50 protein-coding genes, 4 tRNA genes and 1 rRNA gene (1 of these 55 cut by a window edge) are annotated in these 43,399 nt (G+C 61.1%); 2 read left to right on the forward strand and 53 right to left on the reverse strand.

Annotated features, from left to right (window positions below):
- Both AB3X98_RS36865 and AB3X98_RS36870 read right to left on the reverse strand, forming a co-directional pair.
- Nucleotides 1-805: the 5' end (the start) of a cytochrome c biogenesis protein ResB gene (locus AB3X98_RS36865; RefSeq protein ID WP_368606209.1), read on the reverse strand. 1,433 nt of this gene lie to the left of the window's left edge; only the first 805 of its 2,238 coding nucleotides appear in the window; it begins with the start codon at nt 803-805; its stop codon lies off the left edge, out of view.
- A gap of 164 nt (nt 806-969) precedes the next feature.
- Entirely contained in the window at nt 970-1,644 is a 675-nt protein-coding gene (locus AB3X98_RS36870; RefSeq protein WP_069268222.1) for a cytochrome c, read from the reverse strand.
- Nucleotides 1,645-1,882: 238 nt separating this feature from the next.
- Here AB3X98_RS36870 and yihA point away from each other — a divergent pair, with 238 nt between their 5' ends.
- Together yihA and hemB are read left to right on the forward strand one after the other, a co-directional pair.
- Complete coding sequence (gene yihA, locus AB3X98_RS36875; protein WP_069268221.1) at nt 1,883-2,542, forward strand: ribosome biogenesis GTP-binding protein YihA/YsxC; 660 nt, start codon at nt 1,883-1,885, stop codon at nt 2,540-2,542.
- A gap of 397 nt (nt 2,543-2,939) precedes the next feature.
- Nucleotides 2,940-3,938 (forward strand): porphobilinogen synthase, encoded by a 999-nt coding sequence (gene hemB / locus AB3X98_RS36880; protein WP_069268220.1) that lies wholly within the window; start codon nt 2,940-2,942, stop codon nt 3,936-3,938.
- A 95-nt stretch (nt 3,939-4,033) separates the two neighbouring features.
- Here hemB and dsbD read toward each other — a convergent pair whose 3' ends face one another.
- The 51 genes from dsbD to rrf all read right to left on the reverse strand — a co-directional run bounded on the left by dsbD (nt 4,034) and on the right by rrf (nt 43,149).
- Nucleotides 4,034-6,001, reverse strand: a complete 1,968-nt coding sequence (gene dsbD, locus AB3X98_RS36885) for a protein-disulfide reductase DsbD (protein ID WP_368606208.1) — start codon at nt 5,999-6,001, stop codon at nt 4,034-4,036.
- Complete coding sequence (gene cutA, locus AB3X98_RS36890; RefSeq protein WP_176732981.1) at nt 5,994-6,305, reverse strand: divalent-cation tolerance protein CutA; 312 nt, start codon at nt 6,303-6,305, stop codon at nt 5,994-5,996. Before cutA ends, dsbD begins: the two co-directional genes overlap by 8 nt.
- Nucleotides 6,306-6,553: 248 nt before the next feature.
- Complete coding sequence (rplQ, locus tag AB3X98_RS36895) at nt 6,554-6,946, reverse strand: 50S ribosomal protein L17 (protein ID WP_027797304.1); 393 nt, start codon at nt 6,944-6,946, stop codon at nt 6,554-6,556.
- A gap of 128 nt (nt 6,947-7,074) precedes the next feature.
- Nucleotides 7,075-8,052, reverse strand: a complete 978-nt coding sequence (gene rpoA / locus AB3X98_RS36900; RefSeq protein WP_069268218.1) for a DNA-directed RNA polymerase subunit alpha — start codon at nt 8,050-8,052, stop codon at nt 7,075-7,077.
- A 124-nt stretch (nt 8,053-8,176) separates the two neighbouring features.
- Entirely contained in the window at nt 8,177-8,800 is a 624-nt protein-coding gene (rpsD, locus tag AB3X98_RS36905; protein WP_069268217.1) for a 30S ribosomal protein S4, read from the reverse strand.
- A 156-nt stretch (nt 8,801-8,956) separates the two neighbouring features.
- A complete protein-coding gene (rpsK, locus tag AB3X98_RS36910) occupies nt 8,957-9,361 on the reverse strand; it encodes a 30S ribosomal protein S11 (RefSeq protein ID WP_006052224.1) in 405 nt (134 codons plus the stop codon).
- Between the two features lie 28 nt (nt 9,362-9,389).
- Entirely contained in the window at nt 9,390-9,755 is a 366-nt protein-coding gene (rpsM, locus tag AB3X98_RS36915) for a 30S ribosomal protein S13 (protein WP_028213337.1), read from the reverse strand.
- A 35-nt stretch (nt 9,756-9,790) separates the two neighbouring features.
- Nucleotides 9,791-9,907: a 50S ribosomal protein L36 gene (gene rpmJ / locus AB3X98_RS36920; RefSeq protein WP_027819338.1), complete on the reverse strand. Its 117-nt coding sequence runs from the start codon at nt 9,905-9,907 to the stop codon at nt 9,791-9,793.
- Between the two features lie 21 nt (nt 9,908-9,928).
- Nucleotides 9,929-10,147 carry a translation initiation factor IF-1 gene (gene infA, locus AB3X98_RS36925; protein WP_004521905.1) on the reverse strand — a complete coding sequence of 73 codons (219 nt, stop codon included), beginning with the start codon at nt 10,145-10,147 and terminating at the stop codon, nt 9,929-9,931.
- Nucleotides 10,148-10,155: 8 nt separating this feature from the next.
- Nucleotides 10,156-11,502 carry a preprotein translocase subunit SecY gene (gene secY, locus AB3X98_RS36930; RefSeq protein ID WP_028206524.1) on the reverse strand — a complete coding sequence of 449 codons (1,347 nt, stop codon included), beginning with the start codon at nt 11,500-11,502 and terminating at the stop codon, nt 10,156-10,158.
- Nucleotides 11,503-11,561: 59 nt separating this feature from the next.
- Nucleotides 11,562-11,996, reverse strand: coding sequence for a 50S ribosomal protein L15 (gene rplO / locus AB3X98_RS36935; RefSeq protein WP_028206523.1), 435 nt, complete (start codon nt 11,994-11,996; stop codon nt 11,562-11,564).
- 30 nt (nt 11,997-12,026) lie between these two features.
- Nucleotides 12,027-12,209: a 50S ribosomal protein L30 gene (gene rpmD / locus AB3X98_RS36940; RefSeq protein ID WP_010106952.1), complete on the reverse strand. Its 183-nt coding sequence runs from the start codon at nt 12,207-12,209 to the stop codon at nt 12,027-12,029.
- Between the two features lie 11 nt (nt 12,210-12,220).
- Nucleotides 12,221-12,739 (reverse strand): 30S ribosomal protein S5, encoded by a 519-nt coding sequence (gene rpsE / locus AB3X98_RS36945; protein ID WP_028206522.1) that lies wholly within the window; start codon nt 12,737-12,739, stop codon nt 12,221-12,223.
- A 14-nt stretch (nt 12,740-12,753) separates the two neighbouring features.
- Entirely contained in the window at nt 12,754-13,119 is a 366-nt protein-coding gene (gene rplR / locus AB3X98_RS36950; RefSeq protein WP_027819343.1) for a 50S ribosomal protein L18, read from the reverse strand.
- Nucleotides 13,120-13,131: 12 nt separating this feature from the next.
- Nucleotides 13,132-13,662, reverse strand: a complete 531-nt coding sequence (gene rplF, locus AB3X98_RS36955; protein ID WP_069268216.1) for a 50S ribosomal protein L6 — start codon at nt 13,660-13,662, stop codon at nt 13,132-13,134.
- Between the two features lie 18 nt (nt 13,663-13,680).
- Nucleotides 13,681-14,076, reverse strand: a complete 396-nt coding sequence (gene rpsH / locus AB3X98_RS36960) for a 30S ribosomal protein S8 (protein WP_069268215.1) — start codon at nt 14,074-14,076, stop codon at nt 13,681-13,683.
- A gap of 14 nt (nt 14,077-14,090) precedes the next feature.
- Entirely contained in the window at nt 14,091-14,396 is a 306-nt protein-coding gene (gene rpsN, locus AB3X98_RS36965) for a 30S ribosomal protein S14 (RefSeq protein ID WP_069268214.1), read from the reverse strand.
- Between the two features lie 7 nt (nt 14,397-14,403).
- Nucleotides 14,404-14,943, reverse strand: coding sequence for a 50S ribosomal protein L5 (gene rplE / locus AB3X98_RS36970; protein WP_069268213.1), 540 nt, complete (start codon nt 14,941-14,943; stop codon nt 14,404-14,406).
- A 16-nt stretch (nt 14,944-14,959) separates the two neighbouring features.
- Nucleotides 14,960-15,268: a 50S ribosomal protein L24 gene (gene rplX, locus AB3X98_RS36975; protein ID WP_069268212.1), complete on the reverse strand. Its 309-nt coding sequence runs from the start codon at nt 15,266-15,268 to the stop codon at nt 14,960-14,962.
- A gap of 9 nt (nt 15,269-15,277) precedes the next feature.
- The gene (rplN, locus tag AB3X98_RS36980) at nt 15,278-15,646 is read right to left on the reverse strand and encodes a 50S ribosomal protein L14 (RefSeq protein ID WP_028206517.1); all 369 of its coding nucleotides are present in this window, start codon (nt 15,644-15,646) and stop codon (nt 15,278-15,280) included.
- A 346-nt stretch (nt 15,647-15,992) separates the two neighbouring features.
- Entirely contained in the window at nt 15,993-16,265 is a 273-nt protein-coding gene (rpsQ, locus tag AB3X98_RS36985) for a 30S ribosomal protein S17 (protein ID WP_028206516.1), read from the reverse strand.
- Entirely contained in the window at nt 16,262-16,456 is a 195-nt protein-coding gene (rpmC, locus tag AB3X98_RS36990) for a 50S ribosomal protein L29 (protein ID WP_028206515.1), read from the reverse strand. The genes rpsQ and rpmC overlap by 4 nt, the downstream gene beginning before the upstream one ends.
- 10 nt (nt 16,457-16,466) lie before the next feature.
- On the reverse strand, nt 16,467-16,883 hold the full coding sequence (rplP, locus tag AB3X98_RS36995) for a 50S ribosomal protein L16 (protein ID WP_027797288.1): 417 nt from the start codon (nt 16,881-16,883) through the stop codon (nt 16,467-16,469).
- Nucleotides 16,884-16,885: 2 nt separating this feature from the next.
- A complete protein-coding gene (rpsC, locus tag AB3X98_RS37000) occupies nt 16,886-17,677 on the reverse strand; it encodes a 30S ribosomal protein S3 (protein ID WP_027797287.1) in 792 nt (263 codons plus the stop codon).
- Nucleotides 17,678-17,688: 11 nt separating this feature from the next.
- Nucleotides 17,689-18,018 (reverse strand): 50S ribosomal protein L22, encoded by a 330-nt coding sequence (gene rplV, locus AB3X98_RS37005; RefSeq protein ID WP_004199272.1) that lies wholly within the window; start codon nt 18,016-18,018, stop codon nt 17,689-17,691.
- A 12-nt stretch (nt 18,019-18,030) separates the two neighbouring features.
- Nucleotides 18,031-18,306, reverse strand: a complete 276-nt coding sequence (rpsS, locus tag AB3X98_RS37010; RefSeq protein WP_027797286.1) for a 30S ribosomal protein S19 — start codon at nt 18,304-18,306, stop codon at nt 18,031-18,033.
- Nucleotides 18,307-18,316: 10 nt separating this feature from the next.
- Nucleotides 18,317-19,144 carry a 50S ribosomal protein L2 gene (gene rplB, locus AB3X98_RS37015; RefSeq protein WP_069268211.1) on the reverse strand — a complete coding sequence of 276 codons (828 nt, stop codon included), beginning with the start codon at nt 19,142-19,144 and terminating at the stop codon, nt 18,317-18,319.
- A 2-nt stretch (nt 19,145-19,146) separates the two neighbouring features.
- Nucleotides 19,147-19,461, reverse strand: a complete 315-nt coding sequence (gene rplW, locus AB3X98_RS37020; RefSeq protein WP_028206513.1) for a 50S ribosomal protein L23 — start codon at nt 19,459-19,461, stop codon at nt 19,147-19,149.
- Complete coding sequence (rplD, locus tag AB3X98_RS37025; protein WP_028206512.1) at nt 19,458-20,078, reverse strand: 50S ribosomal protein L4; 621 nt, start codon at nt 20,076-20,078, stop codon at nt 19,458-19,460. The genes rplW and rplD overlap by 4 nt, the downstream gene beginning before the upstream one ends.
- Nucleotides 20,078-20,737, reverse strand: a complete 660-nt coding sequence (rplC, locus tag AB3X98_RS37030) for a 50S ribosomal protein L3 (protein ID WP_052406167.1) — start codon at nt 20,735-20,737, stop codon at nt 20,078-20,080. Before rplC ends, rplD begins: the two co-directional genes overlap by 1 nt.
- Before the next feature lie 200 nt (nt 20,738-20,937).
- Complete coding sequence (gene rpsJ / locus AB3X98_RS37035) at nt 20,938-21,249, reverse strand: 30S ribosomal protein S10 (RefSeq protein WP_017777154.1); 312 nt, start codon at nt 21,247-21,249, stop codon at nt 20,938-20,940.
- 137 nt (nt 21,250-21,386) lie between these two features.
- The gene (gene tuf, locus AB3X98_RS37040; protein ID WP_028371383.1) at nt 21,387-22,577 is read right to left on the reverse strand and encodes an elongation factor Tu; all 1,191 of its coding nucleotides are present in this window, start codon (nt 22,575-22,577) and stop codon (nt 21,387-21,389) included.
- A 95-nt stretch (nt 22,578-22,672) separates the two neighbouring features.
- Nucleotides 22,673-24,775 (reverse strand): elongation factor G, encoded by a 2,103-nt coding sequence (fusA, locus tag AB3X98_RS37045; RefSeq protein ID WP_069269330.1) that lies wholly within the window; start codon nt 24,773-24,775, stop codon nt 22,673-22,675.
- A gap of 148 nt (nt 24,776-24,923) precedes the next feature.
- Complete coding sequence (gene rpsG, locus AB3X98_RS37050) at nt 24,924-25,394, reverse strand: 30S ribosomal protein S7 (protein WP_006053291.1); 471 nt, start codon at nt 25,392-25,394, stop codon at nt 24,924-24,926.
- Between the two features lie 188 nt (nt 25,395-25,582).
- The gene (rpsL, locus tag AB3X98_RS37055) at nt 25,583-25,963 is read right to left on the reverse strand and encodes a 30S ribosomal protein S12 (RefSeq protein ID WP_027797953.1); all 381 of its coding nucleotides are present in this window, start codon (nt 25,961-25,963) and stop codon (nt 25,583-25,585) included.
- A 267-nt stretch (nt 25,964-26,230) separates the two neighbouring features.
- Nucleotides 26,231-28,078 (reverse strand): DNA helicase RecQ, encoded by a 1,848-nt coding sequence (recQ, locus tag AB3X98_RS37060; RefSeq protein ID WP_069269338.1) that lies wholly within the window; start codon nt 28,076-28,078, stop codon nt 26,231-26,233.
- A 159-nt stretch (nt 28,079-28,237) separates the two neighbouring features.
- Nucleotides 28,238-28,567 (reverse strand): hypothetical protein, encoded by a 330-nt coding sequence (locus tag AB3X98_RS37065; RefSeq protein WP_368606207.1) that lies wholly within the window; start codon nt 28,565-28,567, stop codon nt 28,238-28,240.
- A gap of 247 nt (nt 28,568-28,814) precedes the next feature.
- Nucleotides 28,815-33,068 carry a DNA-directed RNA polymerase subunit beta' gene (gene rpoC / locus AB3X98_RS37070; protein WP_069269332.1) on the reverse strand — a complete coding sequence of 1,418 codons (4,254 nt, stop codon included), beginning with the start codon at nt 33,066-33,068 and terminating at the stop codon, nt 28,815-28,817.
- Between the two features lie 21 nt (nt 33,069-33,089).
- A complete protein-coding gene (rpoB, locus tag AB3X98_RS37075) occupies nt 33,090-37,196 on the reverse strand; it encodes a DNA-directed RNA polymerase subunit beta (RefSeq protein ID WP_069269333.1) in 4,107 nt (1,368 codons plus the stop codon).
- Between the two features lie 376 nt (nt 37,197-37,572).
- The gene (gene rplL / locus AB3X98_RS37080; protein ID WP_027821097.1) at nt 37,573-37,947 is read right to left on the reverse strand and encodes a 50S ribosomal protein L7/L12; all 375 of its coding nucleotides are present in this window, start codon (nt 37,945-37,947) and stop codon (nt 37,573-37,575) included.
- A 78-nt stretch (nt 37,948-38,025) separates the two neighbouring features.
- A complete protein-coding gene (gene rplJ, locus AB3X98_RS37085; RefSeq protein ID WP_069269335.1) occupies nt 38,026-38,523 on the reverse strand; it encodes a 50S ribosomal protein L10 in 498 nt (165 codons plus the stop codon).
- A gap of 310 nt (nt 38,524-38,833) precedes the next feature.
- On the reverse strand, nt 38,834-39,529 hold the full coding sequence (gene rplA / locus AB3X98_RS37090) for a 50S ribosomal protein L1 (RefSeq protein WP_069269336.1): 696 nt from the start codon (nt 39,527-39,529) through the stop codon (nt 38,834-38,836).
- Nucleotides 39,530-39,961: a 50S ribosomal protein L11 gene (gene rplK / locus AB3X98_RS37095; protein ID WP_069269337.1), complete on the reverse strand. Its 432-nt coding sequence runs from the start codon at nt 39,959-39,961 to the stop codon at nt 39,530-39,532. It abuts the gene before it with no gap.
- A 191-nt stretch (nt 39,962-40,152) separates the two neighbouring features.
- Nucleotides 40,153-40,710 (reverse strand): transcription termination/antitermination protein NusG, encoded by a 558-nt coding sequence (gene nusG, locus AB3X98_RS37100; RefSeq protein WP_028208939.1) that lies wholly within the window; start codon nt 40,708-40,710, stop codon nt 40,153-40,155.
- 1 nt (nt 40,711) lies between these two features.
- Complete coding sequence (gene secE / locus AB3X98_RS37105; RefSeq protein ID WP_028208940.1) at nt 40,712-41,092, reverse strand: preprotein translocase subunit SecE; 381 nt, start codon at nt 41,090-41,092, stop codon at nt 40,712-40,714.
- Nucleotides 41,093-41,129: 37 nt separating this feature from the next.
- Nucleotides 41,130-41,205 (reverse strand) — tRNA-Trp (locus AB3X98_RS37110).
- 70 nt (nt 41,206-41,275) lie between these two features.
- Nucleotides 41,276-42,466 carry an elongation factor Tu gene (gene tuf / locus AB3X98_RS37115; protein ID WP_028371383.1) on the reverse strand — a complete coding sequence of 397 codons (1,191 nt, stop codon included), beginning with the start codon at nt 42,464-42,466 and terminating at the stop codon, nt 41,276-41,278.
- A gap of 109 nt (nt 42,467-42,575) precedes the next feature.
- Nucleotides 42,576-42,650, reverse strand: a tRNA-Thr gene (locus tag AB3X98_RS37120).
- Nucleotides 42,651-42,682: 32 nt separating this feature from the next.
- Nucleotides 42,683-42,756 (reverse strand) — tRNA-Gly (locus AB3X98_RS37125).
- Nucleotides 42,757-42,806: 50 nt separating this feature from the next.
- Nucleotides 42,807-42,892: transfer RNA gene (locus AB3X98_RS37130), tRNA-Tyr, on the reverse strand.
- 143 nt (nt 42,893-43,035) lie between these two features.
- Nucleotides 43,036-43,149: ribosomal RNA gene (gene rrf, locus AB3X98_RS37135) — 5S ribosomal RNA — on the reverse strand.
- Between the last annotated feature and the right edge of the window lie 250 nt (nt 43,150-43,399).

Genomic DNA, 43,399 nt, shown 5'->3' on the forward strand with positions numbered 1-43,399 from the left:
TGTTGAGCTGGATGGAGAACGGCAGGTCCTGGATCAGCGAGCCGTCGGGCTGGTTGAGGATGGCCGTGGAAACGAACTGGCCCTCGGGCACCCAGGCGTAGCCGCGGAACGTCGGGTTCGACTGCGAGAGCCGATGCTCGGGCGCAATGTCGTTGATGACTGCGTTGCTGCGGATGGGCGTCTTGTCGAACAGCCACATCTGGAATTTGATCGGCAGATTGCTGTCGAGCAGGCCGCCGAGGCAGATGATCACGATCGCGAGGTGCGCGAAGATATAGCCGATCTTCGTGAGCGCACCGCGCTTGGCGGCGATGAGCGTGGCCCCATCGCTCTCGCGCGTGACGAACCGGTAGCCCATGCGCCCCGCCAGCTTCTCGAGCGTGGCGGCCGTTTGCTCGCGCGTGCCGCCCTCCACCGCGAACTCGCCCTTGTGATGGAACGCGCGCAGGCTGCCTTCGCGGACCTTGTCCTTCCAGCTCTTCATGTCGGCGATCATCTTCGGCGCGTTGCGGATCACGCACAGCGAAACCGACACTACGAGAAAGCCGAGGATCGTCATGAACCACCACGCGCTGTAGACCGTGTAGAGGCTCAGCGAGCGGAAGATGTCGGCCCAGAAGGGGCCGAACTGGTTGACGTAGTTCGGGTACGGGTCGTCCTGCGTGAGCACCGTGCCGATGATGCTCGCGATGGCGAGCACGACGAGCAGCGCAATCGCGAAGCGCATCGAACTGATCAGCTCGACGGCGCTTTTCACGGCCTTCTGGCGAACATTCAACTGCAAACCCTGCGTGGTGACGCTCATTCAAACTCCGCTTTTTCGCTCTTGCTGCTTTCTTGCCGATGAGGCGCTACAGCAAAAAAGGGTGCAGGCGCGCCGTCAGCGTGACGACGCCCTCACCCTTTTCTTGTTTTCCGGCCAGCCGCGCCGTGAGACTGCTGATCACACGCGCGGCGAACCTGCTGCGCTCAATGCAGGCCGGCGGCGTAATCGGCGACCGCCTTGATCTCGTCGTCCGAGAGCCGGTGCGCGATGGTTCGCATCGGATCGTTATTGTTACGCGTGCCCTGCTGGAAAGCATTGAGTTGTGCAACGACATATTCCGACCACTGGCCCGAAAGGCGCGGAAACTGGATCGGAATCCCCTGGCCCGTGGGTCCGTGGCACGCTGCACAGGCTGGCACGCCCTTGTCGGCGATGCCGCCGCGCCAGATCGACTGGCCAAACGGCACGGTCTTCGCGTCGTGCGCGTAGCCGGGTTTGGGTGTCTGGGAGGCGAACCAGGCTGCGACGTTGATCATATCCTGGTCTGACAGCGCGGCAGCGAAGCCGGCCATGATGGGGTTTGCGCGCGCCGCCGGCTTGCCGCCGGGCTGCGGTTTGAAGTCCTTGAGTTGCTTGACGAGATAGTCGGCGTGCTGGCCGGCGAGCTTGGGATACGCGCCGCCGGAGCTGTTGCCGTCGGCCGCGTGACAGGCCGCGCAGACCTGCGCCGCAATGGCTTGCCCCCGGGCGACGTCGGGCTTGGCCGGCGTTCCCTGATCCGCCGCGCTTGCCTGCCCCGCCATCATGAATAAACCTGCTGTAAGACCTGACGCTATCGCACTCTCGAACACCTTCAAGCACTTGCCCAGTCGATTCATTCGCGCACCTTGTTTCGTCTTGTGGGAATCAGGTTCTGCAATGTACGACAGCGACCGATCTACCTCGAAAGGCCCGCGCTGGCCTTGCTGGTATTCAGTAAACCATCGCATTGTACAATAGCGCGCAAGGCGCCACGGCGCCAGTCGGGCCTGCCCCCGATATCCCAGAATCCATCCCGGGCGCGTCCGGGCCCGGCGGGCCAACCGCCGCGTTGTCTCACATTGTGGTCCTTTTCCGATGGCCTTCCTGCTGCACCAAGCCCGCTTCTTCACGACGGTGAATCATCTGCGCGACCTGCCCGCTACGGCGCGGCCCGAGGTCGCGTTCGCCGGCCGTTCGAACGCCGGCAAGTCCACCGCCATCAATCTGCTGTGCAACCAGAAGCGGCTCGCCTTCGCCTCGAAGACGCCGGGCCGCACCCAGCACATCAACTACTTCTCGGTCGGCCCCGCCGACGAACCCGCGGGCTATCTCGTCGACCTGCCCGGCTACGGCTATGCCGAGGTGCCGGCCGCCGCGAAGGCGCACTGGGAGCAACTTCTCTCGCTGTATCTGCAAACGCGCGCGCAGCTCTCGGGCCTCATCCTGATGATGGATGCCCGCCGCCCGCTCACCGACCTCGACCGCCGCATGATCGAGTGGTTTGCACCGACGGGCAAGCCGATCCACGCACTCCTCACAAAGTGCGACAAATTGACGCGCCAAGAAAGCCTGCTCGCGCTGCGCACGACGAACAAGGCGTTCGACGAGTACAGCAAGCAAGGCTACGAAGGGAAGCTGAGCGCCCAGCTTTTTTCGGCGCTCAAGCGCGTGGGGCTCGACGAGGCGCATGCCGTAATCGAGAGCTGGATTGTGCCGCGGGAAGCTGTCGGCGAAACCGACACGCAAGCGGAATAGCGCACCTCGGGCCAGTCGCTTCGGGCAGGCCCTCAGTCGTCTGAAAGCCCACATTGTCGGGCTTTTCATGCGCTTTCATCATATCTTTTCGCAAGGCCGGCGCGGCATTTTCCGCGTTATGTGCGCTACCGCATACAGACCACGCCAAACGCTGGCACAAGCGCCCGTTCCGGCTTGCGCCGCGGGGCCTTGCCACGCGCCCTTTCGGCGCACATAAAAAAACCCGCCGTGATTTCCGGCGGGTTAAACAGCCTTATCGAAAAACGACAGGCACCCGCTCAGGGAGGAGAAGCGGGGAGCTCGGCGCCAGGCGCCTCGCTCGATCGGTATGATATACCATTGTCCCGAAAAGTTTCCTGCGCCCCGGGACCCACCCCGTTTCAAGATATCCGCCGACATGAGCTTCTATCCGCATCATCGTCCGCGCCGCATGCGACGTGACGATTTCTCGCGCCGTCTGATGCGCGAAAACCTCCTCACCACGAACGACCTGATCTACCCCGTATTCGTCATCGCGGGCAACAACGTGCGCGAAGCCGTGCCGTCGATGCCCGGCGTCGAACGCGTGTCGATCGATCTGCTGATGGGCGTCGCCGAGCAGTGCGTCGAACTCGGCATTCCGGTGCTTTCGCTCTTCCCCGTTGTCGATCCGGCGCTCAAGACGCCCGATGGCATCGAGGCGACGAACCCCGACGGCGTGATTCCGCGCGCCGTGCGAGAACTGAAGAAGCGTTTCCCCGACCTCGGCGTGCTTTGCGACGTCGCGCTCGACCCGTACACGAGCCACGGCCAGGACGGCGTGCTCGACGAGAACGGCTACGTCATCAACGACGAGACCATCGAGATCCTCGTCGCGCAGGCGCGCGCGCAGGCGCAAGCCGGTGTCGATATCGTCGCGCCTTCGGACATGATGGACGGGCGCATCGGTGCGATCCGCGAGATGCTCGAAAGCGAGAACCACATCCACACGCGCATCATGGCGTACTCGGCCAAATACGCCTCGGCGTTCTATGGTCCGTTCCGCGATGCCGTGGGCTCGGCGTCGAATCTGGGCAAGGGCAACAAGATGACCTACCAGATGGACCCGTCGAACTCCGACGAGGCGCTGCGCGAAGTGCGCCTCGACATCGAGGAAGGCGCCGACATGGTGATGGTGAAGCCCGGCATGCCGTATCTCGACATCGTGCGCCGCGTGAAGGACGAATTCCGCTTTCCGACCTACGTGTACCAGGTGAGCGGCGAGTACGCCATGCTCAAGGCCGCCGCGCAAAACGGCTGGCTCGATCACGACAAGGTGATGATGGAATCGCTGCTCGCGTTCAAGCGCGCGGGCGCCGACGGCATCCTCACGTATTTCGCGCTAGACGCCGCGCGTTTGCTGCGCGCACAGAAGTAAGCACTGCACGCGTCGCATGAAAAAAGGCACGTCCATGGACGTGCCTTTTTGCTTTTGGGCCGAGGCGCGTTCTCACGCGCGCGCCTTGCCGCCGATCAGGCCGATGGCGCTGCCGGCGTCTGCGGCGCCGGCGCCGTCACGCGATCGAGACGCGCGAGGAACCGGTCGGCATTTTCGTAGCCGACCACGCGTAGCACTTCGCGCCCTTGCGTATCGAAGAAGATGATGCCCGGCGGTCCGAAGAGGCCGAAGCGCTTGAGCAGTGCCTGGTCGTCCGAATTGTTGGCGGTCACATCGGCGCGCAACAGGCCCAGCTCCGCGAGGCGCGCCTGCACGCGCGGGTCGCTGAAGGTGAACTTCTCCATTTCCTTGCAGCTCACGCACCAGTCGGCGTAGAAGTCGAGCATCGACGGCTTGCCCGCGGTCTTGAGCGCCGCATCGAGTTGCGCGGGCGAGCGCACGGGCGCGAACACCAGCGCGTTCGCTTCGTTGGCGCCGCCGGACTGCGCCGCGCCTGCAGCGGCAACATCGCTCGCGCCGCCCACGCGCGCGGCCAGCACCGCGAGCGGACGCAGCGGATCCGTCGAACCCGCCGCAAGACCGACGATCAGCGTCGCCGCCCAGATCGCGAACGCAGCGCCGAGGCCACGCCCGAGGCGCCGCCACACATTGGCCGCACCCGCGTTCGGCGTGAAGAGGCCAAGCGCGGCGGCCGCGAGCAGCAGCCAGAGGGCAGCGAGCAGCATCTGCGCGGTGGCGCCGAGCACTGGCCAGACGATCCAGAGCGCGGCCGCGAGCAGCACGACGCCGAAGAACACCTTCACGCCATCCATCCACGTGCCCGCACGCGGCAGCAGCGAGCCCGCGCCGAGGCCGAGGGCCATCAGCGGGACGCCGAGACCCAGGCCCATCGCAAAGAGCGCCGCGCCGCCGAGTACGGCGTTGCCCGTGTGCGCGATGAACGCCAGCACCGCGAAGAGCGGCGCGGTCATGCAGGCCCCCACCACGAGCGCGGAAAGCGCGCCCATCACGGCGACCGCGGCGAATTTGCCGCCGGAACGGCCCTGGGTGGCGCGCGAGGCGCCGTCCTGCCAGCGCTGCGGCAGGGCGATGTCGTAGCCCGCGATCAGCATGACGGCGAATGCGGCGAGGAGCACTGCGAACACGCCCAGCACCCACGGGTTCTGCAGCCAAGCGCCAAGGCTCTGGCCGACCAGCGCAGCGGCAATGCCCAGCACCGTGTAGACGAGCGCCATGCCGAGCACGTAGACGAACGAGAGCGCGAAGCCGCGCGAGCGCGTGACGCGCTCGCCCTCACCGACGATGATCGCCGACAGGATCGGGATCATCGGGTACGAGCAGGGCAAGAGGCTCAGCACCATGCCGGCTACGAAGTACAGGCCGACCACGGCGAAAAAGCCGCCGCCTTGCAACAGCGATTGCGCGTAGTCGGCGCTCGTGGCGCGCTCGTACCAGGGTTCTTCGGTGTCACCTGCTGCGGGTACCGCGGTGGTTTGCGGCTGAGGCGCGGGCGTCGGGTTCGCTGCGCCCGGCACGGCGCTCTGGCCAGCCGTCGCGGCCTGCAAAGCGGCGCCGCTCACGTGGAACACGTGTTCCGCGGGCGGATAACAGATGCCAGCATCGGCGCAGCCCTGCGATGTCACCGCAAGATCGAACGGACCGCTCGCCTTCTGCACCGGCACGCGGATCGTCAGCTCGCTGCGATAGGTTTCGACATTCTTCTGGAAGGTCGGATCGAACTTGACGTGGCCGGGCGGGATTTGCGCCTCGCCCAATTGCGCCGTGCCGTTGCGGACTGCGAAGGCGAAGCGCTCGCGGTACATGTAGTAGCCGTCGGCGATCTTGAAGTGCACGTCGACCATGCCCGGCGCTTCGCTCGCACTGAACGTGAAGGCCTGGTCGGGCGGCAGGAAGTCGTCGTCGGCCGCACGCGCGAGCGACGCACCGAGCAGCATCGGCAGCAGAGCGCAGACGAGCAGGAGAAAGCCGGACAGCGTAGCGTACGGCGCGGCGCGCAAGCGCCGATCGAAGCGGTTAGACATGAAGGGTGCGCTGAGTCTCGGCATTGACCCATTGCCCGTAGGCGTTCGACGCCATGGCTTGCCACGAGAGAATCTCGGGCGTCTCGTAGGGATGCTGGGTCTGGATGAACTGTTCGAGCTCGGCCGCGCGGGCGAGACTCGTCTTGAAGAGCAGCTGGATCTCGTTGCCCGACTCGATGTTGCCCTGCCAGTGATACTGCGAGTGCACGGCGCCCAGGCGCGTCACGCACGCGGCGAGACGCTGCGCGAGCGCTCCGGCAGCGAGCGTTTCGGCGGTGCCCTCATCGGGCACCGTAGTCAGCATCAGGGTCACATTGAGGGTCACGACGAACTCCGGCGTGGTGCCCGCGTGCGACGGCAAACGGGCTTCGGGGCAGAACGTAATCGTACCATCGGCGCCGATCGGCTTCTCTCGTGCACCGTGTGGCAAAGGGGGACTGCAACCGGCAAACACGGTACGGCGCGCTTTCATCCACGCCGGAAAACAAAAAAGCCAGGCTAGGCCTGGCTTTTTCGCATGCCGCTCAATCCGGGGATCGAGCGACGGAAAGCTTATTCCGCTTCCTGGACGTTCTCTTCCGCGACTTCCGGACGGTCGAGCAGTTCGACCAGTGCCATCGGTGCGTTGTCGCCAACACGGAAACCGAACTTCAGGATACGCAGGTAGCCGCCCGGACGGTTCGCGAAACGCGGACCGAGCACGTCGAACAGCTTCGTGACCGAGTCACGATCGCGCAGGCGGTTGAACGCCAGACGACGGTTTGCGAGCGACGGCTTCTTGCCCAGCGTGATGAGGGGCTCGACAACCTTACGGAGTTCCTTCGCCTTCGGCAGCGTCGTCTTGATGACTTCGTGCTCGATGAGCGAGTTGGACATGTTACGGAGCATTGCCAGACGGTGGCTGCTCGTGCGGTTCAGTTTCCGCAGACCATGACGGTGACGCATTTCAATTTCCTTGAAACAAAGTTTTGGTCCAGCTCTTCTATCGCCCTGCAACTACCAGGGCACGGGCCGGTACGTGAAAAAGGCAAGACGCGGATTTTAAAGGAAAATCCGCGTCCGTGCCAGACTTCTTACTTGTCGAGACCAGCCGGCGGCCAGTTTTCGAGCTTCATGCCGAGCGTGAGACCGCGCGAAGCGAGCACTTCCTTGATCTCATTGAGCGACTTGCGACCCAGGTTCGGGGTCTTGAGCAGCTCGTTCTCGGTGCGCTGGATCAGATCGCCGATGTAGTAGATGTTCTCGGCCTTCAGGCAGTTCGCCGAGCGAACCGTGAGTTCGAGATCGTCCACCGGACGCAGCAGGATCGGGTCGATCTGCGGGGCGCGCGAAGGCGCTTCCGCGGCCGTCTCCGTGCCTTCCAGAGCCGCGAACACCGACAGCTGATCCACGAGGATGCGGGCCGACTGGCGGATCGCTTCCTCAGGCGAGATCACGCCGTTGGTTTCGATGTTCATCACGAGCTTGTCGAGGTCGGTACGCTGCTCGACACGCGCGCTTTCCACGGCGTAGCTCACGCGGCGAACCGGCGAGAACGACGCGTCCAGCACGATGCGGCCAATGATCTTGGCCGACTCTTCGCCGTAACGGCGCACGTTGCCCGGCACGTAGCCACGGCCCTTTTCGATCTTGATCTGCACGTCGAGCTTGCCGCCCTTCGTCAGATGCGCAACCACGTGATCGGGGTTGATCACTTCGCAGTCGTGCGAGAGTTCGATGTCGCCAGCGGTGACAACGCCTTCGCCTTCCTTGCGCAGCGTAACCGTCACTTCGTCACGGTTATGCAGCTTGAAAACGACACCCTTCAGGTTCAGCAGCAGGTTGACCACATCCTCTTGCACACCATCGAGCGTCGAGTATTCGTGCACGACGCCTGCGATCGTCACTTCGGTCGGCGCGTAGCCCACCATCGACGACAGCAGCACGCGCCGGAGCGCGTTACCCAAGGTGTGGCCATAACCGCGTTCGAACGGCTCCATGACCACTTTCGCGTGGTTGTCGCCGAGCGATTCCACAGCGATGATCTTGGGTTTCAACAAACTGGTTTGCATAGGTTTTCCTTTTCAATACCCTCGGCTCGTTACACCGATAAGGCTGAGATGGCAACAACCTGAAAAAAACGGCCGAGGCCGCCTCCTGCGCGAAGCACAGAGGTTACCCCGGCCGTCAATCCGATTACCGCGAATACAATTCGACGATCAGGCTTTCGTTGATGTCGCCAGCGATGTCGCTGCGCTCAGGCATGCTCTTGAACGTGCCTTCGAACTTCTTCGCGTCGACCGACACCCAACCTGCCATGCCGCCTTGCTCTGCGAGCGAGAGGGCTTCGACGATACGCGCCTGCTTCTTCGCCTTTTCGCGAATCGCGACGACGTCGCCTGCCTTCACTTGCATCGACGGGATGTTCGAAACGACGCCGTTCACCGTGAGAGCCTTGTGGCTCACAAGCTGACGCGCTTCAGCGCGGGTCGAAGCGAAGCCCATGCGGTACACGACGTTGTCGAGACGCGATTCGAGCAGTTGCAGCAGGTTTTCGCCGGTGTTGCCCTTGATACGGTCAGCTTCCGCGAAGTAGCGGCGGAACTGGCGCTCGAGCACGCCGTAGATACGCTTCACTTTCTGCTTTTCGCGAAGCTGCGTGCCGTAGTCGGACGTACGTGCGCCCGAGGTGCGGCCGTGCTGACCCGGCTTGCTGTCGAGCTTGCACTTGTCGGCGAGCGAGCGGCGTGCGCTCTTCAGAAAGAGGTCGGTGCCTTCACGGCGGGACAGCTTGGCCTTCGGGCCGATATAACGTGCCACGTTGCTTTCCTTCGATAATTGATCACGCGAGGGCTAAACGCCGGCCTTCGCGCTAGTCCGGCTCTTTGAACCGAACGGTGGGCTTAGTCAATTCAATAACGCCGAGAGCCTGGGTCGCCGTTTCCGGCGGCTCAGGCGTTCGGCTAAAGCGACGCCTTAGATACGGCGGCGCTTCGGCGGACGGCAGCCGTTGTGCGGGACCGGCGTAACGTCGGAGATCGCGGTGATCTTGATGCCAAGACCATGCAGCGCGCGCACCGCCGATTCGCGACCCGGGCCGGGGCCCTTGATACGCACTTCGAGGTTCTTGACGCCGTATTCCATTGCAACACGGCCAGCCGATTCAGCTGCGACCTGAGCTGCGAAGGGCGTCGACTTACGCGAACCCTTGAAGCCCTGACCGCCCGACGTTGCCCAGGCAAGCGCGTTGCCTTGACGGTCGGTGATCGTGATGATCGTGTTGTTGAACGACGCGTGAACGTGAACCACGCCCTCGGCGACGTTCTTCTTAACCTTCTTGCGAACGCGTTGCGCCGCGGAGTTGTTCGAAGCCTTAGCCATTACGTTTTCCTGTAACTTTCAGTTCCGCTTACTTCTTCAGCGACTGTGCTGCGCGGCGCGGACCCTTACGCGTACGTGCGTTGGTACGCGTACGCTGGCCACGCAGGGGCAGGCCCTTGCGATGGCGCACGCCGCGGTAGCAGCCGAGGTCCATCAGGCGCTTGATGTTCATCGTCACTTCACGGCGGAGATCGCCTTCGACGACAAACTTGCCCACTTCCTCACGCAGCTTTTCCAGATCCGCGTCGTTCAGGTCCTTGACCTTCTTGTTGAACGGCACACCGGCGGCCACGCAGATGTTGCGCGAACGCGTGCGGCCAACACCAAAAATTGCCGTCAGGCCGATTTCGGTGTGCTGGTGGTTCGGGATGTTAACCCCTGCAATACGAGCCATTGTTTTTCCTCAAACAAAAAGCGCAAGCGCGCTAATCAGCCTTGGCGCTGCTTGTGGCGCGGGTCCGAGCTGCAGATCACGCGAACGACGCCGTTGCGCTTGATGATTTTGCAGTTGCGGCAAATGCGCTTTACCGATGCCATCACTTTCATGATATTACCCTTTTTCCTAAATCACTTCGCCCGGAACACGATCCGCGCACGCGACAGATCGTAAGGCGTCAACTCAACCGTCACCTTGTCGCCCGGGAGAATGCGGATGTAGTGCATCCGCATTTTTCCGGAAATATGTCCCAGAACGACATGGCCGTTTTCCAGCTTCACCCGGAAGGTTGCGTTGGGGAGGTTTTCGATAACCTCGCCTTGCATCTGGATTACATCGTCTTTGGCCATAGGTCCTTTTAACGCATCGGGACGCCGCCGCCCTTGAAGTTAGCCTTCTTGAGCAGCGATTCATATTGTTGCGACATCACGTACGACTGCACCTGCGCCATGAAGTCCATTGTGACGACGACAATGATCAGCAGCGACGTTCCACCAAAATAAAACGGCACATTCCAGCGCAGCACCAGAAACTCAGGCAGCAGGCAAACAAACACGATATAGATCGCACCGGCCAGCGTCAGACGCGTGAGGATGCGGTCGATATAGCGTGCCGTCTGATCGCCCGGACGGATGCCAGGTACGAACGCGCCACTCTTTTTCAGGTTGTCGGCCGTTTCCCTGCTGTTGAACACCAGTGCGGTGTAGAAGAAGCAGAAGAACACGATCGCCAACGCGTACAGCAACACGTACACGGGCTGGCCAGGCTTGAGGGCTTCGGCCACGTTGTGCAGCGTGTCCGCAAACCAGCCGGTTCGCGAACCCGAACTGAACCAGTTCAGGATGGTTGCCGGGAACAGGATGATCGACGACGCGAAGATCGGCGGAATCACACCCGACATGTTCAGCTTGAGCGGCAGGTGGGACGACTGCCCGCCGTAAATCTTGTTACCGACCTGGCGCTTCGCATAGTTCACGAGGATCTTGCGCTGGCCGCGTTCGATGAACACCACCAGGTAAGTCACGGCTGCGATCAGAACGACCACGATGATCGCCGAGATGATGCTCATCGAGCCGGTGCGAACCAGTTCGAAAAGCCCACCGAGCGCATTCGGGAAGCCTGCCGCGATCCCGCCGAAGATGATGATCGAGATACCGTTGCCAAGCCCGCGTTCCGTGATCTGCTCACCAAGCCACATCAGGAACATCGTGCCCGTTACGAGCGTCACGACCGTCGTCAAGCGGAACACCATGCCCGGATCGATCACGAGGCCAGGCTGGTTTTCCAGCGCGACCGCGATGCCGAACGCCTGAAACGTCGCCAGCACCACCGTGAAGATCCGCGTGTACTGCGTGATCTTGCGTTGTCCAGCCTGCCCTTCCTTCTTCAGCGCTTCCAGCTGCGGCGAGACGATCGCCATCAGCTGCAGGATGATCGACGCCGAAATATACGGCATCACACCCAGCGCGAAGATCGTGAACCGAGACAGTGCGCCACCCGAGAACATGTTGAACATGCCAAGGATGCCGCCCGACTGGCTCTGAAAGAGCTTCGCCAGTTGGTCCGGATCGATACCCGGAACCGGAATATGCGCGCCGATACGATAAACGACCAACGCCAGCAGCAGGAACACTGCACGCCGGCGCAGGTCGCCGAACTTCGGAGCGCTGCGACCGGTTTTTGCGAGACTCGGGCTGTTAGCCAAGTAGCTTCTCCGATGCAGATGCTAGTGACGGCGGGCAAGCCCGCACGCACCACTCACAATCACTCGGCAAAAGAACCGCCTGCTGCTTCAATCGCAGCACGCGCATTCTTCGTCGCACCCAGACCCTTCACGACGACCTTACGCTTGATCTCGCCGGTAGCGATGATCTTCGCGCTCCTGGTCAGTTCGCCCACGAGGCCTGCCTGCTTGAGAGCCAACAGATCGATTTCGTCGACCGGCAGCTTCTCGATGTCGGCGAGGCGCACTTCACCAACGAATTCCTTCGTCAGCGAGGTGAAGCCACGCTTGGGCAGACGACGCTGCAGAGGCATCTGACCGCCTTCGAAGCCGACCTTGTGGAAGCCGCCCGAACGCGATTTCTGACCCTTGTGACCACGGCCAGCGGTCTTGCCGAGGCCGGAGCCGATGCCGCGGCCGACGCGACGCTTTGCGTGCTTCGCGCCTTCTGCCGGCTTCAGGTTATTCAATTCCATTTTCAACTCCTGGAGTCTTTGGTCGACCGCTTAGCCGATGACCTTAACGAGGTACGAGACCTTGTTGATCATGCCGCGCACAGCCGGCGTGTCCTGCAGCTCGGAGACCGAGTTCAGGCGGCGCAGGCCGAGACCGCGCACGGTGGCACGGTGCGTTTCGCGGGTCCCAATCAGGCTCTTGACGAGCTGAACCTTGACAGTTTTTTCAGACATGGTACCCACCCTTAGCCCAGAATGTCTTCGACGGACTTGCCGCGCTTCGCCGCGATGTCAGCCGGGGTCGACTGCTTGCGCAGACCGTCCAGCGTGGCGCGAACGAGGTTGTACGGGTTCGTCGAACCGTGGCTCTTGGCCACGACGTTCTGCACGCCCATCACGTCGAACACTGCGCGCATCGGGCCGCCGGCGATCACGCCCGTACCTGCCTTCGCCGGAGCGAGGAGGACGACCGATGCGCCATGCTTGCCGTGCACTTCGTGTTGCAGGGTGCCGTTCTTCAGGGGCACCTTGAACATGTTGCGGCGAGCTTGTTCCATCGCCTTCTGGACAGCGACGGGCACTTCCTTCGACTTGCCCTTGCCCATACCGACGCGGCCATCACCATCGCCAACCACGGTCAGAGCGGCGAAGCCGAGAATACGGCCGCCCTTCACAACCTTGGTCACGCGATTGACCGAAATCATTTTTTCGCGGAGGCCGTCGTCGCGTTCGTCAGCCTGAACTTTCGCTTGCATCTTTGCCATGACGAATTCCTTCCTTAGAACTTGAGCCCGGCTTCGCGCGCAGCATCAGCCAGCGCCTTGACGCGGCCGTGATAGCGGAAACCCGAGCGGTCAAAGGCGACGGATTCGATGCCGGCGGCCTTAGCCTTTTCTGCAATACGCTTGCCGATCAGCGAGGCTGCAGCGACGTTGCCGCCCTTGCCCGACTGGTCAGCCAGTTGCGCACGCACTTCAGCTTCAAGCGTCGACGCGCTAGCCAGCACCTTGGTGCCGCAGGGCGAGAACACTTGCGCATAGATGTGCGTGTTCGTGCGATGCACGGCCAGACGCGCGACCTGCAGCTCAGCGATCTTGAGACGCGTCTGACGAGCGCGGCGCAGGCGAGATTGAGTCTTATCCATGATTGCGCACCCTTACTTCTTCTTCGTTTCTTTGAGGATCACAACCTCGTTGGCGTAGCGCACACCCTTGCCCTTATAGGGCTCCGGCGGGCGGTAGCCGCGGACTTCCGCAGCGACCTGGCCAACTTGTTGCTTGTCGATCCCCTTGATCACGATTTCCGTTTGCGACGGGGTTTCAGCCTTCACGCCTTGCGGCATCTGGTGCACCACCGGGTGCGAGAAACCCAGCGACAGGTTCAGCTTGTCGCCTTGCGCTTGAGCACGATAACCAACGCCAACCAGCGTCAGCTTGCGCTCGAAACCCTTCGTCACGCCTTGCACCATGTTCGCGACAATCGCGCGCATCGTGCCCGACATCGCATTGGCTTCGCGGCTTTCGTCGGTCGGCTCGAACTTGAGCGTACCGTTGTCGTTCACCACCTTCACGAGGCGGTTCGCAGCTTGCGAAATCGTACCCAGCGGGCCCTTGACGGTAATCTTCTCGTCGCTGAGCGTCGCTTCTGCGCCTTGCAGCGCGATCGGGCTCTTACCTACTCGAGACATGTTTCTTCTCCTTAGGCCTTAAGCGACGTAGCAGATAACTTCGCCGCCGACGCCAGTAGCGCGCGCCTTGCGGTCCGTCATCACACCCTTCGGCGTCGAAACGATCGCCACACCAAGGCCGTTCATGACCTGGGGGATTTCGTTGCGGCCGCGGTACACGCGCAGACCCGGCTTCGAGACGCGTTCGATGCGCTCGATAACGGGACGGCCAGCGTAGTACTTCAACGCGATGTTCAATTCCGACTTCGCACCTTCGGTCTTCACCGCGAAGTCGTCGATATAACCTTCGTCCTTCAGAACCTGCGCAATCGCAATCTTCACTTTCGACGAGGGCATAGCAACCGAAACCTTCTCGACCATCTGCGCATTGCGGATGCGAGTCAGCATATCGGCGATAGGATCACTCATGCTCATTTATGTTTCTCCTATTACCAGCTCGCCTTGGTGATGCCAGGGATCTCACCACGGAACGCGATTTCACGAATCTTGTTACGTGCGAGACCGAATTTGCGGAACGTGCCACGCGGACGACCCGTGAGTGCGCAGCGGTTACGCTTGCGAGTCGGGTTCGAGTTGCGGGGCAGTTGTTGCAGTTCCAGGCGAGCCGAATAGCGCTCTTCTTCCGACTTGCTTTGGTCGTCGATGATCGCCTTCAGCGCTGCGCGCTTCGGCGCGAATTTCGCTGCCAGACGAGCGCGCTTCTTTTCACGTTCGATCAGTGCCAGTTTAGCCACGGTAACCTCAGTTTCTGAACGGGAACTTGAAGCCGGCGAGCAGTGCCTTTGCTTCTTCGTCGGTCTTCGCGGTCGTCGTGATGCTGATGTTCAGCCCACGCAGCGCGTCGATCTTGTCGTAGTCGATTTCGGGGAAAATGATCTGCTCTTTCACACCGATGTTGTAGTTACCACGGCCGTCGAATGCCTTGCCCGACACGCCACGGAAGTCGCGCACGCGGGGCAGCGCAACCGTCACGAAACGGTCCAGGAATTCGTACATGGCATTGCCACGCAGCGTAACCATCGTGCCGATCGGGTAGCCTTCGCGAATCTTGAAGCCGGCGATTGCCTTGCGCGACTTCGTGATGACGGGCTTCTGGCCGGCGATCTTCGTGAGGTCGCCAACGGCGTGCTCGAGGACCTTCTTGTCAGCGACGGCTTCACCAACACCCATGTTCAGGGTGATCTTGGTGAGGCGCGGCACTTCCATGACCGACTTGTAACCGAACTTCTCGATCAGGCCAGGAACGACCTTCTCTTTATAAAATTCTTGCAAACGTGCCATTTTTTACTCCGCAGCGTCAGGCGCTCAGAACAGCACCGGTCGTCTTCAGGAAACGAACCTTCTTGTCCCCTTCGACCTTGATGCCCACGCGCGACGGCTTACCGTTCGCGTCGACCAGTGCGACGTTCGAGATAGCCAGGGGCATTGCCTTGGCTTCCACGCCACCCGTCGTACCCTTCATGGGGTTCGGCTTCACATGCTTCTTCGCGATGTTGATGCCTTCGACAGTGACGCGCTCTTCGCCGATGGCCAGCACGACGCCGCGCTTGCCCTTGTCTTTGCCGGTAACGACGATAACTTCGTCACCCTTGCGAATCTTGTTCATCGCGGCTCCTTACAGCACTTCCGGCGCCAGCGAAACGATCTTCATGAATCGTTCGCTACGCAGCTCACGCGTAACCGGCCCGAAGATACGGGTGCCGATCGGCTCAAGCTTGGTATTCAAAAGCACGGCGGCGTTGCCATCGAACTTGATCAGCGAGCCGTCTTGACGGCGCACGCCCTTCGCAGTGCGAACCACAACAGCGTTGTAGATTTCGCCCTTTTTCACGCGCCCGCGCGGCGTTGCTTCCTTGACGCTCACCTTGATGATGTCGCCAATGCTGGCATAACGACGCTTCGAGCCGCCGAGCACCTTGATGCACAGAACTTCGCGTGCACCCGTGTTGTCGGCTACTTCAAGCCGAGTTTCGGTCTGGATCATGGTTTATCTTTCCCAACTTAATCCGGTCGCGCCACCATGGCACATCCGGTCAGTCTTGGTCCCGTCAGCCGCGCCGCCACTAGAACGACCGCTCAGCTGCTTGGGTAAGAACAGCAGCGACGGCAAACGAAACCGGCCATCGCATTCCGGTGAATCTTGCTAACCCGGACTGGCGCCCGAATCTGCTTCCCCACCTACATCCGCCTGCTGCTTTGCCAACAGCAAACCCATAAGCAGGGAAGACCAAGACTATAACTCGATAATCTTGGTCTAGCAAGCGAAATCTTCAGCGATTTCAATTACTTCTACACCCCGGGAAATGGCTCCCCGGGGTGTTGCGTCACTTTTAGATGACGCGTGCTGCTTCGATCAGCTTCGACACGGTCCAGGCCTTCGTCTTCGAGAGAGGACGGGTCTCCTGGATTTCAACGAGGTCACCCTCGTTGTACGTGTTCGCTTCGTCGTGCGCGTGGTACTTCTTCGACTGCACAACGTACTTGCCGTAGATCGGGTGCTTGACGCGGCGCTCGACCAGGACGGTGACCGTCTTGTCCATCTTGTTGCTGACGACTTTGCCGACCAGCGTCCGCTTAAGCGAGGTTTTCACGCTTTCGTTCATTTCTGGTTCGCCTTCTGAGTCAGGACGGTCCGCACACGTGCGATGTCGCGACGAACCTTCTTCAGCTGGCTCGTGTTGGTGAGCTGCTGGGTCGCGAGTTGCATGCGCAGGCCGAATTGCGCCTTCAAGAGGTCCGACAGCTCTTTGTCGAGCGCGGCCTTGTCTTTCTGAAGAAGTTCAGATGCCTTCATCAATCACTCCTTAGGCGCCGAGCTGGCGAACCATGAAGACCGTCTTCAGCGGCAGCTTGGCTGCAGCCAGACGGAAGGCTTCACGGGCCAGTTCTTCGGACACACCATCCATTTCATACAGCATCTTGCCCGGCTGAATCTCGGCGACGTAGTACTCAGGGTTACCCTTACCGTTACCCATACGCACTTCCGCCGGCTTTTGCGAGATCGGCTTGTCCGGGAAGATACGGATCCAGATGCGGCCGCCACGCTTGATGTGACGCGTCATTGCACGACGCGCTGCTTCAATCTGACGCGCGGTCAGGCGACCACGACCGATAGCCTTCAGACCGTATTCACCGAACGAAACTGCGTTGCCGCGCGTTGCGACGCCGGTGTTACGACCCTTCTGCTCTTTGCGATACTTCCTGCGTTTCGGTTGCAGCATCGTTATTCTCCACTCTTGCCGTCACCGCCGGCGCCACGGCGCGGTGCGCCACGACGGGCACCCGGTGCGCCTTCGCCATCACGGCGCGGACGACGATCGCCCGGACGCGCGTTGCGGCGCGGACGCTTTTCTTCGGCGACTTCTTCCACCACCGGTGCGTCGTTGCGGCCGAGCGTGTCGCCCTTGTAGACCCAAACCTTCACGCCGATGATGCCGTACGTCGTCTTCGCTTCCGAGGTTGCGTAGTCGATGTCAGCACGCAGCGTGTGAAGCGGCACTCGACCTTCGCGGTACCACTCGGTACGTGCGATTTCGATACCGTTCAGACGGCCGGCGCTCATGATCTTGATGCCCTGGGCACCCAGACGCATCGCGTTCTGCATCGCGCGCTTCATTGCGCGACGGAACATGATGCGGCGCTCGAGCTGCTGCGTGATCGAATCGGCGATCAGTTGAGCATCGGTTTCCGGCTTGCGGATTTCTTCGATGTTCACGTGAACCGGAACGCCCATGCGCTTCTGGAGTTCGGCCTTGAGGAGTTCGATGTCCTCGCCCTTCTTGCCGATCACCACACCCGGACGCGAGCTGTAAATCGTGATGCGAGCGTTCTTTGCCGGACGCTCGATCACAACACGGCCCACCGAAGCGTTCTTCAGCTTCTTCTTCAGGTATTCACGAACACCGATGTCTTCCTTCAACATCGCCGCGAAATTGTTGTTGTTCGCGTACCAACGCGAAGCCCAATTGCGGCTGACGGCCAAACGGAAGCCAGTCGGATGAATTTTCTGTCCCATCGTATGGCTCCTTAATTCCCGACCGTCACAGTGATGTGACAGGATTGCTTCTCGATGCGGTTGCCGCGGCCCTTGGCGCGCGCGGTGAAACGCTTCAGCGAAGCTGCCTTGTCGACGTAAATGCTCTTGATCTTGAGCTCGTCAATGTCAGCACCTTCGTTGTGTTCCGCGTTTGCGATCGCCGAGAGCACAACCTTTTTCACGATGCCAGCCGCTTTCTTCGGCGAGAACGTCAGAACGTTCAGTGCCTTGTCGACCGGCAGACCGCGGATCTGGTCAGCCACAAGGCGCGTCTTCTGCGCCGAGATGCGGGCACCGCGATGAATTGCCTTCACTTCCATCTTGATTGCCCCTTATTTCTTGGCCTTCTTGTCGGCCGCGTGACCCTTGAACGTACGGGTCAATGCGAACTCGCCAAGCTTGTGGCCGACCATGTTTTCCGTGACATACACCGGAACGTGTTGACGGCCGTTGTGCACGGCAATCGTCAGACCGATGAAGTCCGGCAGAATCGTCGAACGACGCGACCAGGTCTTGATCGGTTTCTTGTCGCGCGTAGCTGCAGCCGCCTCAACCTTCTTCAGCAAATGGGCGTCGCAGAACGGACCTTTCTTAATAGAACGTGCCATTGCCTACTCCTTAACGCTTGTGACGGCGCTGGACGATCATGCTCGTCGTGCGCTTGTTGCTGCGGGTGCGATAGCCCTTCGTCGGCGTGCCCCACGGGCTCACCGGGTCGCGACCAGCCGCAGTCTTGCCTTCGCCACCACCGTGCGGGTGGTCGACCGGGTTCATTGCAACGCCACGGACCGTCGGGCGGATACCGCGCCAGCGGTTCGCGCCAGCCTTACCGATTTGACGGAGGCTGTGCTCTTCGTTGCCGACTTCACCGATCGTTGCGCGGCATTCAACGTGCACGCGACGGATTTCGCCCGAACGCAGACGAACCTGCGCGTAGACGCCTTCACGTGCCAGCAGCATTGCCGACGTGCCAGCCGAACGCGCCATTTGCGCGCCCTTGCCCGGCAGCATTTCGATGCAGTGGATCGTCGTACCGACCGGAATGTTGCGGATCGGCAGCGTGTTGCCTGCACGGATCGGCGCTTCCGAACCCGACATCAGCTGCGTGCCAACCGTCACGCCCTTCGGCGCGATGATGTAGCGGCGCTCGCCGTCTGCGTAAAGAACCAGCGCAATGTTCGCGCTACGGTTCGGGTCATACTCGAGACGCTCCACCTTCGCGGGGATGCCATCCTTCGTACGACGGAAATCGATCACACGGTAGTGCTGCTTGTGACCGCCACCCTGGTGACGCGTCGTGATGCGACCGTTGTTGTTACGGCCAGCCGTCGAGGACTTCTTTTCGAGCAGTGCCGCGAACGGCGCGCCCTTATGGAGGTCCTTGTTGACGATCTTGACCATCGCGCGGCGACCCGGCGAGGTCGGCTTAACTTTCACGATTGCCATGATTACTTGGCCTCCGCTTCAAAGTTGATTTCCTGGCCGGGCTTCAGGCAGACATACGCCTTCTTCACGTCCTTGCGCTTGCCGTTGAAGCGGCCAAAGCGCTTGGCTTTTCCCTTCTGGACCAGCACGTTGACGGACTCGACTTCCACCTTGAACAGCAGCTCGACAGCAGCCTTGACTTCCTGCTTGTTCGCGTCCGGCGCGACTTCGAAGACGACTTGTTCGTTCTTCTCCGCAACCAGCGTCGCCTTTTCGGAGATCACCGGTGCGAGCAGGACCTGCATCAAACGATGATCGTTCTTGCGAATCTCGCTCATGACAGCAACTCCTCGATCTGGGCGACCGCTGCCTTCGTGATCAGGATCTTCTTGAAGTAGATCAGCGAGAGCGGGTCGGCAAAACGCGGCTCAACGACTGCCACGTGGGGCAGGTTGCGCGACGCGAGATACAGGTTCTCGTCGACCGTGTCGGTGATGACCAGCACGGATTCGAGACCCATGGCCTTGAACTTTTCGGCCAGCAGCTTCGTCTTCGGCGCTTCGAGCGAGAGCTCTTCGACGACCGAGATGCGGCCTTCGCGGGCCAGCTGCGAGAAGATCGAGCAGAGACCTGCGCGATGCATCTTCTTGTTGACCTTGTGCGAGAAGTTTTCTTCCGGCGAATTCGGGAAGATGCGACCACCGCCACGCCACAGCGGGCTCGACGACATACCGGCACGAGCGCGGCCCGTACCCTTCTGACGCCACGGCTTCTTGGTGGTGTGCTTGACCTGTTCGCGGTCCTTCTGCGCGCGGTTGCCGCTGCGCGCGTTCGCCTGGTAGGCGATAACGATCTGGTGGATCAGCGCTTCGTTGTAGTCACGGCCGAACACGACGTCCGACGCGTTAACAGCTGCGCCTTCCTGACCATTAGCGTTCAGGAGCTTCAGTTCCATTATTGCGCTCCTTTCTTGGCGCGCGCCTTGACGGCGGGCGTCACGAAAACCTTGCCGCCCTTTGCACCCGGCACGGCACCCTTGACCAGCAGCAGCTTGCGCTCTGCGTCGATACGGGCGATTTCGAGGTTTTGCACCGTCACGGTTTCGTCACCCATGTGACCGGTCATGCGCTTACCCGGGAACACGCGACCCGGATCCTGCGCCATACCGATCGAGCCCGGCACATTGTGCGAGCGCGAGTTACCGTGCGAAGCACGACCCGAAGCGAAGTTGTAACGCTTGATGGTACCGGCGTAGCCCTTACCGATCGAGGTGCCTTGCACGTCGATCTTCTGACCTTCTTCGAAGAGTTCCACACCGATCACGGCGCCAGCGGACAGTTCGGCGGCCTTAGCGGCGTCGATCTGGAATTCCTTGAGGATTTCACCGGCTTGAACGCCAGCTTTGGCGAGATGACCTGCGAGCGGCTTCGTCACGCGCGATGCGCGGCGAGTACCGAAAGCAACCTGCACGGCCGTGTAGCCGTCGGTTTCAACAGTCTTGATCTGCGTCACGCGGTTGTCGGACACGTCCAGCACGGTCACGGGAATCGAATCCCCTTCGGCCGTGAAGATACGGGTCATGCCAACCTTGCGACCTACGAGTCCAAGGCTCATCGTTTTCTCCATTCCCGACTGCGATTGGTCGGGGCTAATTTACAAAGTACCGGCATGTTTTCGAGGTAAAGGCTCGAAGGGGACACACCGATTTTTTGCGCAAACGCGCGAAAAGACGTCAAGTATAACGTCCTTTTTCGTTTTCCGCAAGCAATCAAAGACTTAGCGCCACCCGAAGATTCTGGCGGCGCTGGAGGCTCTTACTGCAGCTTGATTTCGACGTCCACGCCAGCCGGGAGGTCCAGCTTCATCAGCGCGTCAACGGTCTTGTCCGTCGGGTCGACGATGTCCATCAGGCGCAGGTGCGTGCGGATTTCGAGCTGATCGCGCGACGTCTTGTTGACGTGCGGCGAACGCAGGATGTCGAAACGCTGGATGCGCGTGGGCAGCGGCACCGGGCCACGAACGATTGCACCCGTACGCTTCGCCGTGTCGACGATTTCAGCAGCCGACTGGTCGATCAGACGGTAGTCGAAAGCCTTCAGACGGATACGGATTTTTTGGTTCTGCATGATGATTCCTTGAAAAGAGCGAGGCGGACTTGCGCCGCCAGACGATATAAAGAGCGCAGGGCCACCCCGCGGCAAGGCGCCGCGCGGTGGTCCCTGGGTACATCAACTTCTACAGCAAGCCGGGTATTCTACCCGATTTACTCGATGATCTTTGCAACCACGCCGGCGCCGACGGTACGGCCACCTTCGCGGATTGCGAAGCGCAGACCTTCTTCCATCGCGATCGGAGCGATCAGCTTCACCGTGATCGACACGTTGTCGCCCGGCATGACCATTTCCTTGTCCTTCGGCAGCTCGATCGAGCCCGTCACGTCCGTCGTACGGAAGTAGAACTGCGGACGGTAGTTGTTGAAGAACGGCGTGTGACGGCCGCCTTCGTCCTTGCTCAGCACGTACACTTCAGCCGTGAAGTGCGTGTGCGGCGTGATCGAACCCGGCTTGGCCAGCACCTGGCCACGCTCCACGTCTTCACGCTTCGTGCCGCGCAGCAGGATACCCACGTTGTCGCCTGCCTGACCCTGGTCGAGCAGCTTGCGGAACATTTCCACGCCCGTGCAGGTCGTCTTCACCGTCGGCTTGATACCGACGATTTCGATTTCCTCGCCGACCTTGACGATGCCGCGCTCGACGCGACCCGTCACCACCGTGCCGCGACCCGAGATCGAGAACACGTCTTCCACCGGCATCAGGAACGCGCCGTCAACGGCACGCTCCGGCGTCGGGATGTACGTGTCCAGCGCGTCGGCCAGGTTCATGATCGCCACTTCACCCAGTTCGCCCTTGTCGCCTTCCAGCGCCAGCTTGGCCGAACCCTTGATGATCGGCGTGTCGTCGCCCGGGAAGTCGTACTTCGACAGGAGCTCGCGCACTTCCATTTCGACCAGCTCGAGCAGCTCGGCGTCGTCGACCATGTCGCACTTGTTCAGGAACACGATGATGTAAGGCACGCCAACCTGACGGGCGAGCAGGATGTGCTCACGCGTTTGCGGCATCGGGCCGTCAGCGGCCGAGCACACCAGGATCGCGCCGTCCATCTGTGCCGCGCCCGTGATCATGTTCTTCACGTAGTCAGCGTGGCCCGGGCAGTCGACGTGTGCGTAGTGGCGGTTAGCCGTTTCGTACTCGACGTGCGCGGTGTTGATGGTAATACCACGCGCCTTTTCTTCCGGCGCTGCGTCGATCTGGTCGTACGCCTTCGCTTCGCCGCCGAACTTGGCGGTCAGAACCGTCGTGATCGCTGCCGTCAGCGTGGTCTTGCCGTGGTCAACGTGACCGATCGTGCCCACGTTCACGTGCGGCTTGGTCCGTTCGAATTTACCTTTTGCCATGTTTCTCTTCTTTCAAAAAAGTGGTGAATCGGTGACTGAGCGATGCGAACCAGACCCATGCCTGGTTCGCCGCATGGTCAACTGAATGCCGATGCTTACTTCGCCTTCGCGCTGATGATCGCGTCGGCCACGTTACGCGGTGCTTCTGCGTAGTGCTTGAATTCCATCGTGTACGTTGCGCGGCCTTGCGACAGCGAGCGCAGCGACGTCGAATAGCCGAACATTTCCGACAGCGGCACTTCGGCGCGAACGATCTTGCCGCCGCCAACCATGTCTTCCATGCCCTGGACGATACCGCGACGGCTCGACAGGTCGCCCATCACGTTGCCCATGTAGTCTTCCGGCGTTTCGACTTCCACAGCCATCATCGGTTCGAGGATGACCGGGCTTGCCTTGCGCATTGCTTCCTTGAAGGCCATCGAGCCGGCCATGCGGAACGCGTTTTCGTTCGAGTCAACGTCGTGGTACGAACCGAACGTCAGGTGAACCTTCACGTCGACGACCGGGAAGCCCGCCAGCACGCCAGCCTTCAGCGTTTCCTGGATACCCTTGTCCACCGCCGGGATGAATTCGCGCGGAATCACACCGCCCTTGATCTCGTCGAGGAACTCGTAGCCCTTGCCCTGCTCGTTCGGCTCAAGCGTGATGACAGCGTGACCGAACTGGCCGCGACCGCCCGACTGCTTGACGAACTTGCCTTCGACGTCCTTCGCCGTAGCGCGGATCGTTTCGCGGTATGCAACCTGCGGCTTGCCGACGGTCGCTTCCACGTTGAATTCGCGCTTCATGCGATCGACCAGAATTTCGAGGTGGAGCTCGCCCATACCCGAAATGATGGTCTGGCCCGATTCCTCGTCCGTCTGGACGCGGAACGACGGGTCTTCCTGCGCCAGGCGGTTCAGGGCGAGGCCCATCTTTTCCTGGTCAGCCTTGGTCTTCGGCTCGACGGCCTGCGAAATCACCGGCTCCGGGAACACCATGCGCTCCAGGATGATCGGGTTCGCCGGGTCGCACAGCGTGTCGCCCGTGGTTGCTTCCTTCAGGCCAACGGCTGCAGCGATGTCGCCTGCACGAACTTCCTTGATTTCTTCGCGGTTGTTCGCGTGCATCTGCAGAATACGGCCGAGGCGTTCCTTCTTGCCCTTGGTCGAGTTCAGCACGGTGTCACCCGAGTTGACGACGCCCGAGTACGCGCGGAAGAAGATCAGCTGGCCAACGAACGGGTCGGTCATGATCTTGAACGCGAGTGCCGAGAACTTCTCGTCGTCGGATGCGCGGCGCTCTGCCTTCTCGCCGTTTTCGAGTTCGCCCGTGACCGGGGGAATGTCCACCGGCGACGGCAGGAAGTCGATCACGGCGTCGAGCATACGCTGCACGCCCTTGTTCTTGAACGCGGTGCCGCACAGCATCGGCTGGATTTCGCAAGCGATGGTCCGGTCGCGGATCGCCTTGACGATTTCCGCTTCGGTCAGCTCTTCGCCGCCGAGGTACTTTTCCATCAGCTCTTCGCTGGCTTCAGCAGCCGACTCGATCATCTTTTCGCGCCACTCGTTGCACGTGTCAACGAGTTCGGCCGGGATGTCGACGTAGTCGAACTTCGTGCCTTGCGAGGCCTCGTCCCAAATGATCGCCTTCATCTTCAGGAGGTCGACGACGCCCTTGAAGTTTTCTTCAGCGCCGATCGGCACCACGACCGGAACCGGGTTTGCCTTCAGGCGGTTCTTCAGCTGGTCGTAGACCTTGAAGAAGTTCGCGCCGGTACGGTCCATCTTGTTGACGAACGCGAGACGGGGAACCTTGTACTTGTTCGCCTGACGCCACACCGTTTCCGACTGCGGCTGCACGCCGCCCACTGCGCAGTAGACCATGCACGCGCCGTCGAGCACGCGCATCGAGCGCTCGACTTCAATCGTGAAGTCGACGTGGCCCGGGGTGTCGATGATGTTGATGCGGTGCTCGGGGTAGTTGCCGCCCATGCCCTTCCAGAACGCGGTCGTAGCAGCGGACGTGATCGTGATGCCACGCTCCTGTTCCTGCTCCATCCAGTCCATGGTCGCGGCGCCGTCGTGAACTTCACCAATCTTGTGGTTCACGCCGGTGTAAAACAGAATGCGCTCGGTCGTCGTCGTCTTGCCGGCGTCGATGTGAGCGCTAATACCGATGTTACGGTAGCGCTCGATAGGAGTCTTGCGAGCCACTTTGATCCTCTATCGGGAGGTGCGCGCCGGATCGATCCCGACCGGGTTGATCCCAACGCGCCTGAACACAAACGGGCGAGGCGCTCGATAAGCGCACCCGCCCGGAATTTTTTCCGTTTTTTGAGCAAACCCCGGTAGGGGCTTTCTCTTAGAAGCGGAAGTGCGAGAACGCCTTGTTCGCTTCTGCCATCCGGTGAACTTCGTCGCGCTTCTTCATCGCGCCGCCACGGCCTTCGGCCGCTTCGGAGAGTTCACCTGCCAGACGCAGGGCCATCGACTTCTCGCTGCGCTTCTTCGCGGCTTCACGCAGCCAACGCATCGCCAATGCCATACGACGCGAGGGGCGCACTTCGACCGGAACCTGATAGTTCGCACCACCAACGCGGCGGCTCTTCACTTCCACCACCGGCTTCACGTTGTTGAGCGCGACAGTGAACACTTCCAGCGGGTCCTTGCCACCCTTGGTCTGGATCTGTTCGAAAGCGCCGTACACGATACGCTCGGCAACCGACTTCTTGCCGGAGAGCATCAGCACGTTCATGAACTTGGCTACATCAACGTTGCCGAACTTCGGATCCGGCAACACTTCCCGCTTGGGGACTTCGCGACGACGCGGCATGTTTCTTCCTTTAACTTTTCAGTTGAAGCGCGGGTTCACACCTTGCGCTCCGCGGCCACCAACTAACCCGATTCATCCATTACGACTTACCAGCCTGGTCGGGTGACCACTTACTCGACAGCACCGGCCAATCCGGCACCTGTCGCTTTTATCGCCGGCACTCTTGCGAGCACGACGACACCTGACTCTTACTTCGCAGCCTTCGCGCGCTTTGCGCCGTACTTCGAACGAGCCTGCTTACGATCCTTGACGCCCTGGGTATCCAGCGAGCCACGAACCATGTGGTAACGCACACCCGGCAAGTCCTTCACACGGCCGCCGCGGATCAGCACGACCGAGTGTTCCTGCAGGTTGTGGCCTTCACCACCGATGTACGAAATGACTTCGAAGCCGTTCGTCAGGCGCACCTTGGCGACCTTACGGAGTGCCGAGTTCGGCTTCTTCGGCGTCGTCGTGTACACACGGGTGCACACGCCGCGACGCTGCGGGCAGTCCTGCAGGGCCGGCGACTTGCTCTTCGTAGCTTCCGAAGCGCGGCCTTTGCGAACCAGTTGATTGATGGTTGGCATTGTTTATTCCTGAAATTGAACAAAATCGACGCATTTATTTCCGGGCAAAGCGGAAAACCATACGTATCGAACTCCGGACTGGGTATTTGACGTTAGTTTTCGTCAATTCAATCGACGAGCACAGACATCCCAAAGACCGGAACCCAGCATGATATTCCGAAAAGACCAAGCGAGTCAATGGCTTGCGACATTTCGGACGACAGAGGAAGTGACAGCGCCGTGACAATCCGGCGGCGTCCGGAATACCCGGTGGGGGAACAGCGCGCCTTATTCGTCGCCGACGACCTCGACGAGTTCCTCGCCGAAGCGCTCGAGCTTGCGCGCGCCGATGCCGGGGATGTCACGCAATTCGTCCACCGACTCCGGGCCGTTGCGCGCGATTTCCGCCAGCGTAGCGTCGTGGAAGATGACGTAGGCCGGCACGCCCTCGCTCTTCGCGGTTTCGGTGCGCCACAGGCGCAGGCGCTCCCAGCGCGAGCGCTGACGCGGGCTCATGCCAAGGGTCGGATCGGCCCGCTCGCTGGTGCGGCTTGACGAAGTCCGCGTACGCGTGGGTTTCACGTAACGACGCATCGTGACACTCTGCTCGCCCTTGAGCACCGCCTTGCTCGCCTCGGTGAGCACGAGCGAGCCATAGCCGTCGTGGTCGACGGTGAGATAGCCGAATGCCACCAGTTGCCGGAAGATCGCGCGCCATTCCGGCTCGGAAAGCGCGGAGCCGATGCCGAAGGTAGAGATTTTCTCGTGCCCGCGCTGCAGGATCTTCTCGTTGCGGTTGCCGCGCAGGATGTCGATCAGGTGGCCGGCGCCGAAATTGAAGCCGCTCGCGCGCTGCGCGCGGAACACACACGAAAGCGCCATTTGCGCCTCACGCGTGGCGTCCCACGTGGCAGGCGGCTCGAGACAGGTATCGCAGTTGCCGCACGGCTTGCTCTCTTCGCCAAAGTACGCGAGCAGGCGCACGCGCCGGCATGTGGCCGCTTCGCACAGGCCGAGCAGCGCGTCGAGCTTGCCTGTTTGCACGCGCTTGTGCTGCTCGTCGGCTTCGGACTCGTCGATCATCTTGCGCTGCTGTACCACGTCGCCCAGACCGTAGGCCATCCATGCGTTGGCCGCCAGCCCGTCGCGCCCCGCGCGGCCGGTTTCCTGGTAGTAGCCTTCCACGCTCTTGGGCAAATCCAGATGCGCGACGAAACGCACGTCCGGCTTGTCGATGCCCATGCCGAATGCGATGGTGGCGCACATCACCACGCCTTCTTCGCGCTGGAACAGCTCCTGGTGCTTCTGGCGTACCTCGAATTCCATGCCGGCGTGGTACGGCAGCGCGCGCAAGCCCTGCCCCTTCAGCCACTCGGCCGTTTCCTCGACCTTGCGGCGCGAGAGGCAATACACGACGCCGGCATCCGTGGTGCCGTCGGCGCGCGTATGCTCCGCGCGGATGAAGTCGAGCAGCTGCGAGCGCGCGTTGTCCTTCTCGACGATGCGGTAGCGGATATTCGGCCGGTCGAAGCTCGAAACGAACACACGGGCGTCGTCGAGCGCGAGACGGTGCGCGATCTCGTCGCGCGTGATGGCGTCCGCGGTTGCCGTGAGCGCGATGCGTGGCACGTTCGGAAAGCGCTCGTGCAGCACCGAGAGCTGGATGTATTCGGGCCGGAAGTCGTGGCCCCATTGCGAGACGCAGTGCGCTTCGTCGATGGCAAAGAGGCCAATGCGCGTGCGCTCGAGCAGGTCGAGGAAGCGCGACGTCATGAGGCGCTCGGGCGCGACGTAAAGCAGGTCGAGATCGCCCTCGCGCAGCGCCCGCTCGGTCGCCGCCGCTTCGGCGCCGCTCAGCGTCGAGTTGAGATACGCGGCGCGCACGCCCACTTCCGTGAGTGCGGCCACCTGGTCCTGCATGAGTGCGATGAGCGGCGACACGACGATGCCGGCACCGAGCCCGGCTTCGTGCCGCACGAGTGCGGGAATCTGATAGCAGAGCGATTTGCCGCCGCCGGTCGGCATGAGCACCAGCGAATCGCCGCCCCCTGCGACGTGCTCGACGATTTCGGCTTGCTGCCCTCTAAACGCGGGATAGCCGAAGACTTCGTTGAGGATTTCGAGGGAACGGGACATGAAGGCGGTGAGCGTGCGGAGCAAAGGCGGTGGGCCGGATTTTACCAACCCGGACGCGCCTTGACCGCCGCTACCGTGAAGATTGGCCATTCGGCCAGGAGAAACCGCGGAAATCGCGCGCAGATTGCGAACGCGAACAACCAGGATGAAGCGGGCTCGTCAGGCAGCGAGGCGCCGGCGCGCGATCCGAAACGCACCGACGATCGTCACGACGGCCACGACCGCGGCGGCGATCGTGAATGCGCTCGCCCCGAAGAGCACGACGTTGGCGCCGACGAACATGAGTGAGCCGATCGTGAGCAGCGCGGCGCCGCCCTTGATCCTGCCCGCCAGCAGCATGATGAAACCGATGATCAGGAAAGCCCACATCACGAGGAAGGTCGCGAAGAAGTTCGCCGCGGACTGATTGCTGACGTGATGCAGCAGCTGCGAAAAGCTGGCGACACATGCCACCAGATTCAGGATGAGACCGACCCCGACCACCCACATGATTACCGCCTCCAGATTCATATAAACGCCGCCAGCGTCGTAAGAAAAGACCCATACAGGCGGACTTGGCGCGCTACGTTAGCACGCCTCACCGATGTGCGCAGCGAGCGGGCCGGCACTGCGGCACGAGGCCGCAGGCGTAAGCGAGAAACGCGCGCGCCAATAAAAAAGCCGCCCGGTGAAAACCAGGCGGCTTTTGCGAGGGCATGGGAGCCCGCAGCGAAAGGCGGCTTGCGCCGCCCCGCGCTTACTCGTCCGTCGTATGCGGCTGTTGCGGCTGCGGCTCGGCGGCCGGGGTTTCCGGCGTACCGAACTCGAACGCTTCTTCCGCTGCGATCTGGTCGAAACGCTCGCGATCCGACGATTCCTTCGCACGGCGCGCCTTGTGGAAGGCGAGACCCGTACCAGCAGGAATCAGACGACCGACGATCACATTTTCCTTCAGGCCACGCAGATCGTCGCGCTTGCCCATGATCGCCGCTTCGGTCAGCACGCGGGTCGTTTCCTGGAACGATGCCGCCGAGATGAACGAATCGGTCGAGAGCGATGCCTTCGTAATACCGAGCAGCACGTTCTCGTACGTTGCCGGGCGCTTGTCCTCGGCGTTCATCTTGTCGTTTTCGTCCAGCATGTCCGAACGCTCGACCTGCTCGCCCGGGATGAAGCGCGTATCACCGTTGTCGGTGATCTGCACACGACGCAGCATCTGACGCACGATCACTTCGATGTGCTTGTCGTTGATCTTCACGCCCTGCAGACGGTACACGTCCTGCACTTCGTCCACGATGTAACGCGACAGCGCTTCGATACCCTGCAGACGCAGGATGTCGTGCGGATCGGCCGGGCCGTCCACGATCATTTCGCCCTTGTTGACGACCTGACCGTCGTGGACCAGCACCTGCTTTTCCTTCGCGATCAGGAACTCGTGCTGATTGCCTTCGAGGTCCGTGATAACGAGACGCTGCTTGCCCTTCGTGTCCTTACCGAACGACGTCGTACCCGTGACTTCCGCCAGGATACCTGCGTCCTTCGGCGAACGTGCTTCGAACAGTTCCGCCACACGCGGCAGACCACCGGTAATGTCACGCGTCTTCTGGGCTTCGGTCGGGATACGTGCGAGCACTTCACCGACCTGCACCTGCTGACCGTCCTTCACGGTGATCAGTGCGCCGACCTGGAAGCCGATCTGCACCGAATGCTCCGTGCCCGGGATCTTCACTTCGTCGCCGTTCGCGTCGAGCAGCTTGACCTGCGGACGCACGCTCTTCGCCGCCTGCGAACCGCGGCGCTTCACGTCGATCACGACGAGGGTCGACAGACCCGTGACGTCGTCGATCTGCTTGGCCACGGTCACGCCTTCCTCGACGTTCTCGAACTTCACCGTACCGCCGTACTCGGTGATGATCGGACGCGTGAGCGGATCCCACGTTGCGAGCTGCGTGCCGGCCTTGATCGCTGCGCCATCGAGCTGCAGCAGCGTCGCGCCGTACGGCACCTTGTGACGCTCGCGCTCGCGGCCGTGATCGTCGGCAATGATGGCTTCGCCCGAACGCGAGATGACGACCTGCTCGCCCTTCGCATTCGTGACGTAACGCATCGTCGCCGTGAAGCGCACGGTACCGTTCGACTTGGCTTCCACCGACGAGGCCACTGCCGCACGCGACGCCGCACCACCGATGTGGAACGTACGCATCGTGAGCTGCGTGCCCGGTTCGCCGATCGACTGTGCCGCGATCACGCCGACGGCTTCGCCGACGTTCACGCGCGAGCCGCGGCCGAGGTCGCGGCCATAGCAGGCTGCGCACAGGCCATAACGCGTTTCGCAGGTGAGCGGCGTGCGCACGCGCACTTCGTCGATGCCGAGGCTTTCGATCGTTTCGACCGCGTCTTCGTCGAGCAGGTCGCCCGAAGCGTAGATCGTTTCCTGCGTTTCCGGATTGACGACGTCCGCCACCGCAACACGGCCGAGAATACGGTCGCGCAGCGCTTCGACGACTTCACCGCCTTCCACGAGGGCCTTCATCGCCACGCCGTTCGACGTGCCGCAATCGTCCTCGACGACCACGAGATCCTGGGTCACGTCGACGAGACGACGCGTCAGGTAACCCGAGTTCGCGGTCTTCAGTGCCGTATCAGCCAGACCCTTACGTGCACCGTGGGTCGAGATGAAGTACTGCAACACGTTCAGACCTTCGCGGAAGTTCGCGGTAATCGGCGTTTCGATAATCGAGCCGTCCGGCTTCGCCATCAGGCCGCGCATACCCGCGAGCTGGCGAATCTGCGTTGCGGAACCCCGCGCGCCCGAGTCGGCCATCATGTAGATCGAGTTGAACGATTCCTGACGCGTTTCCTTGCCGTCGCGGTCGATCACCGGTTCCGTCGCGAGCTGCTCCATCATCGCCTTGCCGACCGCTTCCGACGTGTTCGACCAGATGTCGACCACGTTGTTGTAGCGTTCCTGCGCGGTGACGAGACCCGACATGTACTGACGGTCGTACTCCTTCACCTTCTTCGCGGCTTCGCCGACGATGGTTTCCTTCTGCGGCGGCACGAGCATGTCGTCCACGCAAATCGAAATACCGGCGCGCGTTGCCAGGCGGAAGCCCGACTGCATCAGCTGGTCAGCGAAGATCACCGTTTCGCGCAGACCGCACTTGCGGAACGCGGTGTTGATCAGACGCGAAATTTCCTTCTTCTTCAGCGGCTTGTTCAGCACCGAGAACGGCAGACCCGGCGGCAGAATTTCCGACAGGATCGAGCGGCCAACGGTCGTTGCGTACAGCGAGATCTTCGGCACGAATGCCGGTGCGCCCTCCGACTTGTCCTCGTTGTGGACCATTTCGGTAATACGCACGTTCACGCGCGAGGCCAGCTCGACTTCCTTGTTCTCGTACGCGCGGAGCACTTCCGACACGCCCGTGAACGTCATGCCTTCGCCCTTGCCGTTGATCGCTTCACGCGTGGCGTAGTACAGGCCCAGCACGATATCCTGCGACGGCACGATCGACGGATCGCCGTTGGCCGGGAACAGGACGTTGTTCGACGCGAGCATGAGCGTACGCGCTTCCATCTGCGCTTCGAGCGACAGCGGAACGTGAACAGCCATCTGGTCACCGTCGAAGTCGGCGTTGAACGCCGCGCAAACGAGCGGGTGCAGCTGGATTGCCTTACCTTCGATCAGCACCGGCTCGAAAGCCTGAATGCCAAGACGGTGCAGCGTCGGCGCACGGTTGAGCATCACCGGGTGCTCGCGGATCACCTCTTCGAGGATGTCCCACACCACCGGCGTCTGGTTCTCGACTTCCTTCTTCGCAGCCTTGATGGTCGTGGCAACGCCCATCGTTTCCAGCTTGTTGAAGATGAACGGCTTGAAGAGTTCGAGCGCCATCAGCTTCGGCAGACCGCACTGGTGCAGCTTGAGCGTCGGACCCACCACGATGACCGAACGGCCCGAGTAGTCCACGCGCTTGCCCAGCAGGTTCTGACGGAAGCGGCCGCCCTTACCCTTGATCATGTCGGCGAGCGACTTCAGCGGACGCTTGTTCGCGCCCGTCATCGCCTTGCCGCGACGACCGTTGTCGAGCAGCGAGTCAACCGCTTCCTGGAGCATCCGCTTTTCGTTGCGGACGATGATCTCCGGCGCCTTGAGCTCGAGCAGACGCTTCAGACGGTTGTTACGGTTGATGACGCGGCGATACAGATCGTTCAGGTCCGAAGTCGCGAAACGGCCACCGTCCAGCGGCACCAGCGGACGCAGTTCGGGCGGCAGCACCGGCAGCACTTCGAGCACCATCCATTCGGGCTTGATGCCCGAACGCTGGAAGGCCTCGAGCACCTTCAGGCGCTTCGCGTACTTCTTGATCTTCGCTTCCGAGCCGGTGTTCTTCAGCTCGGTGCGCAGCGTTTCGACCTGCTCGTCGATGTTGATCGCGCGCAGGAGTTCACGCACGCCTTCCGCGCCCATTTCGGCACGGAATTCGTCGCCGTATTCCTCGACCTTGTTGTAGTAATCCTCTTCGGTCATGATCTGACGCGCCTTCAGCGGCGTCATGCCCGGTTCGATCACCACGTATGCCTCGAAGTACAGCACGCGCTCGATGTCGCGCAGCGTCATGTCGAGCACCATGCCCAGACGCGACGGCAGCGACTTCAGGAACCAGATGTGCGCGACCGGCGAGGCCAGCTCGATGTGGCCCATGCGTTCGCGACGCACCTTCGCCAGCGTGACTTCAACGCCGCACTTCTCGCAGATCACGCCACGGTGCTTCAGGCGCTTGTACTTGCCGCACAGGCACTCGTAGTCCTTGATCGGCCCGAAGATCTTCGCGCAGAACAGACCATCCCGTTCCGGCTTGAAGGTACGGTAGTTGATCGTCTCCGGCTTCTTCACTTCGCCGAACGACCACGAGCGGATCTTGTCCGGCGAGGCCAGACCGATCTTGATCGCGTCAAAAACTTCTTCTTGTTGGACTTGCTTGAATAGATCGAGCAGAGCTTTCATTGCCTTCTCTCCGTAGTCCGATTAGTTGCGGTCGAGGTCGATGTCGATGCCGAGCGAGCGGATTTCCTTCACCAGCACATTGAAGGATTCCGGCATGCCCGCGTCGATCACGTGGTCGCCCTTGACGAGGTTTTCGTACACCTTCGTCCGGCCCGTCACGTCATCGGACTTCACCGTCAACATTTCCTGCAGCACATACGAAGCGCCATACGCTTCGAGCGCCCACACTTCCATTTCACCGAAGCGCTGACCACCGAATTGCGCCTTACCACCCAGCGGCTGCTGCGTAACGAGCGAGTACGGACCCGTCGAACGCGCGTGCATCTTGTCGTCGACAAGGTGATGCAGCTTCAGGTAGTGCATGTAGCCCACGGTGACCGTACGTTCGAACATCTCGCCCGTGCGGCCGTCGTACAGACGCACCTGGTTCTTCGACGGCGTCATGCCGAGGTTCTGGGCGACGTCGTCCGGGAACGCCAGATCGAGCATCTTGCCCATTTCCTCTTCGGTCGCACCGTCGAACACCGGCGTTGCGAACGGCACGCCTTCGCGCAGGTTCTTCGCGAGTTCGAGGATCTCGTCGTCGCTGAAGCTATCGAGGTCTTCCTTGTGGCCCGATTCGTTGTAGATCTTCGTGAGGAATTCACGCAGCTCTGCAACCTTCGTCTGACGCGCAAGCATCTCGCCGATACGCCAGCCCAGACCCTTCGCGGCCCAGCCCAGGTGCACTTCGAGAACCTGACCCACGTTCATCCGTGACGGCACGCCGAGCGGGTTCAGCACGACGTCTGCCGGACGGCCATCGGCCATGTACGGCATGTCTTCGATCGGAACGATCTTCGACACCACACCCTTGTTACCGTGACGGCCTGCCATCTTGTCGCCAGGCTGCAGACGGCGCTTCACCGCGAGGTACACCTTGACCATCTTCAGCACGCCCGGCGGCAGTTCGTCGCCTTGCGTGAGCTTCTTGCGCTTCTCTTCGAAGGCCAGATCGAACTGGTGACGCTTCTCTTCGATCGAGTTCTTGATCGCTTCGAGCTGCGCCGCTGCTTCTTCGTCCGCGAGGCGGATGTCGAACCAGTGGTAGTGATCCAGATCTTCGAGGTACGCGCGCTCGATCTTCGTGCCCTTCGCGAGCTTCTTCGGACCGCCGTTCGCGACCTTGCCTTCGAGCATGCGTGCGAGACGCTGGAACGCGTCGCCTTCCACGATGCGCAGCTGGTCGTTCAGGTCGAGGCGATAGCGCTTCAGTTCATCGTCGATGATCTGTTGTGCACGCTTGTCGCGCTGGATGCCTTCACGCGTGAACACCTGCACGTCGATGACCGTACCGCTCATGCCCGAGGGCACGCGCAGCGACGTATCCTTCACGTCAGAAGCCTTCTCGCCGAAGATCGCGCGCAGCAGCTTTTCTTCCGGCGTGAGCTGGGTTTCGCCCTTCGGCGTGACCTTGCCCACGAGCACGTCGCCCGCTTCGACTTCCGCGCCGATGTACACGATGCCCGACTCGTCGAGACGGCCAAGCTGCACTTCCGCGAGGTTCGAAATGTCGCGCGTGATTTCTTCCGGCCCGAGCTTCGTGTCGCGTGCAACGACATTCAGTTCTTCGATGTGGATCGACGTGTAACGGTCGTCCGCAACCACCTTCTCCGAGATCAGGATCGAGTCTTCGAAGTTGTAGCCGTTCCACGGCATGAACGCGATCAGCATGTTCTGGCCGAGCGCGAGCTCGCCCAGATCGGTCGATGCGCCGTCAGCCAGCACGTCGCCGCGCGCAACCTTGTCGCCCATCTTCACGATCGGACGCTGGTTGATGTTCGTGTTCTGGTTCGAACGCGTGTACTTGATGAGGTTGTAGATGTCCACACCCACTTCACCAGCAACCGCTTCGTCGTCGTTCACACGAATCACGATACGGCCTGCGTCGACGTAGTCGACCACGCCGCCACGCAGCGCCTGAACCGTCGTACCCGAGTCGACCGCAACCGTGCGCTCGATACCCGTACCGACGACCGGCTTTTCCGGACGCAGGCAAGGCACGGCCTGACGCTGCATGTTCGAGCCCATCAGTGCACGGTTCGCGTCGTCGTGCTCGAGGAACGGAATCAGCGAGGCTGCAACCGAGACGATCTGCGACGGCGCCACGTCCATGTACTGGATGCGGTCCGGCGTGACCATCAGCGTTTCGCCCGCTTCACGCGACGAAACCAGTTCGTCGGTCAGCGTGCCGTCTTCAGCCACTGCCGCGTTCGCCTGAGCGATCACGTAACGGCCTTCTTCGATCGCCGACAGGTAGTCGATCTGGTCGGTCACCTTGCCGTCTGCCACCTTGCGATACGGCGTTTCGAGGAAGCCGTATTCGTTCAGGTGCGCGTACAGTGCGAGCGAGTTGATCAGACCAATGTTCGGACCTTCCGGCGTCTCGATCGGACACACGCGGCCGTAGTGGGTCGGGTGCACGTCGCGCACTTCGAAGCCTGCGCGCTCACGCGTCAGACCGCCCGGGCCCAGTGCGGAAACACGACGCTTGTGCGTGATTTCCGAGAGGGGGTTGGTCTGGTCCATGAACTGCGACAGCTGCGACGAACCGAAGAACTCGCGAATCGCCGACGAAATCGGCTTCGAGTTGATCAGGTCGTGCGGCATCAGGTTTTCGCTTTCGGCCTGGCCGAGGCGTTCCTTCACTGCACGCTCGACGCGCACGAGACCCGCGCGGAACTGGTTTTCCGCGAGTTCGCCCACGCAACGCACGCGACGGTTGCCGAGGTGGTCGATGTCGTCCACTTCGCCCTTGCCGTTGCGCAGCTCGACGAGGATCTTGATGGTCGCGAGGATGTCGTCGTCCTGCAGCGTCATCGGGCCGACGATTTCGTCACGGCCGACGCGGCGGTTGAACTTCATACGACCCACCTTCGAGAGGTCGTACGCTTCTTCGCTGTAGAACAGGCGATTGAACAGCGCCTCGACCGCTTCTTCGGTCGGCGGCTCGCCCGGACGCATCATGCGGTAGATCGCGATGCGCGCGGCCATCTTGTCGGCGGTTTCGTCGATACGCAGCGTCGACGAGATGTACGGACCCTGGTCCAGATCGTTCGTGTAGAGCGTCTGGATGTCCTTGATCTTCGCTTCGCGCAGCTTCTCGAGCACGCTTTCCGTGATCTCGTCGTTCGCGTTCGCGATCACTTCGCCCGTGTCGCCGTCGACGACGTTCTTCGCGAGAACGCGGCCGAGCAGATAATCTTCGGGGACCGAAATGTACGTCGTCTTCGCGCTTTCGAGATCGCGAATGTGCTTCGCGTTGATCCGCTTGTCCTTCTGGACAATGACCTTGCCTTCGCGATCGCTGATGTCGAAGCGCGCGACTTCACCGCGCAGACGCTCCGGCACGAACTCCATCTGCGCGCCTTCCGGCATCAGCGTGAAGTTGTCGAACACGAAGAAGTTTGCGAGGATCTGTTCCGGCGTGAGGCCGATAGCCTTCAGCAGGATCGTGACCGGCATCTTGCGGCGACGGTCGACGCGGAAGTACAGCACGTCCTTCGGGTCGAACTCGAAGTCGAGCCACGAACCGCGGTAAGGAATGATACGGGCCGAGAAGAGCAGCTTGCCCGAGCTGTGCGTCTTGCCCTTGTCGTGTTCGAAGAACACGCCAGGCGAGCGATGCAGCTGCGAGACGATGACACGCTCGGTGCCGTTGATGACGAACGAACCAGTCGGCGTCATGAGCGGAATTTCGCCCATGTACACTTCCTGCTCCTTCACTTCCTTCACGACCGGCTTGCTCGGCGATTCCTTGTCGAGCAGGACGAGACGGACCTTGGCGCGCAGCGCCGAGCAGTACGTCAAGCCGCGTTGCTGGCATTCCTTGATGTTGAATGCCGGCGACGACAGCATGTAGCTGACGAACTCTAGACGAGCAAAGCCGTTATGGGAAACAATAGGAAAAACGGACGAAAACGCTGCCTGCAGACCTTCCGGTTTGCGTTGTGCGGTCGCCGTTTCTGCTTGCAGGAATGTGCTGAATGATTCAAGCTGGGTAGCCAGCAGGAAAGGAACCTGGTGAACGATGGGGCGTTTCGCGAAACTCTTGCGAATACGCTTCTTCTCGGTGAAGGAATAGTGCATACGATCTCCGAATCACGGCGGGTAGGACGACCCGAGTGTTCACCGACTGAGACCCGATGGCTTCGCGAGCCCTGGAAGCTTGGTGGTTGGCCTCTACCAACCGCTGGCTGACGGCAACGGATTTCGGCTTGTCATAACGTGCCCGCTGCCCGACCAAACTTGCCTTCTGCAGTCGCTTCAGAAGACAAAGAGAAGCGTCGTGCGCAAGGATCGTGCCCTTGAGGCACTCACCCGGCGAAAGACGTTTTTCTTTGGCTTCTGGGTCCCGCATCCCGCCTCCGACTTCTAAAAAATCGAACACAAAAACGCAGAACCCACAAAGCACAAAAAGGCCGGCGGTGTAAAAACCGCCAGCCTTCGCACAGCGCGCTGAAACTTACTTGATTTCAGCCTTCGCGCCGGCTTCTTCCAGCTTCTTCTTCGCTTCTTCAGCAGCAGCCTTGGGCACCGCTTCCTTCACGGGCTTCGGTGCACCGTCGACCAGGTCCTTCGCTTCCTTCAGGCCGAGACCCGTCAGTTCGCGAACGGCCTTAATGACCGAAACCTTGTTTGCGCCGGCTTCGAGCAGGTTGACCGTGAATTCGGTCTGCTCTTCAGCAGCAGCAGCAGCGCCGCCGCCTGCCGGGCCAGCGACTGCCACAGCAGCTGCCGACACGCCAAACTTCTCTTCGAACGCCTTGACCAGTTCGTTCAGTTCAAGAACCGACATCGAGCCAACGGCTTCGAGGATGTCTTCTTTTGCGATTGCCATTTGAAATTACTCCAGATTTGAATTCGGAAACAGCTAGCGATCTTTCTCGCTTGCTCTTGCTCGTTCGTCTGCCTGAAATCAGGCAGCTTCTGCTTGCTTCTTCTCCGCCAGCGCGGCCAGAGCACGCGCGAAGCCGGAAACAGGAGCTTGCATAACGAACAGCAGCTTCGAGAGCAGTTCTTCGCGGCTCGGGATGTTGGCCAGCGCTTGCACGCCTGCCACGTCCATCACCTTGCCTTCGTAGGAACCAGCCTTGATGACCAACTTGTCATTGCCCTTCGCGAAGTCATTGACGACCTTCGCAGCAGCAATTGCATCTTCCGAGATGCCGTAGATCAGGGGGCCAGTCATCTGCTCTGCCAGCGGAGCAAACGGGGTACCTTCGACAGCGCGACGCGCCAGCGTGTTCTTCAACACGCGGAGGTACACCTGCTGCTCACGCGCTTTCGCGCGCAGCTTGGTCAGATCGCCAACCGCGATTCCACGATACTCGGCCAGCACCATGGTCTGAGCCTTCGCGACTTGCGCGGAGACTTCAGCCACGACGGCCTGCTTACCTTCTTTGTTCAGTGGCACGGTTAACCTCCAGATTCGACACACTTCGCTTTCGCATCATGTGCCGCGTTCAACAACGGCGACCGACCAGTCCGGAGTAAATCAGTTTGCATAGTCAGGCGTTACCGCCTGCATCCGCTCACATCAGCACTTCAAAACCTTTTCGGGTTCGCCATCTGCGTTGGCTTTGCATTAAGGAAGCACCCAACTGCTGCACTTCCGCCAACGGTCTTTGACAACCGGTTGCACCGCGCTTACTGCCGCTGCACAACCGCCCAAAGCCCTTTAAATCCGCGCTGCCGCCCTCTCGGGCCTCAGCGCGGCAAAACCATTACGCTGCGAGCGACGTCTGGTCGACGCGAACGCCAACACCCATCGTGCTCGAGACAGCGATCTTGCGCAGGTACACGCCCTTGCTCGTTGCCGGCTTCGCCTTGGTCAGCGCGTCGAGGAGCGCGTCCAGGTTGGTGCGCAGCGCGGTCGGCTCGAACGATGCACGGCCGATCGTGGCATGGATGATACCGGCCTTGTCGACACGGAATTGCACCTGACCAGCCTTCGCGTTCTTGACCGCGGTCGCCACGTCCGGCGTCACGGTGCCGACCTTCGGGTTCGGCATGAGGCCGCGCGGGCCAAGGATCTGACCGAGCGTACCGACGACGCGCATCGTGTCCGGCGAAGCGATCACGATGTCGAAGTTCAGGTTGCCGCCCTTGATCTGCTCGGCGAGGTCTTCCATACCGACGATCTCTGCGCCTGCTGCCTTGGCTTGTTCAGCCTTTTCACCTTGCGCGAACACTGCGACGCGGACCGACTTGCCGGTACCAGCGGGCAGAACGACCGAGCCGCGAACGACCTGGTCCGACTTCTTCGCATCGATGCCGAGCTGCACTGCAACGTCGATCGACTCGTCGAACTTCGCCGTGGCGCATTCCTTCACGAGCGACAGTGCATCGCCGATCGGGTACTGTTTTTGGCGGTCGATCTTGGCAGCCAGTGCCTTTTGACGCTTCGAAACCTTAGCCATTTACACGCCCTCCACGATAATGCCCATCGAGCGGGCGCTGCCAGCGATCGTGCGGACCGCTGCGTCCATATCGGCTGCCGTGAGGTCCGGCATCTTGGTCTTGGCGATTTCCTCGGCTTGCGCGCGGGTGATCGTAGCGACCTTGTCGGTGTGCGGCTTGGCCGAACCCTTGTCGACCTTCGCTGCCTTCTTGATCAGAACCGTAGCCGGCGGCGTCTTCAGGATGAACGTGAAGCTCTTGTCCGCGAATGCCGTGATCACGACCGGAACCGGCAGACCCGGCTCCATGGCTTGAGTCTGCGCGTTGAACGCCTTGCAGAACTCCATGATGTTCAGGCCGCGCTGACCCAGTGCCGGGCCGACCGGCGGCGACGGATTGGCTTTACCTGCAGGAATCTGCAGCTTGATAAAGCCGATGATTTTCTTTGCCATGTTGAAAACCTCTTTGGAACGCGTGAGCGTTCTGGTGAGTGGTAGCGCGCGTTCACCACAATCTTCGCTGTGCCAACTGCTTTGGCGACATCTACAGCCGACTGGACTACTGGCGCTCCTCTACGGCCATAACGCGGACCGTAAGCGCGGAAAAACGGATCGCACTCGAGGCGCGATCCGTAGTATTCGATTTACAGCTTTTCGACCTGGCCGAATTCGAGTTCGACCGGTGTGGCGCGACCGAAAATGGTGACGGAGACCCGGACGCGCGACTTTTCGTAGTTGACTTCTTCGACGCTGCCGTTGAAGTCCGTGAACGGACCTTCCTTCACGCGGACCATCTCGCCGACTTCGAACAGGGTCTTGGGGCGCGGCTTCTCAACGCCTTCCTGCATCTGCGACATGATCTTTTCGACTTCGCGCGGCGAAATCGGGCTCGGGCGATTACGCGCCCCGCCGACGAAACCGGTCACCTTTGCCGTGTTCTTCACGAGGTGCCACGTTTCGTCCGTCATTTCCATCTCAACCAGGACGTAGCCCGGGAAGAAACGACGTTCGGTCACCGATTTGTGACCGCCCTTCACCTCGACAACTTCTTCAGTCGGAACGAGGATCTGGCCAAACTTGTCCTGCATGCCAGCACGTTCGATACGCTCTTGAAGCGCACGTTGCACGCTCTTCTCCATGCCGGAGTAGGCGTGCACCACATACCAACGTTTTCCGCTCGGGGATGCCGGTGTATCGCTCATATCATTTCCAACCCAGAATCGCCGAGAAAATCACCCACTCGATGGATTTGTCGCAAACCCACAGAATGATGGCCATGGCCAGCACAAAACCGAAGACCACCAGGGTCGTTTGCGTGGCCTCTTTGCGAGTCGGCCAGACGACCTTGCGAACTTCCTTGTACGAGTCTTTGGCAAACGCGATGAAGCTCTTGCCGGGCGCCGAGAGAAGACCGACTACCACCCCCGCGATCACGCCCACTGCGAGCGCTGCACCGCGGACATACCACTCCTGGCTACCGAGCCAGTAGAACCCTACGAACCCGGCCACAACCAACAATACGCCCGCCGCAAGCATCAGCTTGTCGCTGGAAGTATTAACAGTTTCGACGGAAGGATTCGCCATAACACCTTAAAGAACAACGCGCCGAGGCGCGAGAAGTTGGCAGGGGCAGAGGGAATCGAACCCCCAACCTTCGGTTTTGGAGACCGACGCTCTGCCAGTTGAGCTATACCCCTAAACCATTTTGGGGTTGACGGCATCGCCAACCCCGAAACCACTTAGTCGATCAACGAGACTGGCAAAAACTTACTCGATGATCTTTGCAACCACGCCGGCGCCGACGGTACGGCCACCTTCGCGGATTGCGAAGCGCAGACCTTCTTCCATCGCGATCGGAGCGATCAGCTTCACCGTGATCGACACGTTGTCGCCCGGCATGACCATTTCCTTGTCCTTCGGCAGCTCGATCGAGCCCGTCACGTCCGTCGTACGGAAGTAGAACTGCGGACGGTAGTTGTTGAAGAACGGCGTGTGACGGCCGCCTTCGTCCTTGCTCAGCACGTACACTTCAGCCGTGAAGTGCGTGTGCGGCGTGATCGAACCCGGCTTGGCCAGCACCTGGCCGCGCTCCACGTCTTCACGCTTCGTGCCGCGCAGCAGGATACCCACGTTGTCGCCTGCCTGACCCTGGTCGAGCAGCTTGCGGAACATTTCCACGCCCGTGCAGGTCGTCTTCACCGTCGGCTTGATACCGACGATTTCGATTTCCTCGCCGACCTTGACGATGCCGCGCTCGACGCGACCCGTCACCACCGTGCCGCGACCCGAGATCGAGAACACGTCTTCCACCGGCATCAGGAACGCGCCGTCAACGGCACGCTCCGGCGTCGGGATGTACGTGTCCAGTGCGTCGGCCAGGTTCATGATCGCCACTTCACCCAGTTCGCCCTTGTCGCCTTCCAGCGCCAGCTTGGCCGAACCCTTGATGATCGGCGTGTCGTCGCCCGGGAAGTCGTACTTCGACAGGAGCTCGCGCACTTCCATTTCGACCAGCTCGAGCAGCTCGGCGTCGTCGACCATGTCGCACTTGTTCAGGAACACGATGATGTAAGGCACGCCAACCTGACGGGCGAGCAGGATGTGCTCACGCGTTTGCGGCATCGGGCCGTCAGCGGCCGAGCACACCAGGATCGCGCCGTCCATCTGTGCCGCGCCCGTGATCATGTTCTTCACGTAGTCAGCGTGGCCCGGGCAGTCGACGTGTGCGTAGTGGCGGTTAGCCGTTTCGTACTCGACGTGCGCGGTGTTGATGGTAATGCCACGCGCCTTTTCTTCCGGCGCCGCGTCGATCTGGTCGTACGCCTTCGCCTCGCCGCCGAACTTGGCGGTCAGAACCGTCGTGATCGCTGCCGTCAGCGTGGTCTTGCCGTGGTCAACGTGACCGATCGTGCCCACGTTCACGTGCGGCTTGGTCCGCTCAAACTTACCCTTGGCCATTTTCGACTCCTAAGAGGATTTTTCCGTACGTTGCGCGGGGCGCGCAAACAATCACTGGCTTGCTGCTGCCTGCTCGATGCGAGGCTTCTGAGGCCCGCTAGATACCGGCTGGTGCCCATGGGCAGGATCGAACTGCCGACCTCTCCCTTACCAAGGGAGTGCTCTACCACTGAGCCACATGGGCGAAAACTGCTCTGAACCGCTTTAATGCTTCGCTGGAGCGGGTGAAGGGAATCGAACCCTCGTCGTAAGCTTGGAAGGCTTCTGCTCTACCATTGAGCTACACCCGCGAGGTTCGCCGGCTACTGCCGACCCAACACTAACTGCTACAGCTGAATTCTGGTGGAGGAGGTTGGATTCGAACCAACGTAGGCGTAAGCCAACAGATTTACAGTCTGCCCCCTTTAGCCACTCGGGCACCCCTCCGCAGAGAACTGATGATTATGGGGGAACATCCGATAAGTGTCAAGCACTTTGTTCGGAGCAGAACCCACAACGCTCTCACTTATAGGGAGAGCGGAAAAGCAAAAACCCCGGCTTTTTAGGGCCGGGGTCTCGCTTGTAGAGGAGCCTGACGATTACCTACTTTCACACGGGCAATCCGCACTATCATCGGCGTGGAGCTGTTTCACGGTCCTGTTCGGGATGGGAAGGGGTGGGACCAGCTCGCTATGGTCATCAGGCATGACGGGTTGCTGCGTCGCGCTTTGTGTTCGCGCCACAGCCAATCGGGAAGAAGCGTAAAGAGGGTGCTGCTGAATTGGGGTTGTGTTGTTTCAGGCACAACACACATAGTGTGGGTTCTGCGTAAATGCTGAAGCATTAACGTAGACCGACACGTGATCTCAACCGTGCGTCTTTAAAAACACACCTGTTATAGGATCAAGCCTTACGGGCAATTAGTATCAGTTAGCTTAACGCATTACTGCGCTT

The sequence above is a fragment of the Paraburkholderia sp. BR14312 genome (assembly GCF_040948675.1).
Lineage (GTDB): Bacteria > Pseudomonadota > Gammaproteobacteria > Burkholderiales > Burkholderiaceae > Paraburkholderia > Paraburkholderia nodosa_A.

Excerpts from the sequence above, each read along its gene's own strand:
- rpoB (WP_069269333.1), bottom strand. The coding sequence starts at position 37,196 with ATGCACTATTCCTTCACCGAGAAGAAGCGTATTCGCAAGAGTTTCGCG.
- rpsH (WP_069268215.1), bottom strand. The coding sequence starts at position 14,076 with ATGAGCATGAGTGATCCTATCGCCGATATGCTGACTCGCATCCGCAAT.
- rplP (WP_027797288.1), bottom strand. The coding sequence starts at position 16,883 with ATGCTGCAACCGAAACGCAGGAAGTATCGCAAAGAGCAGAAGGGTCGT.
- yihA (WP_069268221.1), top strand. The coding sequence starts at position 1,883 with ATGGCCTTCCTGCTGCACCAAGCCCGCTTCTTCACGACGGTGAATCAT.
- infA (WP_004521905.1), bottom strand. The coding sequence starts at position 10,147 with ATGGCCAAAGACGATGTAATCCAGATGCAAGGCGAGGTTATCGAAAAC.
- rplO (WP_028206523.1), bottom strand. The coding sequence starts at position 11,996 with ATGGAATTGAATAACCTGAAGCCGGCAGAAGGCGCGAAGCACGCAAAG.
- rplE (WP_069268213.1), bottom strand. The coding sequence starts at position 14,943 with ATGGCACGTTTGCAAGAATTTTATAAAGAGAAGGTCGTTCCTGGCCTG.
- rpsC (WP_027797287.1), bottom strand. The coding sequence starts at position 17,677 with ATGGGACAGAAAATTCATCCGACTGGCTTCCGTTTGGCCGTCAGCCGC.
- rplV (WP_004199272.1), bottom strand. The coding sequence starts at position 18,018 with ATGGAAGTGAAGGCAATTCATCGCGGTGCCCGCATCTCGGCGCAGAAG.
- nusG (WP_028208939.1), bottom strand. The coding sequence starts at position 40,710 with ATGAGCGATACACCGGCATCCCCGAGCGGAAAACGTTGGTATGTGGTG.
- dsbD (WP_368606208.1), bottom strand. The coding sequence starts at position 6,001 with ATGTCTAACCGCTTCGATCGGCGCTTGCGCGCCGCGCCGTACGCTACG.
- rpsG (WP_006053291.1), bottom strand. The coding sequence starts at position 25,394 with ATGCCGCGTCGTCGCGAAGTCCCCAAGCGGGAAGTGTTGCCGGATCCG.
- rpsL (WP_027797953.1), bottom strand. The coding sequence starts at position 25,963 with ATGCCAACCATCAATCAACTGGTTCGCAAAGGCCGCGCTTCGGAAGCT.
- rpmC (WP_028206515.1), bottom strand. The coding sequence starts at position 16,456 with ATGAAGGCATCTGAACTTCTTCAGAAAGACAAGGCCGCGCTCGACAAA.
- secE (WP_028208940.1), bottom strand. The coding sequence starts at position 41,092 with ATGGCGAATCCTTCCGTCGAAACTGTTAATACTTCCAGCGACAAGCTG.
- tuf (WP_028371383.1), bottom strand. The coding sequence starts at position 22,577 with ATGGCAAAAGGTAAATTCGAACGGACCAAGCCGCACGTGAACGTGGGC.
- rplK (WP_069269337.1), bottom strand. The coding sequence starts at position 39,961 with ATGGCAAAGAAAATCATCGGCTTTATCAAGCTGCAGATTCCTGCAGGT.
- rpsJ (WP_017777154.1), bottom strand. The coding sequence starts at position 21,249 with ATGCAGAACCAAAAAATCCGTATCCGTCTGAAGGCTTTCGACTACCGT.
- AB3X98_RS37065 (WP_368606207.1), bottom strand. The coding sequence starts at position 28,567 with ATGTGGGTGGTCGGGGTCGGTCTCATCCTGAATCTGGTGGCATGTGTC.
- tuf (WP_028371383.1), bottom strand. The coding sequence starts at position 42,466 with ATGGCCAAGGGTAAGTTTGAGCGGACCAAGCCGCACGTGAACGTGGGC.
- recQ (WP_069269338.1), bottom strand. The coding sequence starts at position 28,078 with ATGTCCCGTTCCCTCGAAATCCTCAACGAAGTCTTCGGCTATCCCGCG.
- cutA (WP_176732981.1), bottom strand. The coding sequence starts at position 6,305 with ATGCTGACTACGGTGCCCGATGAGGGCACCGCCGAAACGCTCGCTGCC.
- rpsK (WP_006052224.1), bottom strand. The coding sequence starts at position 9,361 with ATGGCTAAGGCTTCGAACAACTCCGCGGCGCAACGCGTTCGCAAGAAG.
- rplA (WP_069269336.1), bottom strand. The coding sequence starts at position 39,529 with ATGGCTAAGGTTTCGAAGCGTCAAAAGGCACTGGCTGCCAAGATCGAC.
- rplF (WP_069268216.1), bottom strand. The coding sequence starts at position 13,662 with ATGTCTCGAGTAGGTAAGAGCCCGATCGCGCTGCAAGGCGCAGAAGCG.
- rplN (WP_028206517.1), bottom strand. The coding sequence starts at position 15,646 with ATGATCCAGACCGAAACTCGGCTTGAAGTAGCCGACAACACGGGTGCA.
- rpoC (WP_069269332.1), bottom strand. The coding sequence starts at position 33,068 with ATGAAAGCTCTGCTCGATCTATTCAAGCAAGTCCAACAAGAAGAAGTT.
- rpoA (WP_069268218.1), bottom strand. The coding sequence starts at position 8,052 with ATGCAAACCAGTTTGTTGAAACCCAAGATCATCGCTGTGGAATCGCTC.
- rpsM (WP_028213337.1), bottom strand. The coding sequence starts at position 9,755 with ATGGCTCGTATTGCAGGGGTTAACATCCCGAACCACCAGCACACCGAA.
- rpmD (WP_010106952.1), bottom strand. The coding sequence starts at position 12,209 with ATGTCTGAAAAAACTGTCAAGGTTCAGCTCGTCAAGAGCCTGATTGGG.
- rplQ (WP_027797304.1), bottom strand. The coding sequence starts at position 6,946 with ATGCGTCACCGTCATGGTCTGCGGAAACTGAACCGCACGAGCAGCCAC.
- hemB (WP_069268220.1), top strand. The coding sequence starts at position 2,940 with ATGAGCTTCTATCCGCATCATCGTCCGCGCCGCATGCGACGTGACGAT.
- rpsE (WP_028206522.1), bottom strand. The coding sequence starts at position 12,739 with ATGGCAAAGATGCAAGCGAAAGTTCAGGCTGACGAACGCGACGACGGC.
- AB3X98_RS36870 (WP_069268222.1), bottom strand. The coding sequence starts at position 1,644 with ATGAATCGACTGGGCAAGTGCTTGAAGGTGTTCGAGAGTGCGATAGCG.
- rplC (WP_052406167.1), bottom strand. The coding sequence starts at position 20,737 with ATGAGCCTTGGACTCGTAGGTCGCAAGGTTGGCATGACCCGTATCTTC.
- rplX (WP_069268212.1), bottom strand. The coding sequence starts at position 15,268 with ATGAACAAGATTCGCAAGGGTGACGAAGTTATCGTCGTTACCGGCAAA.
- rplB (WP_069268211.1), bottom strand. The coding sequence starts at position 19,144 with ATGGCAATCGTGAAAGTTAAGCCGACCTCGCCGGGTCGCCGCGCGATG.
- rpmJ (WP_027819338.1), bottom strand. The coding sequence starts at position 9,907 with ATGAAAGTGATGGCATCGGTAAAGCGCATTTGCCGCAACTGCAAAATC.
- rplW (WP_028206513.1), bottom strand. The coding sequence starts at position 19,461 with ATGAGCGAGATTCGCAAGAACGATCATCGTTTGATGCAGGTCCTGCTC.
- rplD (WP_028206512.1), bottom strand. The coding sequence starts at position 20,078 with ATGGAACTGAAGCTCCTGAACGCTAATGGTCAGGAAGGCGCAGCTGTT.
- rpsQ (WP_028206516.1), bottom strand. The coding sequence starts at position 16,265 with ATGAACGAAAGCGTGAAAACCTCGCTTAAGCGGACGCTGGTCGGCAAA.
- rplR (WP_027819343.1), bottom strand. The coding sequence starts at position 13,119 with ATGGATAAGACTCAATCTCGCCTGCGCCGCGCTCGTCAGACGCGTCTC.
- rpsS (WP_027797286.1), bottom strand. The coding sequence starts at position 18,306 with ATGGCACGTTCTATTAAGAAAGGTCCGTTCTGCGACGCCCATTTGCTG.
- rplL (WP_027821097.1), bottom strand. The coding sequence starts at position 37,947 with ATGGCAATCGCAAAAGAAGACATCCTCGAAGCCGTTGGCTCGATGTCG.